At 34.7% G+C, this 57,671-nt stretch carries 51 protein-coding genes and 1 tRNA gene (2 of these 52 running past the window's edge); 42 read left to right on the top strand and 10 right to left on the bottom strand.

Annotated features, from left to right (window positions below; all coding sequences use genetic code 11):
• Window positions 1-1,300: the 3' portion of a ribonuclease Y gene (gene rny / locus FDM27_RS11685; RefSeq protein WP_071183503.1), read on the top strand. 263 nt of this gene lie to the left of the window's left edge; only the last 1,300 of its 1,563 coding nucleotides appear in the window; its start codon lies off the left edge, out of view; its stop codon occupies window positions 1,298-1,300.
• 136 nt (window positions 1,301-1,436) lie between these two features.
• On the opposite strand, the gene FDM27_RS11680 is transcribed toward rny, so the two are convergent.
• From FDM27_RS11680 to FDM27_RS11670, 3 genes are all read right to left on the bottom strand, one after another.
• Window positions 1,437-2,339, bottom strand: coding sequence for a site-specific tyrosine recombinase (locus FDM27_RS11680; RefSeq protein ID WP_140486679.1), 903 nt, complete (start codon window positions 2,337-2,339; stop codon window positions 1,437-1,439).
• A 78-nt stretch (window positions 2,340-2,417) separates the two neighbouring features.
• The gene (locus tag FDM27_RS11675) at window positions 2,418-2,888 is read right to left on the bottom strand and encodes a hypothetical protein (RefSeq protein WP_071183506.1); all 471 of its coding nucleotides are present in this window, start codon (window positions 2,886-2,888) and stop codon (window positions 2,418-2,420) included.
• A 180-nt stretch (window positions 2,889-3,068) separates the two neighbouring features.
• A complete protein-coding gene (locus FDM27_RS11670) occupies window positions 3,069-3,668 on the bottom strand; it encodes a porin family protein (protein WP_071183507.1) in 600 nt (199 codons plus the stop codon).
• Window positions 3,669-3,996: 328 nt separating this feature from the next.
• On the opposite strand from FDM27_RS11670, the gene FDM27_RS11665 reads away from it, so the two are divergent.
• Entirely contained in the window at window positions 3,997-4,551 is a 555-nt protein-coding gene (locus FDM27_RS11665; RefSeq protein ID WP_071183508.1) for a porin family protein, read from the top strand.
• Window positions 4,552-4,625: 74 nt separating this feature from the next.
• Window positions 4,626-5,039 (top strand): type II 3-dehydroquinate dehydratase, encoded by a 414-nt coding sequence (aroQ, locus tag FDM27_RS11660; RefSeq protein WP_071183509.1) that lies wholly within the window; start codon window positions 4,626-4,628, stop codon window positions 5,037-5,039.
• A 211-nt stretch (window positions 5,040-5,250) separates the two neighbouring features.
• Here the strand turns inward: aroQ and FDM27_RS11655 are convergent.
• Window positions 5,251-5,324, bottom strand: a tRNA-Met gene (locus FDM27_RS11655).
• 155 nt (window positions 5,325-5,479) lie between these two features.
• Between FDM27_RS11655 and FDM27_RS11650 the strand changes: the two genes are divergently transcribed.
• Together FDM27_RS11650 and FDM27_RS11645 are read left to right on the top strand one after the other, a co-directional pair.
• The gene (locus tag FDM27_RS11650; RefSeq protein WP_071183510.1) at window positions 5,480-5,872 is read left to right on the top strand and encodes an START-like domain-containing protein; all 393 of its coding nucleotides are present in this window, start codon (window positions 5,480-5,482) and stop codon (window positions 5,870-5,872) included.
• Window positions 5,873-5,928: 56 nt separating this feature from the next.
• Entirely contained in the window at window positions 5,929-6,771 is an 843-nt protein-coding gene (locus FDM27_RS11645) for an aminotransferase class IV (protein WP_140486677.1), read from the top strand.
• On the opposite strand, the gene FDM27_RS11640 is transcribed toward FDM27_RS11645, so the two are convergent.
• The 4 genes from FDM27_RS11640 to FDM27_RS11625 all read right to left on the bottom strand — a co-directional run bounded on the left by FDM27_RS11640 (window position 6,768) and on the right by FDM27_RS11625 (window position 10,748).
• Window positions 6,768-7,328, bottom strand: coding sequence for a YqgE/AlgH family protein (locus FDM27_RS11640; protein WP_071183512.1), 561 nt, complete (start codon window positions 7,326-7,328; stop codon window positions 6,768-6,770). The two genes, FDM27_RS11645 and FDM27_RS11640, sit on opposite strands and share 4 nt — an antisense overlap.
• Window positions 7,329-7,452: 124 nt before the next feature.
• Complete coding sequence (locus tag FDM27_RS11635; protein WP_071183513.1) at window positions 7,453-7,725, bottom strand: HU family DNA-binding protein; 273 nt, start codon at window positions 7,723-7,725, stop codon at window positions 7,453-7,455.
• Window positions 7,726-7,905: 180 nt separating this feature from the next.
• A complete protein-coding gene (gene fmt / locus FDM27_RS11630) occupies window positions 7,906-8,853 on the bottom strand; it encodes a methionyl-tRNA formyltransferase (protein ID WP_140486675.1) in 948 nt (315 codons plus the stop codon).
• Window positions 8,853-10,748 carry an ATP-dependent DNA helicase RecQ gene (locus tag FDM27_RS11625; RefSeq protein ID WP_140486673.1) on the bottom strand — a complete coding sequence of 632 codons (1,896 nt, stop codon included), beginning with the start codon at window positions 10,746-10,748 and terminating at the stop codon, window positions 8,853-8,855. The genes fmt and FDM27_RS11625 overlap by 1 nt, the downstream gene beginning before the upstream one ends.
• A 226-nt stretch (window positions 10,749-10,974) precedes the next feature.
• Between FDM27_RS11625 and FDM27_RS11620 the strand changes: the two genes are divergently transcribed.
• From FDM27_RS11620 to FDM27_RS11550, 15 genes are all read left to right on the top strand, one after another.
• Window positions 10,975-11,259, top strand: a complete 285-nt coding sequence (locus tag FDM27_RS11620; protein WP_071186062.1) for a DUF493 family protein — start codon at window positions 10,975-10,977, stop codon at window positions 11,257-11,259.
• A 66-nt stretch (window positions 11,260-11,325) separates the two neighbouring features.
• A complete protein-coding gene (locus FDM27_RS11615) occupies window positions 11,326-12,057 on the top strand; it encodes a DUF4290 domain-containing protein (RefSeq protein ID WP_140486671.1) in 732 nt (243 codons plus the stop codon).
• Between the two features lie 86 nt (window positions 12,058-12,143).
• Window positions 12,144-13,460 carry a UDP-N-acetylglucosamine 1-carboxyvinyltransferase gene (murA, locus tag FDM27_RS11610; protein WP_071183517.1) on the top strand — a complete coding sequence of 439 codons (1,317 nt, stop codon included), beginning with the start codon at window positions 12,144-12,146 and terminating at the stop codon, window positions 13,458-13,460.
• Window positions 13,461-13,468: 8 nt separating this feature from the next.
• Complete coding sequence (locus tag FDM27_RS11605) at window positions 13,469-14,341, top strand: cation diffusion facilitator family transporter (protein ID WP_071183518.1); 873 nt, start codon at window positions 13,469-13,471, stop codon at window positions 14,339-14,341.
• A gap of 301 nt (window positions 14,342-14,642) precedes the next feature.
• A complete protein-coding gene (locus tag FDM27_RS11600; RefSeq protein WP_140486669.1) occupies window positions 14,643-19,634 on the top strand; it encodes a LamG-like jellyroll fold domain-containing protein in 4,992 nt (1,663 codons plus the stop codon).
• A 244-nt stretch (window positions 19,635-19,878) separates the two neighbouring features.
• A complete protein-coding gene (locus tag FDM27_RS11595) occupies window positions 19,879-21,120 on the top strand; it encodes a ribulose-bisphosphate carboxylase large subunit family protein (RefSeq protein ID WP_140486667.1) in 1,242 nt (413 codons plus the stop codon).
• On the top strand, window positions 21,120-22,505 hold the full coding sequence (locus FDM27_RS11590; RefSeq protein WP_140486665.1) for a four-carbon acid sugar kinase family protein: 1,386 nt from the start codon (window positions 21,120-21,122) through the stop codon (window positions 22,503-22,505). Before FDM27_RS11595 ends, FDM27_RS11590 begins: the two co-directional genes overlap by 1 nt.
• Window positions 22,502-23,164 carry an aspartate/glutamate racemase family protein gene (locus FDM27_RS11585; RefSeq protein WP_140486663.1) on the top strand — a complete coding sequence of 221 codons (663 nt, stop codon included), beginning with the start codon at window positions 22,502-22,504 and terminating at the stop codon, window positions 23,162-23,164. Before FDM27_RS11590 ends, FDM27_RS11585 begins: the two co-directional genes overlap by 4 nt.
• A gap of 11 nt (window positions 23,165-23,175) precedes the next feature.
• Window positions 23,176-24,465, top strand: coding sequence for a bile acid:sodium symporter family protein (locus tag FDM27_RS11580; protein ID WP_140486661.1), 1,290 nt, complete (start codon window positions 23,176-23,178; stop codon window positions 24,463-24,465).
• 195 nt (window positions 24,466-24,660) lie between these two features.
• Window positions 24,661-26,058 (top strand): Gfo/Idh/MocA family oxidoreductase, encoded by a 1,398-nt coding sequence (locus FDM27_RS11575; protein WP_140486658.1) that lies wholly within the window; start codon window positions 24,661-24,663, stop codon window positions 26,056-26,058.
• A gap of 12 nt (window positions 26,059-26,070) precedes the next feature.
• Complete coding sequence (locus FDM27_RS11570) at window positions 26,071-27,621, top strand: glycoside hydrolase 43 family protein (RefSeq protein ID WP_140486655.1); 1,551 nt, start codon at window positions 26,071-26,073, stop codon at window positions 27,619-27,621.
• 50 nt (window positions 27,622-27,671) lie between these two features.
• Window positions 27,672-29,024 (top strand): glycoside hydrolase family 28 protein, encoded by a 1,353-nt coding sequence (locus FDM27_RS11565; RefSeq protein WP_140486652.1) that lies wholly within the window; start codon window positions 27,672-27,674, stop codon window positions 29,022-29,024.
• Window positions 29,025-29,131: 107 nt separating this feature from the next.
• Window positions 29,132-29,467: a cupin domain-containing protein gene (locus FDM27_RS11560; RefSeq protein WP_140486649.1), complete on the top strand. Its 336-nt coding sequence runs from the start codon at window positions 29,132-29,134 to the stop codon at window positions 29,465-29,467.
• Between the two features lie 36 nt (window positions 29,468-29,503).
• Window positions 29,504-30,175, top strand: coding sequence for a DUF1080 domain-containing protein (locus FDM27_RS11555; protein WP_140486646.1), 672 nt, complete (start codon window positions 29,504-29,506; stop codon window positions 30,173-30,175).
• Window positions 30,176-30,199: 24 nt separating this feature from the next.
• Window positions 30,200-30,991: an O-methyltransferase gene (locus FDM27_RS11550; RefSeq protein ID WP_140486643.1), complete on the top strand. Its 792-nt coding sequence runs from the start codon at window positions 30,200-30,202 to the stop codon at window positions 30,989-30,991.
• Between the two features lie 61 nt (window positions 30,992-31,052).
• Here the strand turns inward: FDM27_RS11550 and FDM27_RS11545 are convergent, their stop codons facing one another.
• Window positions 31,053-31,718, bottom strand: coding sequence for a hypothetical protein (locus FDM27_RS11545; protein ID WP_140486641.1), 666 nt, complete (start codon window positions 31,716-31,718; stop codon window positions 31,053-31,055).
• Between the two features lie 294 nt (window positions 31,719-32,012).
• On the opposite strand from FDM27_RS11545, the gene FDM27_RS11540 reads away from it, so the two are divergent.
• The 10 genes from FDM27_RS11540 (at window position 32,013) to FDM27_RS11500 (ending at window position 43,404) form a co-directional block, all read left to right on the top strand.
• The gene (locus FDM27_RS11540) at window positions 32,013-32,699 is read left to right on the top strand and encodes an ABC transporter ATP-binding protein (protein WP_071183531.1); all 687 of its coding nucleotides are present in this window, start codon (window positions 32,013-32,015) and stop codon (window positions 32,697-32,699) included.
• Window positions 32,700-32,777: 78 nt separating this feature from the next.
• Entirely contained in the window at window positions 32,778-33,347 is a 570-nt protein-coding gene (locus tag FDM27_RS11535) for a cob(I)yrinic acid a,c-diamide adenosyltransferase (protein WP_140486638.1), read from the top strand.
• 186 nt (window positions 33,348-33,533) lie between these two features.
• A complete protein-coding gene (locus FDM27_RS11530) occupies window positions 33,534-33,755 on the top strand; it encodes a DUF2795 domain-containing protein (RefSeq protein ID WP_007138072.1) in 222 nt (73 codons plus the stop codon).
• Window positions 33,756-33,836: 81 nt separating this feature from the next.
• Complete coding sequence (secA, locus tag FDM27_RS11525; RefSeq protein WP_071183533.1) at window positions 33,837-37,184, top strand: preprotein translocase subunit SecA; 3,348 nt, start codon at window positions 33,837-33,839, stop codon at window positions 37,182-37,184.
• A gap of 259 nt (window positions 37,185-37,443) precedes the next feature.
• Complete coding sequence (locus FDM27_RS11520) at window positions 37,444-38,064, top strand: CPBP family intramembrane glutamic endopeptidase (RefSeq protein WP_140486635.1); 621 nt, start codon at window positions 37,444-37,446, stop codon at window positions 38,062-38,064.
• A gap of 227 nt (window positions 38,065-38,291) precedes the next feature.
• A complete protein-coding gene (locus FDM27_RS16080) occupies window positions 38,292-38,453 on the top strand; it encodes a hypothetical protein (RefSeq protein WP_181161665.1) in 162 nt (53 codons plus the stop codon).
• A gap of 74 nt (window positions 38,454-38,527) precedes the next feature.
• Complete coding sequence (locus FDM27_RS16280) at window positions 38,528-38,890, top strand: DUF805 domain-containing protein (protein ID WP_140486631.1); 363 nt, start codon at window positions 38,528-38,530, stop codon at window positions 38,888-38,890.
• Window positions 38,891-39,066: 176 nt separating this feature from the next.
• Entirely contained in the window at window positions 39,067-39,444 is a 378-nt protein-coding gene (locus tag FDM27_RS11510) for a hypothetical protein (protein WP_140486627.1), read from the top strand.
• Window positions 39,445-39,537: 93 nt separating this feature from the next.
• The gene (locus tag FDM27_RS11505) at window positions 39,538-41,724 is read left to right on the top strand and encodes a TonB-dependent receptor (protein ID WP_140486624.1); all 2,187 of its coding nucleotides are present in this window, start codon (window positions 39,538-39,540) and stop codon (window positions 41,722-41,724) included.
• Between the two features lie 84 nt (window positions 41,725-41,808).
• Window positions 41,809-43,404 carry a PepSY-associated TM helix domain-containing protein gene (locus FDM27_RS11500; protein ID WP_140486621.1) on the top strand — a complete coding sequence of 532 codons (1,596 nt, stop codon included), beginning with the start codon at window positions 41,809-41,811 and terminating at the stop codon, window positions 43,402-43,404.
• A gap of 139 nt (window positions 43,405-43,543) precedes the next feature.
• On the opposite strand, the gene FDM27_RS11495 is transcribed toward FDM27_RS11500, so the two are convergent.
• Window positions 43,544-44,209: a TrmH family RNA methyltransferase gene (locus FDM27_RS11495; RefSeq protein ID WP_140486618.1), complete on the bottom strand. Its 666-nt coding sequence runs from the start codon at window positions 44,207-44,209 to the stop codon at window positions 43,544-43,546.
• Between the two features lie 207 nt (window positions 44,210-44,416).
• On the opposite strand from FDM27_RS11495, the gene FDM27_RS11490 reads away from it, so the two are divergent.
• The 12 genes from FDM27_RS11490 to FDM27_RS11435 form a co-directional block, all read left to right on the top strand.
• The gene (locus tag FDM27_RS11490; protein ID WP_140486616.1) at window positions 44,417-45,112 is read left to right on the top strand and encodes an SIR2 family NAD-dependent protein deacylase; all 696 of its coding nucleotides are present in this window, start codon (window positions 44,417-44,419) and stop codon (window positions 45,110-45,112) included.
• Between the two features lie 332 nt (window positions 45,113-45,444).
• Window positions 45,445-46,791, top strand: coding sequence for an adenylosuccinate lyase (gene purB, locus FDM27_RS11485; protein ID WP_071183542.1), 1,347 nt, complete (start codon window positions 45,445-45,447; stop codon window positions 46,789-46,791).
• Between the two features lie 139 nt (window positions 46,792-46,930).
• Window positions 46,931-49,168: a cation:proton antiporter gene (locus tag FDM27_RS11480; protein WP_071183543.1), complete on the top strand. Its 2,238-nt coding sequence runs from the start codon at window positions 46,931-46,933 to the stop codon at window positions 49,166-49,168.
• A gap of 222 nt (window positions 49,169-49,390) precedes the next feature.
• On the top strand, window positions 49,391-50,290 hold the full coding sequence (locus tag FDM27_RS11475) for a DnaJ C-terminal domain-containing protein (protein ID WP_071183544.1): 900 nt from the start codon (window positions 49,391-49,393) through the stop codon (window positions 50,288-50,290).
• Window positions 50,287-50,580, top strand: a complete 294-nt coding sequence (locus FDM27_RS11470) for a chaperone modulator CbpM (RefSeq protein ID WP_181161664.1) — start codon at window positions 50,287-50,289, stop codon at window positions 50,578-50,580. Before FDM27_RS11475 ends, FDM27_RS11470 begins: the two co-directional genes overlap by 4 nt.
• A 107-nt stretch (window positions 50,581-50,687) precedes the next feature.
• Window positions 50,688-53,411: a family 78 glycoside hydrolase catalytic domain gene (locus FDM27_RS11465; RefSeq protein WP_140486613.1), complete on the top strand. Its 2,724-nt coding sequence runs from the start codon at window positions 50,688-50,690 to the stop codon at window positions 53,409-53,411.
• 25 nt (window positions 53,412-53,436) lie between these two features.
• Window positions 53,437-54,258, top strand: a complete 822-nt coding sequence (locus FDM27_RS11460; RefSeq protein WP_140486610.1) for a polysaccharide deacetylase family protein — start codon at window positions 53,437-53,439, stop codon at window positions 54,256-54,258.
• A 157-nt stretch (window positions 54,259-54,415) separates the two neighbouring features.
• A complete protein-coding gene (locus tag FDM27_RS11455; RefSeq protein ID WP_140486607.1) occupies window positions 54,416-54,871 on the top strand; it encodes a MarR family winged helix-turn-helix transcriptional regulator in 456 nt (151 codons plus the stop codon).
• Window positions 54,872-54,878: 7 nt separating this feature from the next.
• On the top strand, window positions 54,879-55,511 hold the full coding sequence (locus FDM27_RS11450; protein WP_071183548.1) for an NAD(P)H-dependent oxidoreductase: 633 nt from the start codon (window positions 54,879-54,881) through the stop codon (window positions 55,509-55,511).
• 28 nt (window positions 55,512-55,539) lie between these two features.
• Window positions 55,540-56,106, top strand: a complete 567-nt coding sequence (locus FDM27_RS11445) for a YceI family protein (protein ID WP_071183549.1) — start codon at window positions 55,540-55,542, stop codon at window positions 56,104-56,106.
• Between the two features lie 196 nt (window positions 56,107-56,302).
• A complete protein-coding gene (locus FDM27_RS11440) occupies window positions 56,303-56,869 on the top strand; it encodes a YceI family protein (protein WP_071183550.1) in 567 nt (188 codons plus the stop codon).
• Between the two features lie 252 nt (window positions 56,870-57,121).
• Window positions 57,122-57,671, top strand: partial view of an anthranilate synthase component I family protein gene (locus tag FDM27_RS11435; protein ID WP_071183551.1) — the 5' end (the start) only. It continues 851 nt past the right edge of the window; the window shows 550 of its 1,401 coding nt (coding positions 1-550); its start codon is at window positions 57,122-57,124; the stop codon falls past the right edge of the window.

The following is a 57,671-nucleotide window of genomic DNA, read 5'->3' as shown; positions in this document are numbered from 1 at the left end:
AAAAAGAATCAGAGACAAAGAATCTCAGATTTCTAACGAATTATCTAAAGCTAAAAAAGTCAACGATGATTTTGAGAAAAAAACAGCCGAATTTGAAGCTAAAATTGAAGTTTTAGACAAAAAACAGGCAGAAGTTGACAAGCTACACAAAAGCCAACTACAACAATTAGAATTAATCTCCGGTTTATCAGCCGAAGAAGCTAAGGAACAACTAGTCGAAGGATTAAAAGCTGAAGCAAAAACTACAGCCATGTCTCACATACAGGATACAATCGAAGAGGCTAAACTAACCGCTCAGCAAGAAGCTAAAAAAATCATCATCAACACTATTCAACGTGTTGGAACAGAAGAAGCGGTAGAAAACTGCGTTTCTGTTTTCAATATTGAATCTGACGATGTAAAAGGTAGAATTATCGGTCGTGAAGGTCGTAACATCAGAGCTTTAGAAGCTGCTACAGGAGTAGAAATCATTGTTGATGACACTCCGGAAGCCATTATCCTTTCTTGTTTTGACCCGGTTAGAAGAGAAATTGCCCGTCTTTCATTACACAAATTAGTAACTGACGGACGTATTCACCCGGCACGTATTGAAGAAGTGGTTGCTAAAACTGCCAAACAAATTGACGATGAAATTATCGAAGTGGGTAAACGCACCGTTATCGATTTAGGAATTCACGGTTTACATCCGGAATTGATAAAAGTAGTAGGACGTATGAAATACCGTTCTTCTTACGGACAAAACTTATTACAACACTCACGTGAAGTTTCTAAACTTTGCGGATTGATGGCTGCCGAATTAGGATTGAACGTTAAACTGGCAAAAAGAGCCGGTTTATTACACGATATCGGAAAGGTGCCGGATACTGAAAGTGATTTACCACACGCCTTATTAGGTATGCAATGGGCTGAGAAATATGGCGAAAAAGAAGAGGTTTGCAACGCTATTGGAGCACACCACGACGAGATTGAAATGAAATCTCTTTTATCTCCAATTATTCAGGTTTGTGATGCTATTTCAGGAGCAAGACCGGGAGCAAGAAGACAAGTATTAGATTCTTACATTCAACGTTTGAAAGATCTGGAAGAAGTAGCTTACGGATTCAACGGAGTTAAAAATGCTTATGCAATTCAAGCTGGTAGAGAATTACGTGTAATTGTAGAAAGCGAAAAAGTTTCTGATGATAATGCTGCGACTTTATCTTTCGAAATTTCGCAAAAAATCCAAACCGAAATGACTTACCCAGGACAGGTAAAAGTAACTGTAATTAGAGAAACCAGAGCAGTAAATATTGCTAAATAAGACATAAAATTCCAATCCCGATAGCATCGGGATTAAACTCCAAATTCCAATAAACACTGTTGGAATTTGGAGTTTTTTTTTGTTGGACTCAAGAAGATATTGGAATTTGTCCCGAAGTTTCGGGATTGGAATTTAACTACATGTTTTTTCGAGGATGACAACTCTCCAATACTTCGGTTAAAAATGTTCGATCCAAATGCAAATAAACTTCAGTAGTAGTTATTGATTCATGTCCAAGCATCAACTGAATAGACCGCAAATCGGCACCATTTTCCAGTAGATGTGTCGCAAAAGAATGCCTGAATGTATGTGGACTGATTTTCTTGTTTAAATTGATTTTGGTTGCTAAATTGTTGATGATCGTAAAAACCATCGCCCTTGTCAATTGCGCCCCTCTTCTATTTAAGAATAAGACATCACTGTGCTCTTTTTTGACAGGAACATCTACCCTTACATGATCCTTATAAAGAAGAATGAATCTTTTCGTCGAATTAGCAATAGGTACAAAGCGTTCTTTATTTCCTTTTCCGGTAATTTTGATAAACCCTTCATCAAAAAACAAATCAGATATTTTGAGTGCAACCAACTCCGAAACCCGCAAACCACAACCATATAATGTTTCTAACATAGCGCGATTGCGTTCTCCTTCATTCGAAGACAAATCAATAGCCCCTATCAAGGCATCAATTTCTTCTACCGCTAAAGTATCGGGTAATTTTCGTCCTATTTTAGGCGATTCAATCAACTCCATTGGATTGTCAGCACGATAATCCTCAAAAATCAAATAACTAAAAAAACTATTCAATCCTGAAATAATTCTGGCCTGTGAACGTGCATTCAATTGGTCGGAAATAGTGTAGATGAACTGTTGAATCGTTTCTTCAGCAATCTTTAAAGGAGAAACTTCAATATTGTTTTCAGAGAGAAACAAACACAATCGTTCAATATCGAAAGAATAATTAGCAACGGTATTCTTTGACAAACCACGCTCTATTTTAAGATAAGATTGATAACTTTTGATATAAGAATTCCAATTCATATTACAAATAAACGACTTTTACAGACATAAAAAAACCTCTCCTTTTCAGAAGAGGTTTTCATTAAAAATATTTTAGATTTATAATTTAAAGTTTACACCTAAATTAATTGATGAAACAGTAAATCCATCTTTAGAAAATCCCTTATAAGCAACATAAAGGCCTGCTTTTTCCATTTGATAACCAAATTTAGGCTGATACATAAAAGCTCCCTCGTTACCATCATTAACACCAATACCATAACCTAAATCAGCTCCAATGAACCAATTATTAGTCAAAGTAAATTGTGCTGTTGCTGCTACAGGAATAAAACTAGCATCATCCCACCCATCTTTTCCTAAATAAGTAGTATAACCTGTAGTAATACCTGCATCTAAACCTTCGGCTACACTCCAAGTGTAAGCCAAATCAGCTCCTAAATTCACAGAACTAATATCTTTCATATCTCCGGTAGGTAAACCTACATGAGCTCCTAATTTAAAAGCTCCACTTTGGGCATTTGCAAATCCAAATGCAAAAATTGCCGCTGTTGTTAAAATGATTTTTTTCATAGTTTAAGTTGTTAAATTAGTAATTTATTAACATAAAACTATCAAATATTCAAAACAGAAAAACTTATCCTACTAAAAACTTATCAACAATACTATTAACATTATTTTAATAAGAACACTACGAGCATAAAAAAAGACCATTCTTTCGAATAGTCTTTTTAAATATTATTATCTAAAAAATTAAAATTTATAACCTAATGCCAAAGAAAAAGCAGAAGATTTCATTTTACTATCACCACCCATAAATTCTTCCTCTGCAATATTGGACAACCCTAAATTGTATCTAAAATCAATTAAAACTTTTTCATTAATATCATATCCTAAACCAAAATTAACTCCAAAATTGATTGACTTAAAACTATCTTTAATATCAGTACTATCATCTCCCATTTTCCCTTTAGCACCAACTAAAAATCCAATTTGCGGACCAACCTGTAAACTAATTTTTTCTGAAGCAAAATACTTAGCCATTACTGGCACATTAACATAAGAAAGGTTAATTTTTGCATCAGTTCCTTCAAAGCCAAATTCAGAACCTTCTGTAGAAAACAAAACCTCTGGCTGAATAGCAAAATTGCTAGCTACTTTAATTTCGGCAAAACCACCTGCTTGAACACCTACAATTGAATTAAACCTCAATACACCAATATCACCAATCTCGCCTCCATTTACATTTAAACTAGAAACGTTACCTCCAACTTTAACGCCAAATTTAACTTCTTGCGCATTAGTTATTGTAAATGCTAATACTGCCATAGCAGACAAAATAATTTTTTTCATTTTTAATATTTGTTAAAATTCAGGTGCAAACCTACAATAATCAGCTCAATAAAACCAAAATTATTGTTAAAAAACCAACTTAAAGACACTAAAACCAGCAGAAAAACAAAAAACACAAATAACTCATTTACAACAAACTAAAAACAAGTCACTCACCTAATTCCGTGATTTTTTAACTCTATTGTCAAAAAACACCAAAAACAAGTTTTTTCTTTCAATACATAATCGGTTTCATTAGTATTTAATGCTTATTTCACAAAAGAACACAATAAAATAAACATCAAACTGTTTATATTTACAGTCTCGAATCTTAAATAAAAAAAGTATTATGAAAAAAGTATTCTTAATTGCCATTGTAGTATTAGGTCTTAGTACAACTTTACAGGCACAAAGTATTCGTTTTGGTGTTAAAGCAGGTGCCAATTTTGCTAATCAAAATGGTGACACTCCACCTGCTTTCGAAAGCAAAGAATCTATCACTAGTTACCACGCAGGTTTAGTAGCCGAAGTAAAATTATTAGATGGTTTTGCCATCCAACCAGAGCTTTTATACTCTACCCAGGGAGCTACTTATAAAAATGCTGTAGAAGAATTCAAAAATGAATTAGGCTATCTTTCTATTCCTGTTGTAGCAAAAATAGGTTTGAGCAAAAGTTTAAATCTTGAACTGGGTCCACAAGCATCTTTCTTACTAAGCGAAAAAGACAATGTTGATTTAGAAGATTCTAAAACATTTGAATTTGGCGTAGTAGGAGGTTTAGGACTTAATATCACTAAAAATCTATTTATTCAAGCCCGTTACGGACTTGGACTAACTGAAGCTACTAAAGACGCTGATATTAAAAACTCAACAATTCAGTTGTCAGCCGGTATCATGTTCTAAAAAACATAGAAAATAAAAACAAAAACCGTCCCGATAATTCAGGACGGTTTTTTATTTTTACAAAAAGATTAAAAATGAAAATTAGCATTATAAACGGCCCAAACCTAAACTTATTAGGAAAACGCGAACCTGAGATTTACGGGAGTCTAACCTTCGAAGAATATTTTGAAGAATTAAAAACGAAATTCCCAACTATAGAATTCAACTACTACCAAAGTAATATTGAAGGCGAACTAATTGATAAAATACAGGAATTTGGTTTTTCTTATGACGGAATTATCCTGAATGCCGGCGCTTACACACACACCTCTGTAGGCATTGGTGATGCTGTAAAAGGAATCAGCACTCCGGTTGTAGAAGTACATATTTCCAATACTTTTTCCAGAGAAAGTTTCAGACACCAATCCTATATTTCCGGAAATGCCAAAGGCGTAGTATTAGGATTTGGTCTAAAAAGTTATGATTTAGCAATACAATCGTTCTTGTAAGCCAAACATTTTAGACAAAGAAAAAGGTATAAATGATTTTCAGGTCATTTATACCTTTTTTTATTGAATCTTCGCACTATAAATTACTGCCCAAATAAGCCATTTCATAATCCTTTAAACAATTAAAAATTGCCTCTTAAAATCAGTATTTTTAGAACAAAACCCCAATAAAAAACCCTTAAACAATTGATGTTTAAGGGTTTGTTTTTTGTAGCGAAGACGGGAGTTGAACCCGTGACCTCAGGGTTATGAATCCTGCGCTCTAACCAACTGAGCTACCTCGCCAAATGTTCAGGTCAATACTGTTCCTGATTGCGGGTGCAAAGATAGAAATAAATTTAAACTCTGCAAGCATAAAATGAAGAAAAAAAATATTTTTAAAAACGTTTTTTTTTAGACATTATATTCTATATATTCGAAAAAAAAATAAATTTGCCTCTATGGATAGTAAAGTACGTTACGAAATTGAGTTTCCTATAAATTCTTCACCACAATTATTATATCAATATATTTCTACTCCTTCCGGTTTGTCTGAATGGTTTGCTGACGACGTGAATTCCAGAGGGGAGTTTTTCACCTTCATTTGGAATGATTCTGAAGAAAAAGCAAGATTGGCATCTAAAAAATCAGGAGAAAAAGTAAAGTTCAAATGGATTGACCCAGCAGGCAAGGATACTGATTATTTTTTTGAATTACACATATTAGAGGATGAGCTGACTAAAGACGTTTCTTTGATGATTATTGATTTTGCCGAAGAAGACGAAATTGATGAAGCCAAACAATTATGGGAAAATCAAATTTCAGATTTAAAACATCTCTTAGGTTCTGTATAGTGAAATTCTATATTTATGACTTATATTTGCCCTGAACAAAATTCAGGGCTTTTTTTATGATTAATTTCAACGGAACTATAATAACTCAAGATTCAAATATATTAACACAAAACCGCGGTTTTTTATACGGAGATGCCGTTTTTGAAACGGTTAAAATTGTGAATTCAAAAGTACTTTACTTAGAAGATCATTATTTCAGATTAATGGCTTCGATGCGTGTGGTGCGAATGGAAATTCCAATGAATTTCACCATGGAATATTTCGAAGAACAATTACTTTCATTAACTGATAAATTATCGATTTCTAATTCCGCGAGAGCCCGAATTACAGTTTACAGAAACGATGGTGGTTACTATCTACCTACAAACAACACAATCTCTTTTTTAGTTCATGCTTCAGCAATTGAAACTGTGTCTTATTCTTTCGAGGAAAAAGAATACGAAGTGGATTTGTTTAAGGATTTTTACATTACAAAACAGTTATTATCTTCAATTAAAACTACAAACAGAATCCTGAATGTCACAGCAAGTATTTTTGCAAATGAAAACGCTTTAGATAATTGCCTGTTGCTAAATGACAGTAAAAACATAGTGGAAGCTATTCAGGGAAATCTTTTTATGTTGTCAGGAAACAAACTGATTACTCCTCCGGTTTCTGAAGGCTGTCTGAATGGTGTAATGCGTAAACAAATTTTAAAATTAGCAAAAACTATTGCAGAGATTGAAGTAGTAGAAGAAGTGATTTCTCCGTTTGAACTTCAAAAAGCCGACGAATTGTTTATTACTAATGTTATAAAAGGAATCCAACCTATTACTAAATATAGAAAAAAGACTTTTGGCGTGAATTTTTCTAAAGAAATACTAACTAAGCTAAACGAAGAAATAGTCGCTGTAGTTTAGTTCAGATACGGATTTTCAGGTGAATTAGACCATATTAAATAATCTCCGCCTAATTCAATAATTTGTTCTTTCCAAAAATGAGCAGCTGATTTACCTATAATTTTATTTTTATAGGTATTGGAAACAATAATCCAGGAATTAGCATCCATCTCTGATTGCAACTGACTTTCGGACCAACCGGTATAACCTAAGAAAAAACGAATATTGTTTTTGTTGATTCGTCCGCTGTTAAGGAGTTCTTTGGTCGATTCAAAATCGCCGCCCCAGTATATTCCGTTAGAGATTTCGATGCTATTAGGAATTAAATTAGGGACATTGTGAATAAAATAAAGATTATCTTGCTCAACTGGGCCGCCGTTATAAATTTTTAAACGCGAATTTATCTCAGGAATTAAATCGTTTATGGTGTATTTTAATGGTTTGTTGATGATAAAACCAACCGACCCATCTTTGTCATGATCGGCTAATAAAATCACAGATCGATTAAATGATGAATCTCCAATGATAGAAGGCTCAGCAATAAGTAATTGTCCTTTTATTAATTTTTCTGAAATCATGACTACTTAAGTTTTTATTAAATTTAAGAAAAAAAAATAAAAAACTCCAAACATAATCGTTAAAAAGCATAAAAAAACCCTCAAATGAGGGTTTTTTATATTGATGGATTTTGAAACTTATTTCTTAGTTTACAGCTCCTTCTAATTCAGCTCCAGCTTTGAATTTCACAACGTTTTTAGCAGCGATTTGAATTGTTTTTCCAGTTTGAGGATTTCTTCCGTCTCTAGCAGCTCTTGGAGAAACTGACCATGATCCGAAACCTACAAGAGATACTTTTCCACCTTTTTTCAAGGTACCACCTACATTACCTAAAAATGATTCTAAAGCTAATTTTGCAGCAGCTTTAGTAATTCCTGCGTCAGCAGCGATAGCATCGATTAATTCTGATTTGTTCATAATGATAGTTATTAATTGTTGGTTAAAAATAAATTGTCGATACACAAATTTAGCAGTAAATACAGACCCTGCAAGTGTTTTCTTTGATTTTACAGTATTTTGTTAATAACTTCTGTTTTTTGTTCATAACACTGCTTATTTTTGGAGTTTTTAAGTGCTCACACCTTATTTTTATTGGGTTTATAGCACTCTTGCCTCTTCAGAAAACGAAATTCCATTAAGTAATTCAGCTGTTGTCATTCTCTTTTTGCCCGGAAATTGTAAATTTAACACTTGTATAAAGCCATCTTTTGTTGCTATTTTCAATTCTTTTTTGGAACTAATGATGGCTCCAATACTAAAGTTATGGCTTTCAGTGATTATTTTAGCTTCATATATTTTTACATTCCATTCCTGAACTTTGTCCGTAAAAAAGCACCAGGAAGCCGGATAAGGGCTTAAACCTCTAATCAGATTATTGATTTCTAACGAAGATTTACTCCAGTCAATCTTGCAGTTTTCTTTGTTGAGTTTATAAGCCGTTTTTATATCGGCATCTTCTGTTTGAATAGTTGTAACAACTTTCCCTTCTTCTATTAATGCTAAAGTATCAATAACGGTACTGCTACCTAACTTCATTAAACGGTCATGAAGTTGTCCTGCGTTTTCATCCGGATCAATTTCAGTTTCTGAACTTAAAATCATGGCACCGGTATCTATTTTGTCATCAATAAAGAATGTAGTAACACCAGTTTTGGTTTCTCCATTGATAATTGCCCAATTAATAGGTGCTGCTCCTCGGTAATTAGGCAACAATGAAGCGTGAAGGTTGAATGTTCCAAATTGAGGCATTTCCCAAACTACTTTTGGTAACATTCTAAAAGCAACCACAATTTGCAAATTAGCGTTAAGCGATTTTAATTCGGCAAGGAAAGATTCCTCTTTTAGATTTGTTGGTTGCAGTAAATTTAAATTATTTGCTAAAGCATATTCTTTTACAGCCGAATATTTTATTTTTTGTCCACGACCGGCCGGTTTGTCGGCAGCGGTAATGACACCTACTATATTATAGTTGTTTTTTACTATTTGGTCAAGGATTCCTACCGCAAAGTCAGGAGTCCCCATAAATACAATTCGTAATTTTTCCATTATTGTTTTAAGCTATATTTATTGTTTGATTTTATCAGAATGCTTTCGTTTTCTAATAATTCCTGAAGTGCAAAGATAACATCGTCAGAAGGATTATTCAGCTTGATTTGAATTTCTCTAGAATTAAAATCGGCAGTTTTTAGCAAATTTAGTATTTCATCTGAAAGCGAAACTTTGCTTTCTTTCTTCTTTTTCTGTGTAATACAATAAGAACAAATCCCGCAATTGCTTTCTTTTTTTTCGCCAAAATACTCCAATATCAATTTGCTTTTGCAAACTTTGTCTTTCTTGATGTAATTCAAAACCGCTTCAAATTGTTCTTTTTTTAGTTGGTTTTGATTTTCCAGGTATTTGGCAATTCGGCTAATGGTTCTTTCATCTTCCCTGATTTCGTTAAAAATCAAAGTAGTGTCGTTATTTTTAGAATGATAATCGATAATCCCCTTTTCTTTCAGTTTTTCTAAAACGTTTTGCACTTCTGCTTCGCTGTGTTTTGATTTTCGGGCAATTAGCGGAAGATTAAAATTGGTCTGCATATCATAAACTCCCGGATAAGTACGCAGGATAGCCAGCAGAATTTCTTCGTCGTTAGGATTCAAACTTGTATAACGAATGACTTCTTTAGAAGGAATGATAAATTGCAAACTTATTTTTTCTGAGAATTCCTGTGATAAGCTAATCACCCCTTGTCGGTCTAAAAACTGAATGGCATTGTAGGTTTTTAAAACAGGAAATTTATATCGGTTGCAAAATTGGTTTAAGTTAAAAGAATATTGCTCATTAATACCTTCGCCATAGGCAATTTGAAAATAATTACACATTTTGATAAAAACCTCTTTCAGAAATTGTTTATTAGAAAGCGTATAAATAAACTGATTTTCGGTTTGCGCAACATCTGATGGATTTGTCAGCAAAACAGCAAAGGCTTTTTCTTCGTTTCTGCCGGCACGACCTGCTTCCTGATAATAATTTTCAAGATTTTCAGGCAATTGAATATGAATTACCGTTTTTACATTGGCTTTATCAATCCCCATTCCAAAAGCATTAGTGGCAACCATAACCAGCGCTTTTTCTTCCATCCAAAGTTGCATATTATTGTTTTTATCTTTGGTCGAAAGTCCACCATGATAATAAGTCGCTTTAAAACCTAAAGAGTTAAGTTGCTCTGCAGTATCGATGCAGGCTCTTCTGTTTCGCACATATATAATGGAAGGCTGCGGGTTTTTGCTTAGAATTTGTTTTATTCTAAAAAGTTTGTCTTCTATTTCAAAAACCATGTAAGCAATGTTTTTTCTTTCGAAAGATTTTTCAAAACATTTAGGATTTTCGAGACCTAATTCTTTAATAATATCTTCTTTTACTTTTGGAGTAGCAGTTGCGGTTAACGCCAGAAAAGGAATGTTAGGAAAATGAAGTTTTAGATTCGAAATTTTCAAATAAGAAGGTCGAAAATCATGTCCCCATTGCGAAACACAGTGTGCCTCATCAATGGCAATTAAATTGATAGGGAGATTTTTTATTCGTTCCAAAACCCAATCGGACTGCAAACGTTCAGGAGATAAATACAGGAATTTGTAATTTCCAAATTGGCAATTATCCAGTAAATCAATTAATTCATCCGTTTTTATTCCACCGGTGAGTGCAATGGCTTTGATGTTACGTTTTTGCAAGTTGGCAACCTGATCTTTCATCAGGGCAACCAGAGGAGAAATAACCAAACAAATTCCTTCTTTCATCATGGCAGGAATTTGGAAACAAATGGATTTTCCGCCACCTGTAGGCATCAATGCAAAAGTATCATGACCGTTTAAAACGGAATCGATAATTTCTTCCTGGGGCAATCTAAAACTATCGTGGTTCCAGTATTTTTTTAGAATTTGTAAAGTTTCAGACATCAAATTTTGAAAAAAGTTAATTCGTTTTTTATAATCAAAACGGCTTTTTAAATGTATTTTTTTCTTTTTTATTCGAAAAAAAGCAGCATCAACAACAAACTTACTCAAACTAATTTAGATTTTGAAAAATATAGCGAATCAAAATCACGATTTTGCTAAAAATCATAGCCCAGAATTCCTATTTTAGAATTGAAACTGTATATTTGCTTTTATTTTTAAAGACAAAATGGATAAGAAAACTGAGGAATTTTTCGATAGATTAAAAACCGAATTAGAAAAAAGCAATACTTGGCCTGCAATATATTTATTCAAATTTATTGTACCAACTGACGTTGAAAAAATCAAACAAGTAGAACAAGCCTTTAATTGCTTAGGTGCGGTTATAAAAACCACTCAATCAAAAACAGGGAAATTCACCAGTGTTTCAGTTGATGTTCAAATGGAAAGTCCTCAGGCTGTAATCGATAAATACATCGAAGTCTCTACTATAGAAGGAATTATTTCATTGTAATTTTTCCAAAAAAAATAAAACAATCCAGTGTAAGCTTTTTAGAATAAAGCTTTAAAAAAATCAAGTATGAATCAGAAATATATTAAAGAAAATGCGAATGATGTTGTGCATCATTTAGAGTATAATGCCGAAAGATCGCATTTGATTATTCCTGAGTATGGACGCCATTTACAAAAATTAATCGATCAGGCTACTGAAATTGAAGACGCTGAAACCAGAAATAAAGCTGCCAAATACATCATTCAGGTTATGGGAAGTTTGAATCCGCATTTAAGAGATGTACCTGACTTTCAACATAAATTATGGGATCAGCTTTTTATAATGTCTGATTTTAAATTAGATGTACAATCTCCCTACCCTATTCCTTCCAGAGAAGTATTGCAATTAAAACCGGATGCTTTAAAATATCCTCAGAATTTCCCAAAATACCGTTATTATGGTAACAACATCAAATACATGATTGATGTTGCCAACAAATGGGAAGAAGGGGAAATGAAAAGTGCTTTGGTAAAAGTAATTGCCAATCACATGAAGAAATCCTATTTGAGTTGGAATAAAGATACCGTAAAGGACGATGTGATTTTTGAACATCTTTATGAATTATCAGGAGGTAAATTGAATTTGCTACAAAGTTCAGAAGAATTGATTAATACAACCGATTTATTGCGTACCAATAAAAGAATGTCGAATAAAACTTCTTCTCAGGGACAGCCTAAAATTCAAAGTAATAAAAACAATAAAGGCCAGGGAAAACAAAAGCCTTTTCAAAAAAATAATAATCAAAAAAATCAACAATAAATTTGCTAAGTATCTAAGCTGATAAGTCGTTTTTAAAGAAACTTAGAACCTTAGAATCTCGTAAATCAGAACCTTAAAAAAAGAATATGGGAATTTTTAAAATTGAAGGAGGAATCCGTTTAAAAGGAGAAATAACTCCACAAGGCGCAAAAAACGAAGCATTACAGATTTTATGTGCTGTACTTTTAACTTCTGAAAAAGTAACAATCAACAATATTCCCGATATTATTGATATTAATAAATTGATTACCCTTTTAGGAAATCTTGGAGTTAAAATCGAGAGAAAAGCTCCGGGATCAATAACGTTCCAGGCTGATGAAGTAAATGTTGATTATTTAGAAACGGAAGCTTTTAAAAAAGAAGGTGGAGCACTAAGAGGTTCTATAATGATTGTTGGACCGCTTTTGGCACGTTTTGGAAAAGGATATATTCCAAAACCGGGTGGAGACAAAATTGGAAGAAGAAGATTAGATACCCACTTTGAAGGTTTTATCAATTTAGGAGCTAAATTCCGTTACAATAGAGAAGACCATTTTTATGGTGTAGAATCTCCTGAAGAAGGTCTTAAAGGAACTGATATGCTTTTGGACGAGGCATCTGTAACAGGAACTGCAAACATTGTAATGGCTGCTGTTTTAGCAAAAGGAACAACTACAGTTTACAATGCTGCTTGTGAGCCTTATTTACAACAACTTTGTAAGATGTTGAACTCGATGGGGGCTAAAATTACCGGAGTTGGATCTAACTTATTGACTATCGAAGGTGTTGAAAGTCTTGGAGGTTGCGAACATAGAATTCTTCCTGATATGATTGAAATCGGTTCCTGGATTGGTCTTGCAGCTATGACAAGAAGTGAGATTACAATTAAAAATGTAAGCTGGGACAATTTAGGATTGATTCCAAATACTTTTAGAAAATTAGGTATTACTTTAGAGCGTCGTGGTGATGATATTTATATTCCAACTCACGAAAATGGATACGAAGTTAAAACAGATATCGATGGTTCAATCTTAACTATTGCCGATGCACCTTGGCCAGGATTTACACCTGATTTATTGAGTATTGTTTTAGTTGTGGCAACACAGGCAAAAGGAGATGTGTTGATTCACCAAAAAATGTTTGAAAGCCGTTTGTTCTTCGTGGACAAATTGATTGATATGGGAGCAAAAATTATGTTGTGTGACCCACACAGAGCGGTAGTTATTGGACATGATTTTAAATCAACTTTGAAGGCAACTACTATGTCATCTCCTGATATTCGTGCGGGAATCTCTTTACTGATTGCTGCGCTTTCTGCAAAAGGAACCAGTACAATACAAAATATAGAACAAATTGATCGAGGATATGAGCGCATCGATGAGCGTTTAAGAGCCATTGGAGCTAAAATAGTTCGTGTTGAATAAAATTTAAAATGAGTAAAGAACAGCAAGCCGTTGAGGCAACTTACTTTAGCTTAATCGGAAATACCTGCTTAGCAATTATAAAAGGCTTAGCAGGTTTTTTTGGCAATTCTTATGCCTTAATTGCTGACGCTATCGAATCTACCACGGATATTTTTGCATCGTTTTTGGTTTTATTTGGAATTAAGTATTCCAATAGACCGGCAGATGAAAATCATCCTTATGGACATGGTCGTGCCGAACCATTAATTACTTTTTTGGTTGTTGGTTTTTTAATTACCTCTGCCACCATTATTGCTTACGAAAGTATAGCCAATATTCAACAACCTCATGAACTACCTAAATCCTGGACATTATTTATTTTAGGAGCTATAATTTTATGGAAAGAGTATTCTTTTCAATTAGTTATAAAAAGAAGCATCGAAACCAATAGTTCCTCGTTAAAAGCCGATGCCTGGCATCATCGTAGTGATGCAATTACTTCTGTGGCAGCATTTATCGGAATTACAATTGCTTTGGTTTTAGGAAAAGGTTATGAATCGGCTGATGACTGGGCAGCACTTTTTGCCTCCTGTTTTATTTTTTACAATAGTTACCTGATTTTCAGACCCGCTCTGGGCGAAATTATGGACGAACATTTGTATGATGATTTAATCGAACATATTAGAGTTGTTGCTTCTCAGGTAGAAGGAATTATCGACACCGAAAAATGCTTCATAAGAAAATCGGGGATGAAATACCATGTAGATTTACACGCAATTGTAAGTGCTGAAATTTCGGTAAAAGAAGGACATCAATTGGCTCACATTTTAAAGGATACTCTACGAAAAGAAATCCCTGAATTAGGACATGTCCTGATTCACATTGAACCGGACGACGAATAGATTATTGATTTACTAATAAAAAGGAGCTTGTCTTTAGTTAAGACAGGCTCTTTTTTTGTTCAAACCTCAACAAAAAACCATCTATAAAAAGGATACCATCTCACTCTCCTTTACAAGCTGTTAAAACTAAAATCCATAAAAGAAAGTTTTTTCTTAATTTAAATAAATAAAAATGTATTTTATCGATTTTTATTGCTTTTTATCGGTAAATAAATCAAAAGGTAGTATTTTTATTTCGTGAAAAAAGTATAGCTTTTTTATCGAAACAAAAACTGATTCGTTCTAATCTTAAATAGAAACTATGGAACACCTTTACTCAAAAAAAACAAACCTCCATTTTTATTTAATACTCCTCTTTATTTTGTTAGGTTTTTCTATCAAAACGGAGGCGCAAACGGTTACATCACCTCAGGTAAATTTTACACAAAGAACAGCTGCGGCCACTCCTGCAAAAACCATTTATAATATAAAAGGAGATTTCACCATGTTAGGGAATACTAACTTAACCCTTTCAAACTATTCTATAAATAGTGACAACCAAGGACAATCAATGAAATATGTTGATATCGACGGCGATAGCAATACTTGGAATTCTTCTATGGCAACCATGGAACTTTCTAATGGAGGGGAAAATAGCGCCAACCAAAATTGTTCTACTGTTATTTTTGCTGGTTTGTATTGGACTGGCAGATCACAAGATACAGATACATTTACGGTTTCAAAAGAAACAGCTTTGGAATCTTCAAAAAATGTAACCCACAATGCAACTACAAACATCACAAATACTAATTATAAATTAACTATAACTAGAGGAGGATCTTCTAATGATTTTTATCCAATTTATACTTTTACAAATTCTTTTGGAAACACCTATGCTTTTCATTTCACCAATAATAATGGAGGAAACAGAGTAAAACTTTCTATAAACGGAGCATCGTTAAATAATATATCTGTATCTTATAATTCAGGAGTAGCAACATTTAGTACGCCTTACTCTTTACCCTTAGATGGCACAGTATTAAAAATCAACAGTATAACCAGAAATACATCTCAAACATTATCAGAAGCCCAATATCAAGACGCTTCAAATTCAATAGCAAATGTTCAAGTTTTTAACTCTATAAATAAAAATTACGACAAAAAAGTAATTTCACTAAAAGGTCCTGGTGCTTCTTCATATACCACGGTAACAGCCAATTCCAATGTTTATTTCCCCGGAACATCTTATGGCGGAATATTTGTGGGCTATCAGGAAGTTACTGATTATGTAAAAACTCATGGCCCTGGAGCCTATAGCGTAGCTGATATTGCTCTAGTTGAAGGAAGTAATGGTTCTGATGCCCAAAACCCAGGATATTCAGGAGGATGGACTATGGTAGTTATATATGAAAATCCCGTGATGAAAAGTCGTGCGGTAACTCTTTTTGATGGATATGCCTATATAAACGGACTACTAAATGGAGTTGGGGAATTTGGAAACATCCCTATTTCAGGATTCACCACAGTAGATTCTGGTGATGTAAATATGAAACTGGGGGTAATGGCAGCTGAAGGTGATAGAAATTTAACAGGCGATTATCTGGCTGTACAAAAATTAAACGCAGACCCAAATACCTACAACGCCACAAACTATTTAACCCTAAATCACGCAGGAAACACAACAAACAACTTCTTCAATTCTTCTATATTTCCTCAGCCAGCGGTTGGAGCTAGTAATCCTATTTTACAAAACAATACCGGAGTGGATTTTAGCATGTTTACTATTCCAAATGCAGGAAATACAGTTATTGGAAACAACCAAACCTCTACCAATTTTAGATTTGGATCCACTTCCGAAGTCTATACAATTTTTGGTTTTGCCATGTCGGTTGACTCTTATGTTCCGGAACCTAAAGGTTTAATAAGCGTCAACTCAATCAATAATGTTACGAATCCTCCTGTCTTAAGTGCTTTGCCCGGACAGGCCATCAACTATTCTTTAAACATCAGTAACAGCGGAACCGAAGCCACCAACAATACCATAGTAACTATCCCTATTCCTAATACAGCCGTTTTCACACCAGGAAGTACTATTGTAACCCACACTTACAATGGTTTCACGACAAGCAATTTACCTTATTATGATTCAGGCTCTAACAGTATCATCTGGAATCTAGGTACCTTACCTATAACCGCTGGTCATCCGGAATACATTTACGCCGACTTGAGCTTCGATCTTAATGTAACTAATAATTGTATTATCATTTTAAACGAAGGCTGCAGTCCCGAAGTATCACTGGAAACAGGATATATTACAGCTATTGGTGCTATTTCAGGAACTTCTACAACCGAATATTTCTTTCAGGGTTATGATAATTCCGAATGCGCTAAACCTATTGACGGATCGATTATAGTTGACATAGATGGTAGTTCTTGTTTATCAGCATTAGCAGGAGACGACCAAATAGCTTCATGTGGTTTAGAATCAGTACAACTAGCTGCAACAGCAGGAGCAACAGGAAACTGGTCTATCATAAGCGGCCCTGCTGGTGGAGGAGAGCTTTTTTCAAACAGCACTAGTCCGACTTCAGAATTTTTTAGTCCTAATAATGGTGTTTATACCTTGAGATGGACTGTTTCAGGTGGTGGTGAATGTCCTGATGTTAGTGATGATGTACAAATAACATTAAATCCATGCAACTATCTTGACTTTGACGGAACAGATGATAATGTTAACTTTAAAGATAATTTTAATTTAAGCAATGGTTCTTTCAGTATCGAAGTTTGGGTAAAATCAGAAGCTACAAATGGAAATATTCAAACTATTTTGTCTAAACGAAATGCTTCCAACTTAAACGATGGTTACGATTTAAGATTAGTTAATAACACTCTTTCATTCAACTGGAACAACGGAAATTCGATTAGTTCTAACTATGCTATCAGCACAGGAAGATGGTATCATGTTGCCGTAACTTTTGATGGAAGTAATTACAATCTTTATGTTGACGGTGTAAGTGTACGTAATGCTGTAGCCGGAACAAACCCAATTGCTAATAACAATGCCAAATTTATACTGGGAGCCATGGCACAAAATACGGTTTTCCCATACAATCCTATTCATTTCTTTAGCGGATGGACACAGGAATTACGCATTTGGAATTTAGCATTAACCGATGCACAAATACGCCAAATGATGAATCAAAAAATTCAAAACGATAATAATACCGTTATGGGAGCAACAGTTCCCTTAGCTATTCCCGGATTAACCTGGTCTAATTTAGAAGGTTACTACCAAATGGTTCAAGCAACCGATTTAAGCAATGGCTACTTATTAGATATTTCAACTAATACCCGAAATGGAAGATTATTAAACATCTATACACCCCAACCCGAAACAGCCCCCCTTCCCTATACTTCCATTTTAGACGGAACATGGGAATCCAGTAATACCTGGACACACGGCGATGTTTGGAACATTCCTAATACCACAGCAATTGATAATAGCAGCTATATTGACTGGAACATTGTTAAAACAGATAATAATATTACAACTGCAGGAAATAAAACTGTATTAGGATTATTAGTTAGCAGCAATACCTTAACTGCAAATAGTGATAACAAAATAGAAATTTCACATTATTTAAAATTAAATGGTAAAATTGATTTGGTAAACAAATCTCAATTAGTACAAACCCAAGGAAGTATTTTGGATACCAACAGTAGCGGCTCAATAGAAAGAGACCAGCAAGGACAATCAAACTTATTTAATTATAACTATTGGAGCGCTCCGGTAGGCACAATAAACACGACTACCAATAATCAAAATTATACTGTTGCAAGTGTTATGAAAGACGGTACAACTACTACTCCAAGGAACATTCAATGGGTTAGCGGTTACAATGGTTCTCCTACAAGTCCAATAAGTATTGCTCGTTATTGGCTTTACAAATTTGATAATTATGCCAATGCTTATGCTAATTGGGTTCAAATGAACGAAAATTCAACAGTCAGAGTTGGACAAGGTTACACTATGAAAGGTAGCGGTGCAGGCACTACAACTCAAAACTACACTTTTGTGGGTAAACCTAACAACGGACTAATTAACACTAATTCAGTAAGTGCAAACCAATTATTATTAGCCGGAAATCCATATCCATGTTCGCTTGATAGCGAAGCATTTATTAACGACAATAACAATTCAATAACAGGAACTATTTACTATTGGGAACATTATGCTACTAATAACACTCATGTTTTAAGAGATTATCAAGGAGGCTATGCGACTCGAAATTTAACCGGAGGTGTAGCTCCATCATCAGCTAATGTAGATTTCATTAGTAAGTTAGGAACTCCATCAAGAGGAATTCCTAATCGTTTTATTCCGGTAGGACAAGCTTTCTTTGTAGTAGGGAAAGCAGCTAGCGGAGGAACAATCATATATGATAACAATCAAAGAAGTTTCCATAAAGAAGATGATGCTGCTAATTCTAATGTTATGTATAAAATTAGTAACACGGCTAAATTAACTTCAACCACTACTTCAAAATCCAATGAAAATGATGTGGTAGTTGATTCTAAATACAAAAAAATCCGTCTGGGCTTTAACTCTCGCAACGATTACCATAGACAAATTTTACTGGGTTTTATAGATAACAAAGCAACAAACGAAATGGATTTTGGTTATGACGCTTTCAATATGGACAGACTACCGAATGATATGTATTTTTTATGTCAGGAAAACGCCTTAGTTATCCAGGGAGTAGGTACTTTTGACCGATTTGCTTCCTATCCGCTTGGTGTAAAAATTGATGCCGAAGGAATTGTAAAATTCATGATTGATGATTTGGAAAATTTCGATGCAAACCAGCCTATTTATATTTACGATAATTTAACCAATACTTACAACAATATTAAAGGCAGTAATTTTGAAATCAATCTCCCTGCCGGAACAAATAAAACCCGATTTTCATTGCGCTTTTTTAATCCTGCTGTGGATACAATAGTTCCTGAGCCGGAGCCAGAGCCAATACAAGAACCTGAAATAACACCAGAACCCGAAACAAATGCTGATTTAACGATTATTCACATTCAAAAATCAAACAATATCAACATTAATAATCAAATTAAAGATTGTAGAGTTCAAAAAATAAGACTTTACAATGACATAGCTCTTGAAGTTGATAATTGGAAAATAGAAGAAAACAGAAATCAATCCAACATACAAGTTCACATCAAAAAAACAAAGCCAGGTGTTTACATTGTAAAAGTTGAAACCACAAAAGGCGAATTCACTAAAAAAATTCTTATTGAATAAAATTCTAAAATAAACTCCAATCTATACCGGCAAAAAGCAACTCCTCATCGGGTTGCTTTTTTGCTTGGTTTTATTTTCTATTATTTTCGAAAATTATTTATTTTTTTCGAAAACACTAAAATTCGCTTGTATTTATAATTTTAAGTCTTATTTTTACATAATGCCGTTTGAATAGAATTGGTTTAATTTTTAGACCATTATAAAGACGTTTTATCAATAAAAAATCAGATTTTATAAATACCTAATGGAAAGAATTTTTGCAGAATACTACATCGAAACCCCTTATGCAGTAGAACAAGCCGCAGCAGTATTGGCTGGCGAACAATCTTCGGGAACTTTTGTATCCGTTCCGGGAGAAACCGCCGAGCTCAAACAACGCTTTGCTGCCCGGGTAGAAAATATTGAAATATTAGATTCGGCTGATGAACCTTCAATTCCGGGAAACAGTATTCCGGGAAAAAAATACCAAAGAGCTAAAGTTAAGGTAAGTTGGTCGATTGAGAATTTCGGTTATAATTTGCCTGTGCTTATTAGTACTTTACAAGGAAATCTATACGAAATCAGTCAGTTTACAGGTTTAAAACTAATGGATTTTGATGTTCCTGATTCTTTTAAAAATAAATACAGAGGACCACAATTTGGTATCAAAGGTTCTAAATTGTCTTGCGGTGTGAGTGACAGACCAATGATTGGTACCATTATCAAACCAAGTGTAGGAATGAGTCCTGATGAAACGGCTGCATTAGTACAAACATTAATTAACGCTGGTATCGATTTTATCAAGGATGATGAATTGATGGGATCTACTGCAAACTCTCTTTTTGACGACCGTGTAAACGTTATCATGAAGGTAATTAACAATCATGCGCAAAAAACTGGTAAGAAAGTAATGTATGCATTCAACATCAGCGACGAAATTGACGAAATGCAACGAAAATACGATTTGATCAAAAAACACGAAGGAACTTGCGCTATGATTAGCATCAATAGCGTAGGATTAAGCGCTACCAAGAAAATTTGTGACCAGGGTGATTTGGTTATCCACGGTCACAGAAATGGCTGGGGAATGTTGAACCGTCATCCGTTACTGGGAATTGAATTTCCAGCTTACCAAAAAATTTGGCGTATGGCCGGTGTTGACCAAATGCATGTTAACGGAATCCAGAATAAATTCTGGGAATCCGATGATTCAGTGGTGACTTCTATACAATCCTGCTTAAAACCATTTATTGGCGAAAACAATCCTTTACCGGTTGTCTCTTCAGGACAATGGGGCGGACAGGCACCGGAAACCTATAGAAGAACCCAAACCACCGATTTATTGTACATGGCAGGTGGCGGAATTTTAGCACATCCTATGGGAGCAACAGCAGGTGTAAATGCCTTACAACAAGCCTGGAAAGCTGCCGTTGATGGTTTATCAGTAGAAGAAGCCGCATTACAATATCCTGAATTTGCAGCATCAGTAAAAAAATTCTCAAAATAATGAAAGAACATCCTTTATTATTGGCATACTATGGAGATGATTTCACAGGCTCCACGGATGCTTTGGAATTCCTGACTTTAGCCGGTATAAAAACCGTTCTTTTTCTTCGTCATCCCCTTCACAAAGATTTAGAACTATTCCCCGGTATCCAGGCTATTGGTTTAGCAGGAAAAAGCCGTTCGATGTCTCCGTTAGAAATGGAGGGCGAATTATATCCTGCATTCGAAACACTGAAAGACTTTTTCCCGGAGCAGGTTCATTACAAGGTTTGCTCGACTTTTGATTCGGCACCACACGTTGGAAATATTGGCAAGGCCATCGAAATAGGGAGCGAGGTTTTTAATCAAAAAACGACCTTAATCTCCCCTGCCGCACCACATTTGGGCAGGTATTGTGCGTTTGGAAATTTATTTGCCCGAATGGGAACCACCGGAAACGGCGAAATCCATCGCATTGACCGTCATCCTTCGATGAGTAAGCATCCTGTTACTCCTTCCGATGAAGCCGACCTCAGATTACATTTGGCAAAGCAAACCTCGAAAACCATAGACCTTATCAACCTCAACACCATTGAGGCAGGTACCGCAGCTATTTTAGACGAAATTAAAGCCAAAGAAGAAAAAGAGATTCTGTTTTTTGATGGATTGAATCAAGGGCATTTAAAAACCATTGGAGAAGTTTTTCATCACTTAGCTAAAGAAAAAACCGTTTTTTCTGTAGGTTCATCGGGAGTCGAAATGGCATTGGGATTAGCCTGGAAAGATGAAAAGATAATTAATAAGCAATTCGAGTTTCAACATCCCGGTGAGGCCGCTCCCCTACTTGTTATTTCGGGTAGTTGTTCGCCTGTAACCGGAAGCCAAATAGAATATGCCCTGACAAATGGTTTTGAAGGCATTGCTTTAGAAAGCAAGGTCATGCATCACGACCATCAGGAACAAAGCATTGCCGATGTTGCGGCAGCAATTATTGCTAAACTAAAAGAAGGACAAAATACTATTTTACATACCAGCATTGGGACTAACGACCCAAGAATTGCTGAAACCGAAGATTATTTAAAACACAGTGGGCTTAACCATAAAGAAATCCAAAAACAAAGCAGTAAAATCTACGGTCGTGTTTTAGGACAGATTATCAAAGAAGTTTTAAAGTCTGTAAAAGTGCAAAGAATCCTTTTTGCCGGTGGTGATACTTCGAGTTATGCCGCATCCGAATTAGGAATTTTTGCCTTAGAAATGATTGCGCCATTAGCACCCGGAGCACCGCTTTGCAAAGCCATTTCGGAAGATGAACATGTAAACGGATTAGAATTAAATTTTAAAGGAGGCCAGGTAGGCGCTCCAGACTATTTTATAAAAGTATTAAAAGGAGAAAAATTATCATGAAAGCAAAAACATTAGGATTCGTCCACACCTCAGCAACCTTAGTACCCTTATTTCAGCAACTGAGTTCGGAGCATTTAAGTGGCGTAGAAACCTTCAACATAGTAGATGACAGCCTGATTAAAGATGTAATCAAAAAAGGAAAACTAATGCCTAATACGGCAGCCAGAGTGGTAAACCACGTAAAAGCAGCCGAAGAAGCGGGAGCCGATGTGATTTTGGTAACCTGTTCTTCCATTGGCGTAGCCATAGAAACAGCAGCTACTTTATGTACTGTTCCTGTAATTAGGGTAGATCAGGCCATGGCTGACGAAGCCGTACAAATAAGTGATAAAATAGGTGTAATTGCGACCTTGCCTACTACGCTGGAACCAACGAGTGATTTGGTACGCAGAAGAGCCTTGACAGCTGGAAAAAATGTAACTATTGTTTCTAAATTATGTGAAGGTGCTTTTGAAGCCCTGATGAGTGGCGATGCGGCAAAACATGACGAAATGGTTGCCAAAGCCTTAAAAGAATTGATGCAGGAAGTAGGTGTTATTGTTTTGGCACAGGCTTCAATGGCACGTGTGGTTGATGGTTTGATTGATGCTGAAAAAGTAGTTCCTATCTTAGCCAGTCCGGGAATTGCAATGAAAAAATTAGCCGAAATTTACTTTTAATACCATTCTATATGCGTAAATTTTTTCTTTGGGCCTGTCCTGTCTTATTTATCCTTGCTGCTATTGGTTGGTATTCTCAAATGGACAGCATTTGGAAAATTAGTTTAATTACTGCTTTTTCGAGTTTAGCCATTGGTATTGGACACAGCAAACTCTTGAGTGGTTACCAATACACTTTTTGGATTATTACTGCGGTTTGTGCAGGATTGATTTACCCGCAAACCTTTTTACATATTGGCTCGATAGATTTACGCAACAAATGGCTCATCCTAATCATCATTCAGTTGGTGATGTTTGGAATGGGAACCCAAATGAGTATAGAGGATTTTACAGGTATTAGAAAATCTGGAAAGGGAGTCATCATTGGTCTTTTAGGTCATTTTACGATTATGCCAATTACCGGTTTTATTTTAGCCAAAACCTTCCATTTCGAACCCGAAATTGCCGCAGGAATTATACTTATTGGTTCTTGCAGCAGCGGTTTAGCATCGAATGTAATGACTTATATTGCCAAAGGAAACCTGGTTTTATCCGTTACAGTAACTGCTATTTCGACCTTGGCAGCTCCTGTTATGACTCCGTTCTTAATGAAAATATTTGCCGGAACCATGGTCGAAGTACAGTTTTTTAATATGATGATGGAAATTATCAAGATTGTACTGGTTCCATTAGCAGCCGCTATGATTCATGACATTCTTAAAAACTACGGAGAAACAGCCCGAAAAAGAATTGATTTCTTAACTATACTATCTGCAATTTGGCTAATAACCTTATTCTTTTTCAGCAATTCGTTAAGCTATGAAACCGATAGCACTGTTGGTCATTTAATTGAAATCAGTTGCTTTATAGCCGGAGCGTTTTTAGTGGGGAAAGCTTATCATTTAGTCTATAAGGCTTATCCAAAAATTGACAGCTTAATGCCCTATTTTTCGATGTTTGGAATCATTTATTTCACCTTGGTAACCACCGCTGCCGGCAGGGATAATTTAATTCAAATAGGCTTTATCCTTTTCCTGGTTGCTATCTTACATAATAGTGCCGGTTATTTCTTTGGTTATTACCTGAGTCGTATTTGTGGATTAGATAAAAGCAGTAGTCGCACCATCGCTTTTGAAGTTGGTTTACAAAACGGAGGAATGGCTTCGGGACTTGCCGGATCCATGGGAAAATTAGCCACCGTAGGTTTAGCATCAGCTGTTTTTAGTCCGTGGATGAATGTTTCAGGTTCTTTATTAGCCAATTATTGGAGAAAAAAAGCAAAGGTTGAAGAAACAACACAAACTAGTTTAGTTAACTCCTAAGAAATTATCATTTCTGTACATACAAAAAATCATCTGCCATTATTCCAAAAATATCAGATGATTTTTTTTTATTTTCTTCAGGCAAAAAACAAAAACAGCCTTAACAAACTATCAATAAATTAATTACATTTAAAAACCTAAAAAAACCAATCAGTTATTAAATTTATTAACCAACCTTAATTAAAACCAAAATTTATGGATGTCACAAGAAGAAAATTTTTAACGTCTTTAAGCATGCTTGCGGCTTATACAGCATTTCCTCTCAGTTCTTTTGATTTTGATAGTACTAAAAAACTTCGAATTGTCCTTGTTGGAACCGGAATCAGAGGCATTAGTTTCTGGGGTAAAAGATTAGTTCAGGAATATTCAGATATTCTTGAATTTGTAGGCCTCAGTGACATTAATCCGGGAAGATTGGAATATGCAAAAAAGTTCATGGGGGTGAACTGCCCTACTTTTGCAAATTTTGACGATATGCTCAAAAAGACCAAACCTGATTTAATTATTGTTACCACAAAAGATTCCACACACCATCAGTTTATCGTTAAAGGATTAGAATCAGGTTATGATGTACTTACCGAAAAACCGATGACCACCGATGAAAATAAATGCCAGGAAATTCTAAATGCTGAAAAAAAATCAGGTAAAAATCTGATTGTAGGCTTTAATTACAGATGGAGTCCTTATAGCACTAAAATAAAAGAACTATTAGCCAATAATACGATTGGAAAAATCACTTCTGTTGATTTCCATTGGTATCTAAACACCTATCATGGCGCTTCCTATTTCAGAAGATGGCATGGTCAAAAAGAAAGCGGAGGCTCACTTTGGGTACACAAAGCCACACACCATTTTGATTTATTAAATTGGTGGCTTGATTCTGATCCAACTGAAGTTTTTGCCCTGGGCGATTTAGAACATTATGGAAAAGCAAATCCATTTAGAGGTAAAAACTGTAGAAGTTGCGATCATAAAACAACTTGCGATTACTATTATGACATTACCAAAGACCAGCAAGCTATGGATTTGTATGTAGCCAATGAAAAATACGATGGCTACATCAGGGATAACTGCCTTTTCAGGGAAGAAATTGATATTTATGATAAAATGTCTGCACAAATAAAATATGCCAACAACGCTATTGTAAACTACTCTCTTACCACTTACTCCCCTTTTGAAGGCTGGAGATTAGCTTTTAACGGAACCGAAGGAAGAATAGAAGCGTCTTTAGATATTCCTTACGATAAAAAAACAAAGGTGGATCAGGCTGAAATGCATGCCAAAGAAATGGAACAATCTGCATTGGAAGAAGCAAACCATGAAACCATTATAGTACATAAACTTTGGAAAGATTTTGAAAAAGTGACTGTCCCAACAGAGAAAGGCGGACATGGTGGAGGAGATCAACGTTTGCATGATAAAATATTCCGAACAGCCGGTACCGCTGATCCATTTGAAAGATCTGCCGGAAGCAGGGACGGCGCTATGTCTGTTCTAATCGGTATCGCTGCCCGAAACAGTATTGAAACCGGAAATCCCATAAAAATTAACGATTTAACCGATTTGACACCTATGCCAAACAGAATGAAATAACGTTCTAAATAAATGCGAAACAACATACTTGCTTTATATTTCATTGTACTTATTTCAACACTAACCTATAGTCAAAAAAGAGGTTCTTGGGGAGATCAGGGAAATGGAACTTATATTAATCCCATTATAAATGCTGATTATTCCGACCCGGATGTGATTCGGGTTGGAAATAAATATTACATGATTTGTTCTGAATTTCATTATATGGGTATGACTATTCAGGAATCAGAGGATATGGTTAATTGGAAAATTATTGGCCAAATATACAATCGCCTAGATTTTCCTGCTTACGATGCTTTTAAAAGATACGCTGGAGGCAGTTGGGCTCCGGCAATTCTTTTTCACGACAATAAATTCTGGGTTTATTTTTGCACTATCAATGAAGGATTATTTATGACCAGTGCCAATAATCCCGAAGGTCCGTGGTCTCCACTTCTACTCGTAAAAAATATTGAAAAATGGGAAGATCCTTGTCCTTTTTGGGATGATGATGGTCAGGCGTATCTTGGGCATAGTGTACATGGTGCCGGCCCCATCATTATTCATAAAATGAGTGCTGATGGAACAAAATTGCTGGATGAAGGCAAAACAGTTTATACAGGTCCTGTAGCTGAAGGAACTAAAATTTACAAACGCAATAACTATTATTACCTAAGTATTCCGGAAGGTGGAGTTTCCGAAGGATGGCAAACTATTTTACGTTCAAAAAACATTTATGGCCCTTATGAAAAAAGAGTCGTTTTAGAAAAAGGAAGCACTCCCATTAATGGTCCACACCAAGGAGCAATTGTCGACAATCCAAATGGTGAATGGTGGTTTTATCATTTTCAATCAGCAGGTGCTTTAGGTCGTGTATTACATTTACAGCCTATGTTTTGGCATGACGACTGGCCAGTTATTGGAATTGATATTGATCGAAATGGTATTGGCGAACCTGTCTCTGTATGGAAAAAACCGAATATAGAAGGTAACTTTCCAATAATTGCTCCACAATCGGATGATGAATTTAATACTCCACACTTAGGCTTTCAATGGCAATGGAATCATAATCCAATAAATTCAAATTGGTCTTTAAAAGATAAAAAAGGATGGCTGGTATTAAAAGCTAAAAAAGCAACGAATATCATGGAAGCTTACAATACTTTGACTCAAAAAGTAATGGGAAATACTGGAGAAGTTACGGTTCAAATAGACGTTAAAGATATGATTTCAGGACAAAAAGCGGGTTTAAGCAGTATGTCTAAAGTTTACAATTCCATTGGAGTTAAAAATCATCAAGGAAAATTATATGTGTTTTTTGAAGGAAAAGACAAAAAGTACGAAGAAGTTATGATTTCGAATAAAACTATTTTCTTTAAATTAAAACTTGACTTTATACAGCAAAAAAATCATTTCTTTTATAGTACGGATAATAAAAATTTCAAAGCTATTGGACCTGATTTTAATGCCGAATTTAGTTATTGGAAAGGCAGCCGAATAGCATTATTTAGTTATAATGAATTAACAGATGGAGGTTCTACAGCATTTAATTTTTTTCATTACAATTATGACGGTCCTAAATAACTTGGTTCCTTTTTTTATTTTTTTATAATCATTAGTACTATTTCTAAACCATGAAAAAAAACAGTATAATACTTTTCTTTTTACTCTCTTCCCTATTTATCAATGCACAAAATAAATTAGTCTATAATGTTTATGCTTTTGGTGCAAAAGGAGACGGAATAACAAATGATCAAGCTGCTATCCAAAAAGCCATAGATGCCTGCAAAAAAACAGGTGGTACAGTGCTTTTAGAAAAAGGTGTTTTTTTAACTGGCCAACTGCTATTAGTAAACAATTTAACCTTAAAGATTGATACTTCAGCAACTATTTTAGGTATAAAATCGGATGATGAAAAAGATTACCCACATCATCTTATTGATACAAAGTACCCTAATAGAATGCTCGAAGATTGTCAAAGAAGATTAATTTATGGTAACAAAGTTCAGAATGTAACAATAACCGGAGGTGGAACTATTAACGGACAAGGTGATTTTGAGCCCTGGATGCATGTAAAAGAAATAGGCACAGAAAAAGATCGTCCTTCTATCATGGCATTTGTAGGTTGTAACAACATTACCGTATCTAACATAACTCTTGTAAAACCTGCTTGCTGGACTCAGGTTTACATTGAATCGGAAAATATTATTATTCAAAAAATAAAAGTAAACACAGGGCAACTTACACCCAATCGTGATGGTATAGACATTGTTGATTGTCATAAAGTACTTATTGAAGACAGCTATATTGAATCAGAAGATGATGGTATTTGTTTTAAAAGCGGTAGCGAATACGGCTGTAAAGATATCATTGTAAGACGATGTATCTTAGACAAACTAAACGTAAAAGCTGGAAATTGCTTTAAATTAGGTACCGATGGCTTAGGAAGTTTTATGAATTTTGATGTTTCTGAACTTACACTGAAAAACGCCTATCAAAATTCGGCTTTCTGTATAGAATCCATGGATGGAGCGGTAATTGATAATTTAAATTTTCGCGATTGCCAAATTTCAAATTGTGGACAGGCCATTTTTATCCTGTTAGCCGATAGAAAAAGAACCGTTCCTGATAGAAAAACCCGTATTGGAACCATTTCAAATATTTATTTTAAAAATATAACAGGAACTGATTTCACCCAACAATATCCTTCCATTATCACAGGAATAAAAGGACACAACATCCAGAATGTAACTTTTGAAAATCTAAATTTCGAATTGAAAGGAGGAATTCAAACAACCAATCAAACGGTTATGGAATACGATGGAAAATATCCCGAAGGCAGTTATTTTGGGAATACAAATGCGTTTGGCTTTTTTGTGAGACATACCGATACTGTAACTTTTGCAAATTGTAAAATAACTGTAAAATCAGAAGATAAAAGACCTTGGTTAATTCAGGAAGACACTAAAAATGTTCTTATTAAATAGTTAATTTTTCAATTCACAATCCAAAAAGCTTTTACACATAAAAACTAGATGAATTGTGTAATCGAAAAATATTTTAGTACTTTGAGCCTCCTATTTTACAAATACTTATGGAAGTAATAAAAAACAACGAAGGTTTTGAAGCAGTAAATTCAAATCCGTCCTTAATGCGAAAAGTGGTTCATTTGGATCATTTAATGGTAACAATCATTGAATTCCTGAACGGGCCAATGGAAGTTCCAGATCCACCGCACAAACATATTCACGAACAAATTACTTATGTGGCTGCGGGTTCATTGAAGTTTTTTATCGAAGACAGAGAATATCTTTTACAGGAAGGAGATGTTTTTAAAGTAGCATCAAATTTGAATCACAGCATCCAAACCTTAACGGAATATGTAAAATTGGTAGACAGCTTTACTCCGCTTCGAGAAGATTTTATTTAGTCGTATTTCCAATTTCTGAAAATAAAAAACATCCTTATGAATCCTATTTATCGTTTCCTTTTTATCATCCTATTTGTATTTACACAAAACAGTAATGCTCAAAAACGCATTGCTCTTTTTAATCAAAAAGATTTAAAAGGCTGGTATGCTTTTGGCGAAGAAAAAGGCAAACAAACCAATGCTGCTGATCTTTTTTCGGTAAAAAATAATATGATTCGAATGTACGGATCCAAATCGGGCTACCTGATGTCGGAACAATCGTTTCGTAATTTTGAACTAACAGTTGAATACCGATGGAATACCGATGCTAATTTTGTCAAAAAAAACAACAGCAAAAATAGCGGTGTAATGTACCTTGTTCCTGCCGAAACTCCTGATATTTTATGGCCAAAAGGAATCCAGTTCCAAATAAAAGAAGGAGCAACCGGAGATTTTGTTTTTCTTCAGGAAGTTACTTTAAACATTAACGGAACTAAAACTACTCCAGGAAAAAGTGTCGTTTCTAAACGTTTTGCAGATGCCGAAAAAGCTATTGGAGAATGGAACACCTTAGTTGTTATTTCGAAAAATGGAAAAATCACTCAGAAACTAAATGGCAAATTAGTAAATGAAGGCATTGAATCATCGGTTACTGAAGGTCGAATTTTATTGCAATATGAAGGTTTCCCTATTGATTTTAGAAAAGTAAATATTAAAAAACATAAATAATTCAGGCATAAATTCCACTTAGTTATGTTTTTCCAAATTAAAGCGTATCTCAAATTCCTTTGGCATTCTAAAAACGAACATGCGGTGCACTCCCCTTTTGTTTTCAGTTTGATTACCAAATGTTTTTATGACAAAAAGTCAAAACCAGAATATGTTGTTTTAAAAGATTATCGCAACGCTCTCTTACAGAACAAAAATAGCATTGAAATCACTGATTTTGGAGCAGGTTCTAAAGTTTTTAAATCAAATACCAGAGTAATTTCCCAAATAGCTAAAACAGCGGGAATTTCCCCCAAACGCGCCCGATTATTATACCGGATTACGCATTATTTTAAACCGGCAAACATTTTAGAATTAGGTACTTCGCTAGGACTAGCCACTTCTGCCCTGGCTTTAGGATCCCGAAGCCTCGGGACAAAAGCTTCAATTGTAACATTAGAAGGTTGTCCAAATACAATGGCTATTGCAAAAAATCAATTGCAATCATTAAACACCTCTAATGTAAAATGTGTCACAACTGAATTTAAAGATTACCTGCAAATTTGCAATCTGAAATCTGAAATCTATGATCTAATTTACTTCGACGGCAATCACTCTAAAATCGCCACTTTAGATTATTTCGAACTTTTATTACCCACAATTACTAACGATACGGTTTGGATTTTTGACGACATTCATTGGTCAGCCGAAATGGAAGAAGCCTGGGAAATCATTAAAAAACATCCAAAAGTTACGGTAACCATTGACACTTTTCAGTGGGGATTAGTATTCTTTAGAAGAGAACAACCTAAGGAACATTTTATTATTCGTGTATAAAAAAATGACAGCCATTACTGATTGTCATTTTCCTACTAATAATTTCCTTTTATTATAGTAATTACTCTTTGGCTTTAGCCATTTCTTCTGATTTAGCACCTATTCGGTTAACCTTTAACATAGGGGCAAATTTTAATTTTATAGAAGCAATTTTAGCATTATCATCTGAAGATAATCCTTCTTTTTCAACCGTATTTTTTCTACTGTCTAATCCTTCGTACATCAACTTTACTTCATCATAATCTTCTCTTGAAAAATACTCTTTGTTATCCTTATATGATTGAAAAAAAGATTCATATACATCTAAAATATTATCCTTATTTACCCAGGTAAAACTCATATCTTCACCAATTTTTCCATCTCCAAACAAAGTGTTTCTCAATTTTTGTTTAGAATTTACCACTGGATTAGCTGTTGCTTTCGCCGTTTCAATTTTTGCTTTTAAAGCTTCATATTTTGCTCTACTTGCATTAATATCTTCCATTTCTTTAGCGCTCTCTTTTAGATTTACTAAAGCAGTTTCAGCCTCACTTACTCTCAACTGATATACAGCATCAATGGATTCCCAATTTGCTTTAACATCTTCAGCAGAAACATCTTCCAGCGAATCTACATATACTACATATGTTTCAACAGTTTTTTTCGCCTTAACTTCTTTCTCGTCTTTACAAGATGTAAATCCTAAGGCAATCAACGCAACTCCTAATAACAACATACTTCTTTTCATAATTTTGTTTTCTTAAATTTATTTAACAAATCTACATTGGATTGCATCATATTCAATAACAAACCAAAAATTATACAACTAATTAAATAAATTATGATAATCCACTAAAAAAGAACCGAATTATACAAAATACAACCAAAAACAGACAACTATAATAAATTATATTTTAAGTATAAAATGTAGCAAAAATTTTAAAAAACGGTAAATACTGATAATTCAAAAGTCTTTTGTACTTTTAAGCCAAAACTTAAATATCAGGCTGGATTCATCACGGCAGATAAATCTTATATAAAAATGTCAAAACCATTAATCAAAATAACTAATATTAAACGAAATTTTGTGTTGGGAAACGAAATTGTTTATGTTTTAAAAGGAATTAATTTAGAAATCAACAAAGGCGAATATGTAGCACTCATGGGACCCTCAGGTTCCGGAAAATCAACTTTGATGAACCTTTTAGGCTGTTTGGACACTCCTACTTCGGGAACTTATATCTTAAACGGAAAAGATGTCAGCAAAATGAGAGATGACGAACTGGCCGAAATTCGCAATAAAGAAATAGGTTTTGTTTTCCAGACATTCAACTTATTGCCCCGAACCACTGCCTTAGACAATGTAGCATTACCTATGATTTATGCCGGATATCCAAAACCGGAACGTAATAAAAGAGCTGTTGAAGTTTTGCAACAAGTCAATCTGGCCGACAGAATGGATCATCAACCCAACCAACTTTCAGGAGGACAACGCCAGCGTGTAGCGGTGGCTCGTGCCTTGGTCAACAAACCATCTATCATCCTTGCCGATGAACCAACAGGAAATCTCGACTCTAAAACTTCTATCGAAATCATGAATCTTTTTAACGATATTCATGCCAATGGAAATACCGTAATCTTAGTCACACACGAAGAAGAAATTGCTGCCTATGCACACCGCGTTATTCGTTTACGAGACGGCTTGATTGAGAGCGACACCTCTAAATAAATTTAGATTGCAGATTTTAGATTGCAGATTTGATGCTGTAATTCTAAAATCAGAAATCTAAAATCTAAAATTTTTAAAATGAAAATATATACTAAAACAGGAGACAAAGGAACAACCTCACTTTTTGGAGGAACCCGAGTTCCTAAAGATGATATCCGAATAGAAAGCTACGGAACGGTGGACGAATTGAATTCTTATATCGGGTTAATTCGGGATCAGGACATCAATTCGCATTACAAAGAAATTCTGATTGAAATTCAGGATCGCCTGTTTACTGTGGGAGCCATTTTGGCAACACCGGAAGACAAAGCAGTTTTAAAAAACGGCAAAGCCCGATTGCAAAACTTAGGAATTATTGAAGCTGATATCGAATTATTAGAAAAAGAAATTGATGCTATGGAAATGGAGTTGCCTCAAATGACGCATTTTGTTTTACCAGGCGGACATCCTACTGTGTCACATTGTCATATTGCACGCTGTATTTGTCGCCGTGCCGAACGATTGACAGTACATTTAAGTCATAACGAAACTATTCCTGAAATAGTAATCAGCTATTTAAACCGACTTTCTGACTACCTTTTTGTCTTGGCACGAAAGTTGACCCTTGATTTGAACGCTGAGGAAGTAAAATGGATACCGAGGAAATAAATTTCAGATTGAAGATTAACGATTTTTGATTTCAGATGTATTCGCTTTTTACATCAAAAATCGTTAATCTAAATTCAAAAATCAGCAATCAATAAAACGTTCTTAACTTTAACATAAAATAAATGGTTTTTTACTTGTCTTTTTCAGTAAAAAATTTATTTTTGCACAAAACTAAATCGACAAAAGATGTATTGGACATTAGAATTAGCATCCTATCTTAGTGATGCACCGTGGCCTGCTAACAAAGACGAACTTATTGATTACGCTATACGTGCAGGAGCTCCATTAGAAGTAGTAGAGAACCTACAATCTATTGAAGATGAAGGCGAGATATATGAGTCAATGGAAGAAATTTGGCCGGATTACCCTACTGACGAAGATTATCTTTGGAATGAGGATGAATATTAAAAAAACTAAGAAAAAGTCTCAAAAGAGGCTTTTTTTTTGGTTCAACATAGAGATATAATTAATTAGAAATACAAACCTATTATGAGTTTCATAAACAGCATTATTAAAGCTTTTGTCGGAGACAAATCGGAGAAGGATGTTAAAGCTTTACAACCCTATATTAATAAAATAAAAACTTTTGAAAGCAGCCTGACTGCTTTGTCTAATGACGAACTTAGAGGAAGAACTATCTATTTTAAAGATGCCATCAAACAAGCCCGTGCTGCTGCTGACAACAAAATAGAAGCTTTAAAAGCTGAGGTAGAAAGCATTGAGGATATTGATAAAAGAGAAGATATTTATGTAGAGATTGATAATCTTGAAAAAGAAGCTTATACTATTTCTGAAAAAACCTTAATGGATATTCTTCCGGAAGCTTTTGCTGTGGTAAAAGAAACTGCCAGACGTTTCAAAGAAAACGAAGAAATCACGGTTACTGCAACTGCAAAAGACCGCGAATTTTCAGCTACAAAAACCTATGTTTCCATTGAAGGGGACAAGGCTATTTGGTTAAACAAATGGAACGCTGCCGGTAAAGAAATTACCTGGGATATGATTCACTATGATGTGCAATTAATAGGTGGTATGGTTTTACACCAAGGTAAAATTGCCGAAATGCAAACAGGTGAAGGGAAAACTTTAGTAGCTACCCTGCCTTTGTACTTAAACGCATTGACCGGAAACGGAGTTCACTTAGTAACGGTGAATGACTATTTGGCTAAACGTGATAGCACCTGGAAAGCACCTTTATTTGAATTCCACGGTTTGACTGTTGACTGTATTGACAATCACCAACCGAACTCAGAAGGCAGAAAAAAAGCATACGATGCTGATATTACTTATGGTACCAATAACGAATTTGGTTTTGACTACCTGAGAGACAACATGGCGCATTCGCCATCTGATTTGGTACAAAGAAAACACAACTACGCTATTGTCGATGAGGTAGATTCTGTATTAATTGATGATGCCCGTACACCATTGATTATTTCTGGTCCGGTTCCACAAGGAGACCGTCACGAGTTCAACGAATTAAAACCAAAAATCGAAACCCTTGTTGGATTGCAACGTCAATTAGCAACAGGTTTCTTAACTGAGGCTAAAAAACTAATCAAAGAAGGAAACACTAAAGATGGTGGTTTCATGCTTTTAAGAGCTTACAGAAGCTTACCTAAAAACAAAGCTTTGATTAAGTTTTTAAGTGAAGAAGGAATCAAACAATTACTTCAAAAAACCGAAAACCAATACATGCAGGACAACAACCGCGAAATGCCAAAGGTTGACGAAGCATTGTATTTTGTTATCGAAGAAAAAAACAATCAGGTAGAATTGACTGATAACGGAATAAAATTCCTTTCAGGAGATACTGATGCTGACTTTTTCGTTTTACCGGACATTGGAACTGAAATTGCCAATATCGAAAAGAAAAAATTAGACAAAGACGCTGAAGCCGAAGAAAAAGAAAGATTATTCCAGGACTTTGGTATCAAAAGCGAGCGTATCCATACTTTAACGCAGCTTTTAAAAGCCTATACTTTATTCGAAAAAGATGTAGAATACGTAATCATGGACAACAAAATTTTGATTGTCGATGAGCAAACAGGACGTATCATGGACGGTCGTCGTTATTCTGACGGATTACACCAGGCTATTGAGGCTAAAGAGAACGTAAAAATCGAGGCTGCTACCCAAACTTTTGCAACGGTAACTTTGCAAAACTACTTCAGAATGTACAACAAACTGGGCGGAATGACCGGTACTGCTGTTACTGAAGCAGGCGAATTGTGGCAAATCTACAAATTAGACGTGGTTGAAATTCCAACAAACCGTCCAATTGCACGAAAAGACAAAGAAGATTTTATCTATAAAACAACTCGTGAAAAATTCAATGCCGTTATCGAAGATGTAACCGAATTATCTAAAGCAGGTCGTCCGGTTCTTATCGGTACAACTTCTGTTGAAATCTCTGAATTATTAAGCCGTATGTTGAAAATGCGTGGTGTAACTCACAACGTATTGAATGCTAAAATGCACAAGCAGGAAGCTCAAATTGTTGAAGAAGCAGGAAAAGCCGGTGTGGTAACGATTGCTACTAACATGGCGGGTCGTGGTACCGATATTAAATTATCTCCAGAGGTAAAAGCTGCCGGTGGATTAGCCATTGTAGGTACTGAGCGTCATGATTCACGTCGTGTGGATCGTCAGTTACGTGGTCGTGCCGGGCGTCAGGGAGATCCGGGAAGTTCTCAATTTTATGTTTCTTTGGAAGATAACCTGATGCGTTTATTTGGTTCTGAAAGAGTAGCTAAAGTAATGGACAGAATGGGATTGGAAGAAGGTGAAGTAATCCAACATTCGATGATGACTAAATCTATCGAGCGTGCTCAGAAAAAAGTAGAAGAAAACAACTTTGGGGTTCGTAAACGTTTATTAGAATACGATGACGTAATGAATGCGCAACGTGAAGTAGTTTACAAACGTCGTCGTCATGCTTTGTTTGGTGAGCGTTTAAAACTGGATATCGCTAATATGTTGTATGATACCTGCGAATTATTTGTTCAAAATACCAAAGCAGCTAATGATTACAAAACTTTTGAATTTGATCTAATCCGTTATTTCTCTATCACCTCTCCGGTAACTGAGGCTGAATTCCAGAAATTAAACGAAATCGAGTTAACCGGAAAAGTTTACAAAGAAGCTTTAAAATACTATACTGAAAAATGTGAGCGCAGCGCCAGAGAAGCTTTCCCTATCGTGAAAAACATTTTCGAAGATCCAAACAATCAGTTTGAGCGCATTATCGTTCCGTTTACTGACGGTGTAAAAACCCTAAGCGTGGTAACTGATTTGAAAAAAGCTTACGAAACAGAAGGAAGACAATTAGTAGCCGATTTCGAGAAAAACATTACACTATCTATTGTGGATGAAGCCTGGAAAAAACACTTGCGCAAAATGGACGAATTGAAACAATCGGTTCAGTTAGCTGTTCACGAACAAAAAGATCCATTGCTTATCTATAAATTCGAAGCTTTCAATTTATTCAACAGCATGTTGAACGGAATCAACAAAGAGGTAATTTCATTCTTGTTCAAAGGAGATTTACCACAGCAATCGGCTCCGGAAATTGAAGAAGCCAGAGAAGTAGTTCGTCCAAAAGAAAAATTACAATTGACTAAAGACGAAATTCCAAATAGCGAAAGCGCTAACCGTGAAGCTGGCGAAACACAACAACGTCAGGTAACGGAAACTATCGTAAGAGAAATGCCAAAAATCAATCGCAACGATACCGTAACTTTACAACAAATAGCTACCGGAAAAACGGAATCTATGAAATACAAAAAAGCAGAAGCTTTATTAGCAACTGGAGAATGGGTTATTGTTAACGAATAGTTTTCAGAAAACAGTATTCAGTCGGCAGTTTGCAGACCGCATAAATAAAGAAAATCCTCGATGAAAGTCGGGGATTTTTTTGTTTTAGGAGCAGTACTTTTTAGGTTTTCTATGAGCATCCCTCCCGCTATCGCCTTTATCTCTTGGTCCCGAAAGGTCGAGACTCGAGGATATCGGCTCTATCGGGGCTAGGTTAGAATTTATTCTATTTATAAGATAATTTGTATATATTTGAAATTCATTCTAAAGTAAATACATAATGAAAACTTCACAAAGAAGAAAAACTGCACTTATATTGATATCAATGTCGATTCCCATGTTCATTCCGTTATTAATGCAGATGCTGGGATATCGATTGGTAATATTCAATAATATTGGATTAGACGAAAATAATTTAGCGCCTTGGTATGCATGGATTACTGCTTTAGTAGTGACTTTATCATATGTTTTATATACTTTTAAAAAGATACCTTTTGTTTATGAAATGCAAAAGGAAGTTTCTTTATTTAAATTAATAGGACTACTATCAGTAATAGGAGGTTTGATTGAGGAATTGGTATTTAGACAGTGGTTGATGGATGTATTAGATTCTAAAGGATATGGCATAATTATTCAAATACTAATTTCAGGTATTCTGTTTGCATTAATACATATCGCTTGGGTAATTTTTAGCAGAGATAAGAAATTTTTATTTGGAGCTTTTATTTCAACTTTTCTTCTCGGAACATTATTAGCAATTGTATATTTGATTGGTAATAGAAATGTTGGTCCTTGTATAATTTCTCATGCTTTGATAAATATAATAATTGAACCTTGGTTATTATTGGCAGCTATTTCGAAAGATTGGAAAACAAAAAGAGCCTCAATTGCCCAGTTATAAACAAACGATTACCGCAGAATTTCATTCTGTGCCCGCAACAATGAGCAAAACACTTTGTAGAGTTACTGGATGAGATTGCTTCGTTCCTCGCAATGACATAGTACGCAATTTAAGTCATTGCGAGCGATAGCGAAGCAATCACACTTAGCTAAGACAATAATAAACTGAAACTTTTAAAAGAAACCCATAAATTAAAACAGCATACCATTATACTCAAACATAAACTTATGAAAAAACTAATTTTACTATTTGGAATATTAATCGGAATGAATAGTATTTCCTGTTCAAAAGATGATGACAAAATTCCTTGTTCTCAATTAAATATTCACAGTCAAGAAGATCTTACTTGTGAAGAAGTTGCTAAACAATATGATTGTAGTTGTAAATAATCCCGCTCGCTCGGATATGTACAAACGTTAGCGCAGAATTACATTCTGTGCCCGCAACAATAAAAAAAGTTAGTATGATAAACCATTTGAAAAACATATTGTTTTTCTATTCTTCTTTTTCTGGAAAATCTGGAAGAATTGAGTTTGGAATCTATTTCATGATTTACAGCATTTTACAAATAATTATGATTAATTTATATTCCAGAATAAATTTAGATAATGAAGAAATACTAAATTTATTTTATGTCGATTTAATCTTATTGCTACAATTTATCCCAATGCAAGCTGTAACTACAAGAAGATTAAGAGATCTAAATATAAATACAACCTTAATTATTATAAATTTCATTCCAATTATAAGTCTTATTTTTAAAATCTATTTAGCTGTTGCAAAACCTAAACCTAGCCTCGACCACTCGGATTTATACAAACGTTAGCAGAATTGTATTCTGTGCCCGCAACAATGAGCAAAACATTTTGTCGAGTTACTTAATGAGATTCCTCATTCTTCGGAATAGCAAGATTGCGGTAATGCTCAAGGATTTTCTGTTAAAAAAACGCCCTAAAAAAATATTTATCCCTACTTTTGCATTCGGAAACAAAAAAGCACTTTTTGAAGTCATTATTTAGCATAGTACTTTCTATTCTTTTATTACTACCGTCTTTTGGTAGTTTCTTTGTTTATACTTCATTCAAATTAAATCAGGACGAAATAGCAAAAACCATTTGTGTACAACGAAAATTGGTAAACAACAGTTGTAATGGTCGATGCGAATTGCAAAAAAGCCTAAAAAAATACGAAGACAACGAAAAAAAGATGCAAAACAATCTGGACAACAAAGTAGATTTAGTTTTCATTCAAAACATTGTTTTCGCTGATTTTAAAACAATCACAGTTACACCTATAGAAAAACCTAATTTCTATACTCTGGAAAAGAAAACCATTTCGGTTTCGCTTCCTTCCTTTCGACCTCCTTCCTATTTGATATAAATTCTAAAATCGCTTTTCAATACTTATTGAACTGACTTTTCTTGGATGAAATCCAAGAAATCAATCCTATTTTTAAAATTTATATCATTTAAAATGAAAAATATATTCTTGGCTTTCCTTATCATAAGCCAATTTGTTCTTGCTCAAAACAAAAATAAAATCGATACCACTAAAGTTGTAGAATTAGACAATGTTTTTGTAACTGCCAATCGTACTGCCACACAACGTAAGGAAACCCCAGTTGCCATTAGCAAATTAACCGCTAAAACCATCAACGAAACCAAGGCTGTAGCTGCTTATGAACTGGTAAATAAAACTCCCGGAGCGTTAATGGTAAATCTGGGAAACGAACAACACATGATGGCTATTCGCCAACCTATGACTACTAATGCTTATTATTTATACCTTGAAGACGGTTTGCCTATTCGTCCCATGGGAATTTTTAATCACAACGCTTTATTAGAAATCAATCAGTTCAATCTGGAAAGTATCGAAGTGGTTAAAGGCCCTGTTTCATCACTTTATGGTCCTGAAGCTGTAGGCGGAACGATTAATTTGATTTCACAAAAACCTTCTTTTAATCCCGAATTCAAATTTGGTATTCAGGCTGATCAATGGGGATACAAAAGATTTCAGGCTGCCGGTGGAGCTACCATTGGAAAAATTGGTTTTCATATTGTAGGAATTTCCAGCTTACAGGAAAACGGCTGGATGACTTTTTCAGATTACAACAAAGACAATTTGAACATCCGAATTGATTACAATATCAATACAAATACCCGATTAATCAGCAATACGATGTGGGGAAAATACTATTCGGATATGAGTGGTGGTGTTAATGAAAATGATTTTTACAATCGGGATTACAAAAGCACTTCTGATTTTACCTATAGAAAATCGGATGCTTTGCGCACCAGATTGACACTGGAACACGACTGGAATGAAAACGCCAGTAGCTATTTGACGACTTATCACAGAGACAATAAACTAGGACAAAATCCTTCTTATGGAATTCGCTGGAGTGCCGATCCAACTAAAAAAGACATTTATTATCCAACGCAAAATAACAATCCTGAATTAGCCTATGGAGAAATCAATTCGAATAATTTTAAAAGTTACGGACTTGTTGGACAACACACTCAAAAATTTGACTTCCTAAATACAAAATTGGTTGCGGGAGCACTTTATGATTTTTCGCCGGTAAGCTATTGGGCATACCGAACGGATTTAAAAGCCAACTTAAATCCGGGTGGATTGACCGTAAACAATTATGAAGTGATAGCCGAACGTCCTGATGTAAAAATATCCGATTATACTGCTGATATTTATAATGCTGCCGGATATGCACAATTGAGTTTTAATCCTTTCGAAAAATTTATTATATCATTAGGTGGTCGTTACGACAATATGAAAGTGGATTACGCCAACGCTTTAGACCAATCTACAGGTGATAAAATATATGATCGATTTACGTTTAAAGTTGGAGCTAATTACAATCCGTTTGACAATGCCGGATTTTATGGCAATTATTCACAGGGATTTTCACCGCCCAACATCACTTCGATTTTTAGAGCCAAACCCCGAACTGGAGGAACTACAGGAATTCCGGCTGAGTTTTATTACAATTTAAAACCGGCTACTTTTGAAAATTATGAAATTGGAGGCTGGATTTCTTTGTTTGAAAACAAATTAAATTTTGACTATGCCTTGTATTACATGGATGGTAAAAACGAATTATTAAATGTCAGACTGGAAAACAATGATACCGACTATCGTTCGGCCGGAGAAACACGCCATAAGGGAATTGAATTTGGAGTAAGCTACAAACCCTCACAACAAATCAATTTCAGATTAGGAGGAACTTACGCACAACATACCTTTATTGATTTTGAAGTTTCGGACAAATCTACTGATGCTTTACAAAATCTAAACGGAAAAGAAATGCCTAATGCACCCAGATGGTCCGGTAATTCAGAAATCAGTTATTACCCAAATTGGTTACCCAATTTCAGAACTGCCCTCGAATGGCAACTTGTAAGCAGTTATTACCAAGACCAGGTTAACACTGTAAAATATTCGGGTTACGATGTTTTTAATTTTAGAGCCGGCTACCAATGGAAAGGCATTGAAATTTACGGAAACATCATCAACTTAACCGATAAATTATATGCCTACAACGTATCCAGGGCTAACCTTAGCACATCACAACCTGCTTATTTGGCAGCTGCTCCCAGAACTTTTTTATTGGGAATACAATATAATTTTTCACTAAAAAAATAATTCCAACAACTTAAAAAATTAAACCATTAAGAAACTAATAAAATTAAGTTTTAAGCTTAACTTCTTAATGATGAATATCCTAAAATGAGCAAGAAAAACAACAAGAAGAAAGACTCTAAAATAGTCAAAAAAATCAAACAGAATATGTACCAATGGCATCGTACCATTGGGATTATCACCATCATTCCTGTTATTTTCTGGACTTTATCAGGACTGATGCACCCGTTTATGGCGCATTTTTTCAAACCTGAAATTGCTAATGATAAATTAGCTTTTGAAACTATTGCACAAGAAAAATTACCGCTTTCTATTCAGGAAGTTTTAGAAAAAAACAAAATTCAGCAGTTTGTCAATTTCCGAATTGTTTCTTTTAACAATACTACTTTTTATCAGGTAAAAAACCTGATTGGCGATTTATTGTATTTTGACACTTCAAACGGAAAAGAACTCAAAAACGGAGACGAAATCTATGCCGAATGGTTGTCACGTTATTTCTTAGACGATCAAAAAAGCACTGTAAAAAAGAGCGAAATCATCACCGAATTTGACAATCAGTACAAATATGTCAATCGTTATTTGCCAGTTTACAAAGTAACTCTGGATCGTGCTGATACTATGGAAGTGTATGTAGAAACTTCATCCAGTAAATTAGCCACTTACAATCCTACATCGAGACAATTTTTCATCTGGTTTTTTGATGTTTTTCACAACTGGTCGTTTATCGATGCTATCAGTAACAATAGTATCCGTATTATTACGATGATTTTCTTGTTGTCTATCATTGGATTTTCGGCCATTAGCGGTATTGTGATTTATGGATTTTTCTGGAAACAGTTCAAAAAAACAGACAGCTTAGAGTCTAAAAAAGGCATCCGAAAATACCATCGCCAAATTGGGATTTGGGTTTCGCTTTTCACGCTAACCTTTGCTTTTAGCGGTGCTTATCACGCTACAACCAAATGGGATCCGTACACTTTAGACCAAATGGTTTACGAGCCAACTTTTAAAACCAAGGAAATTGGATTAGGGAATAACAAACTCGATTTAGACTGGAATCGTTTTCAAAATGCAAGTCTTATTACATTTAATGACAGCACTTACTACCGTTGTCAACTGGAAGAAAAAGAAACCGGGAAATTCAAAAAACCAAAACCGGATTCGAATTCGAAATGGAATAAAAAAGAAGGTCCAAAAACTGAAGTAGTCTATATCAATGCTACAACAAACAAAATTGTTCCAAATCTGGACTTACAATACGCTGAATTTCTGGCCTTTTATTTTACCGATGGTGCTCCAAAAGCTGCTTGTTGCGAAATGATGTCACCGGAAATCCCGGAAGAATCGGAAGTTTCTTTGGAAAACGTAAAATTGTTAGAATCTAAAGTTTTAACTGACTTTGAAAGCAGAGAATACGGCTTTGTCAACAAACGTTTGCCCGTAGTAAAACTGGCTTATGACACTCCTGAAAAAACAACTTATTTTATAGAAACCGCAACATCAAGATTAGCCGCCATCGTAAAAAACTCAGATATGGTTGAAGGTTATTCCTTTGCCATTTTACACAAATTTTTGTTTATGGACTGGGCCGGGAAAAACATCCGCGACCTGACAATGGTTTTGGCTGCACTTTGTATTTTAATTGTAAGCGTGTTGGGATTAATTATGTTTATAAAGAAATAGAAATATATTTTTACCGCAAAGTTCGCTAAGTTTTTTTTGTAAGTTGTGTTATGAAAACACAAAGGACACAAAGCTTTGCGAACTTTGCGTTTTTATTTAAACCTAGCTAACAATTCTTTGTGTGCTTTGTGGTTAAAACTCAAACTTTAGGATTTTCTTCAAAATATCTCGCTTCAATTCGTTTAATATCTTTTATCGATTTTCGAGCCCAATCCAAACGCTTTTCCAGAATCTCATCTGCTGATAATTTCCAGTCGATGTCCGAGCGTCTCAGTCTATTGGTTAAATCCTGAATAATAATCGCAGCCGAAACTGAAATATTCAAACTCTCGGTAAAACCAACCATTGGAATTTTCAGGTAACCATCGGCATTTTGCATCACCTCTTCCGATAATCCTTCTTTTTCGGTTCCAAAAAATATGGCGCTGGGTTTTGAAATATCAAACTTTTCCAGTGTACAATCCTGCTCATGTGGAGTTGTGGCTATAATTTGGTAGCCCTGCTCTTTCAAAGAAGCAATACAACCGGAAACCGAATCATGTCTGTTGATATCGACCCATTTTTGAGCTCCCATCGCAATTTGTTTGTCGATTCGTTTTCCAAAACGTTCTTCGATAACATTCAATTCCTGAATCCCAAAAACCTCGCAACTGCGCATTACCGCAGAGGTATTGTGCAACTGATAAACGTCTTCTACAGCAACCGTAAAATGCTTGGTTCGTTTTTCCAATACTTCTAAAAAACGCTCTTTACGATTATCCGTTAATATGGTTTCAAGGTAAGTGAGGTAATCAATATCAATCATTATGTTTCTTTATTTTGTCGGCAAAAATAGTAAAAAAGAAAAAAGCCACGAACACAACTATTTCTTTATGATTGAAAACTAAAGTTCATTTACAAACTCGTTCTGCTATTTATTAAACACAAATTAGCACTAATTAATTTGTGTTAATTTGTGTAATTTGCGGTTAATTTTTTTACATTAAGAATTCATAATATCCCTCAAATAAACATGAAAAAAAAATTAGTCGTTTTAACCGGAGCGGGCATCAGTGCCGAAAGTGGTTTAAAAACTTTTAGAGACAGCAATGGTCTTTGGGAAGGACATGACATCATGGATGTAGCTTCGCCGGAGGGATGGCGAAAAAATCCCGAATTGGTCTTGGATTTTTATAACCAGAGAAGACGTCAACTCAAGGAAGTAAAACCTAATTTGGGACACAGGGAATTAGCCCAGCTTCAAATTCATTTTGACGTTCATATCATTACCCAAAATGTAGACGATTTACACGAACGCGCCGGAAGCAAAAAAGTGTTGCATTTGCATGGTGAACTTTTAAAAGTAAGAAGTACCAAAAATTCCAAATTCATTTTAGAGTGGGAAGGCGATTTAAAACTAGGCGACGTAGACAGTCAAAAATACCAATTACGCCCGCATATTGTGTGGTTTGGTGAGGCGGTTCCTGCTTTTGATGAAGCCATTGCCATAACTGAAACCGCCGATTATTTTGCCGTTATCGGGACTTCGTTACAGGTGTATCCTGCGGCAGGATTAATTGATTTTGTACCTGCAAATATCCCTGTTTTTTATATTGATCCTAAACCAGCCTATATTCCTAATCTTAAAAACCCGTTGGAGACAATTCCCTTGCAGGCCACAGAGGGAATCCCGTTCTTAAAAAATAGATTACTAGCCGAATTTCAATAAGGTAAAACAACTATACGTTACTAATACCAATTGAGTTTTTGCCACAAATTCACTAATTATTTTTTGAATTAGACATTTTAAATTTCACTAATTACAATTAAATTCATTGATTATTTGTGTCATAACAGAAGGAATTATTCGTGCATTCGTGGCTAAAAAAACAGTCTATAAAACCAATTTTCAATGACTTTTTAAAAACTCAATCTGTGATAATCTGTAAAAATCCGCTTCATCTGCGTTCCATTTTTATTATCATGAAAATCAATTCTAAAATAGCCCGAAATTCCTAAAATTCTGTCTATATTTGTGCCTTTCGAAAAAATAACAATACAATGACGACTTTAAACGAATTGAATGCTATTTCTCCAATTGATGGAAGATATAGAAATAAGACCCTTTCATTAGCCCCTTTTTTCTCTGAAGAAGCCTTAATCAAGTACCGTGTACTGGTAGAAATTGAATATTTTATTACTTTGTGCGAAGTTCCTTTGCCACAATTAAAAAACGTAAATCCTGCTATTTTCGACAGTTTACGTGCCATTTATAAAAATTTCTCTACTGCAGATGCGCTTTGGATAAAAGAAACTGAAAAAGTAACCAATCACGATGTTAAAGCCGTTGAATATTTTATCAAAGATGCCTTTGAGAAATTAGGTTTATCAGAACACAAAGAATTCATCCACTTTGGATTGACTTCTCAGGATATAAACAATACAGCTATTCCACTTTCTACAAAAGATGCTTTTGAGAAAGTATATATGCCATCATTAATTACTTTAATTTCAAAATTAAAAGAATTAAGTACAGAATGGGCAGACGTTCCAATGCTGGCACGTACTCACGGACAACCGGCTTCTCCTACCCGTTTAGGAAAAGAAATTGCGGTTTTTGTTGAGCGTATTGAAGAGCAAATGCGTTTGTTATTCAACATTCCGTTTGCGGCTAAATTTGGTGGAGCAACCGGAAACTACAATGCGCACCACGTAGCTTATCCACAAATTGACTGGAAACAATTTGGAACTAAATTCGTAGAAGAAAATCTTGGATTACACCATTCTTTCCCAACAACGCAAATTGAGCATTACGACCATTTTGCAGCATTTTTTGATGCGTTAAAAAGAATCAACACCATCATCATCGATTTAGACCGCGATATCTGGACTTATGTTTCGATGGAATATTTTAAACAAAAAATCAAAGCAGGAGAAATTGGTTCATCGGCTATGCCACATAAAGTAAACCCTATTGATTTTGAAAACTCAGAAGGAAACTTAGGAATTGCCAACGCTATTTTCGAACATTTATCGGCTAAATTGCCTATTTCAAGATTGCAACGTGATTTAACGGATAGTACTGTTTTAAGGAATATTGGTGTTCCAATGGGACACACTATCATTGCTTTTGAAGCTACTTTAAAAGGATTGAACAAATTGTTATTGAACGAAGCTAAATTCCACGAAGATTTAGAAAACAACTGGGCTGTAGTGGCTGAGGCTATCCAAACGATTTTACGTCGTGAGGGGTATCCAAATCCTTATGAAGCTTTGAAAGGTTTAACCAGAACCAACGAAGCGATTACTAAAAAATCAATTCATGAATTCATTGGCACATTAGAAGTTTCGGATGCTATTAAAGCCGAATTACTTCAAATTACGCCAAGCAACTTTTTAGGAATCTAATTATAAAAAACACATTTCTTTCAAAAAGCTATCTTAATCGATAGCTTTTTTTATAAATATGTGTTAATTACATAATAAAATTGCACAACAAAAGTCCTTTTACTATATTTAGCATAATTGCAATAATAAAGAATAATATATGAGTACAGTATCGGCAGTTGCTGAGGCATCACACCATTTAAAGCCTTTAATTAGCGATTTAGGTTTAATTCTTATGACTGCGGGAATTGCGGTTTTAATCTTTAAAAAATTAAAACAACCCTTAGTTTTAGGTTATCTGATTGCCGGATTTTTGGCAGGAAACCATTTTGATTTTTTCCCTTCAATAAAAGACATTAAGAGTGTTGAAATTTGGGCTGAAATTGGAATCATCTTTTTACTGTTTAGTCTGGGATTGGAATTTAGTTTTAAAAAGCTAATGAAAGTAGGTGGCACCTCCTCTATTACCGCCCTAACCCAAATTATAGCAATGGTGTGTATTGGTTTTTTAGTAGGACAATGGATGGGCTGGTCCACGATGAATAGTATATTTCTGGGAGCCACACTTTCTATTTCATCTACAACAATTATTCTTAAAACCTTTGACGAATTAGGCGTTAAATCACAAAAATTTGCGGGAAACGTTTTTGGTGCTTTGATTGTCGAAGACATTGTAGCCATTGTAATGCTGGTTTTGTTATCGACAGTTGCTGTAAGTGACCAAATTTCAGGAACTTCATTATTACAATCTATTTTTAAATTAGTTTTCTTCTTAATTATTTGGTTTTTAGGTGGAATTTTTATTATTCCTACTATACTAAAAAAAGCAAAACATCTTTTAACTGATGAAATGCTGCTGATTATTTCATTAGCATTGTGTTTGATGATGGTAGGTTTAGCCGCCAATGTAGGTTTTTCTCCTGCGCTGGGTGCTTTTATCATGGGTTCTATTATTGCCGAAACCACTCAGGCAGAACACATTGAACATTTAGTAAAACCGGTAAAAGATTTATTTGGTGCTGTATTTTTTGTATCAGTGGGAATGCTTATCGATCCCGATACTTTAATTACCTATGCAGTTCCGGTTAGTATTATCACTCTGGTAACTATTTTTGGAAAAGCACTAAGTTCTACATTTGGTGCCTTATTATCCGGTCAGCCCCTTCGACAATCTGTGCAAACAGGAATGAGTTTAGCGCAAATTGGTGAATTTTCATTTATCATTGCTTCTCTTGGAATAAGCTTAAAAGTAACTAGTGATTTTTTATATCCCATTGTTGTAGCGGTTTCGGCAGTAACTACTTTTACCACTCCTTTTTTAGTAAAAATGGCCGATCCTTTTGCGGGCTATTTAGAAAAAAAATTACCCCGAAAATGGATTAGAAGAATCGATAGATATAGTGCCAATGCTCAGGCCATTCGTTCCGTAAGCACCTGGCAAGTAGTTATTAGAGCTCATTTACTCCAGATTGTGCTTCATACCATCATTATTACTTCGGTTATTTTGCTGTCTTCAAAATATGTGTTGCCTTTAGTTGAAAACTCTAAATTTGGTAATGCCATTGCCGCATTAATTACTATTGTTATCATTTCTCCTTTTTTATGGGCACTTTCACTGCGTCGTGTAGCAGTAAAAGAAGTCGATCAGTTATTTGAAGAACGAAAATACCGCGGACCTATTTTGATGCTATTCTTTATCCGTATGGGATTAGCAGTGTTTTATATTGGATTTTTATTAAATATCTTTTTCTCACCTTTAATTGCCATTTTTGCTTTAGTAATGGCCATTGTAATTTACTTGCTATTTCCTAAACAATTGCACGAGCAATACCACAAAATTGAAAATCATTTCCTGACAAACCTCAACGACAGAGAACAAAAGAAAATCGACCGTCGTTATGCGAATCTAAACCCCTGGGACGGACACATGACTACTTTTGAAATTTCGAAAGAATCCAATTTGGCAGGGAAAACGCTTCGTGAAATAAAAATGAGAGAATTAGTAGGCGTTAATATTGCCTACATTAAACGAGGGGAAATTATTATTCAAATTCCAAACAAAAATGAACGTTTGTTTCCCGGGGATGAAATTTGTGTAATTGGTACCGACGCTCAAACAAAAGAATTTTCTAAATTTCTAACCCAGCACGAAGTTGAAGTTGCTAATACTATCACCGACGAAATTATTTTACGTCAGATAGAATTGACTAATGAAGAATTTATAGGACTTAGCGTAGGACAATCTAAACTAAGAGAGCGCACTCACGGTTTATTAGTAGGTGTAGAACGAAAAGGGCAACGCATGCTTAATCCCGAATCGAACATTGTTCTGGAAAAAAATGATTTGTTATGGCTGGTGGGCGATAAAAAACTAATGGCTGAAATTTTCAAAGAATAATTCTTTTTGATCATAAATTTAAAATACCTGAACGATTTTTTGTTCAGGTATTTTTTTTTGTTTTTATTCTAAAAATAAAGTCTTTAGATGTCCTATTTGAATTGAAATTTGAGTAAATTTATAGTAACAAGATAAACACAACATCAAGTTTCTTCTTGCTGTTTCCTGTCGGAAATTCTATAAGAGCACTAACGGAATAGTAATTCTTAAAAACAATTCAACATGGCATTTATAGACTATTACAAAGTATTAGAAATTGACAAAAAAGCAACGGATGCTGAAATAAAAAAAGCCTACCGAAAATTAGCTCGAAAGTACCATCCTGATATTAACCCGAATGATAAAGAGGCTGAAAAAAAATTCAAAGAAATCAATGAGGCTAATGAAGTGTTAGGAAATACCGAAAAAAGAAAAAAATACGATGCTTATGGCGAAAACTGGAAACACGCCGCCGAATACGAAAAAGCCAACCAAGATCAAAGATATTATAATCAAAGTCAGCCCCATGAAGATTTTAATTCATACGGCAGAGATGGTGATGATTATTCTGATTTCTTCGAATCTTTATTTGGAAATAGCAGCAGAAGTCGCCATAGAAAACAACAATACAAAGGCACCGATTTTAGCACCGAACTGAGTTTGGATTTAAAAGAAGTTTATACCACACACAAACGCACCATTAACATCAACGGTCAAAACATTCGTTTTACTATTCCCGCAGGAGTTGAAAATGGTCAAACTATTAAAATAACCGGACATGGTGGAGACGGCATCGGCGGAGGTCCTAAAGGCGATTTGTACATTACTTTCTCCATAAAAAATCATCCTGATTTTAAAAGAGACAAAAACAATTTGTACACCAACGTTACTGTTGATTTGTACAAGGCAGTACTAGGCGGCGAAATTACCGTAAACACTTTTGACGGAAAAGCAAAACTAAACATAGCTCCGGGGACACAAAACGGAACCAAAGTAAAACTAAAAGGAAAAGGTTTTCCCGTTTACAAAGAAGAAGGTCATTTTGGCGATTTATACATTACATTCCAAATCAAAATCCCCACAAATCTCTCTTCTAAAGAACTTGAATTATTCAATGAACTATCTAAATTAAGAACATCATGAGTACCGAAAACTTTATTCCGATAAACACACTTTGCCAACATTACAAACTGGAAATCGGCTTTTTTAATAATCTCAACGAAAACGGACTAATAGAAATCCAGCTGGTGGATAACATCCAATACATACACAAAGATTCGATTTATGAAATCGAAAAAATAGTGCGCATGCACAAAGAATTAGACGTAAATATTGAAGGGATTGACATTGTTCTAAACTTACTTCAAAAAATTGATGCCCTGCAAACAGAATTACACAAGGTCAGAAACCGTTTATTATTGTACGAAAACTAAATTGAACTTAACAATCTATCAGGCTAAAAAACCAAAAAAAGCAGGAAAGCTAAATCGATTATTTTTTATATTTTGGCAACCAATTAAAAAATAACAAACTGCTATTAATGAAATCCATAAAACAATTTTTAATTCTATTATTCCTAGTTTTTTCGTTTATCCAAACCAATGCTGCCAACCCAAATCCTCCTTTTAATCTGCGAAGTTTTGACAAACAAAATCCTATCGGAACAAACGACAAACCCTACTTTGGATGGTATCTAAGTGATCCCGATACTAACGAAATTCAATCGGCTTACCAGATTATTGTTTCTTCAAGCTTAGCTAATCTAAAAGCGAACAAAGCTGATATTTGGAATAGTAAAAAGACCAATTCCAGAAAACAGAATTATATTTATTTAAATGGTATTACTCTTAAAGCTGCCACTACTTACTATTGGAAAGTACGTTGTTGGGACAAAGATGGAAATGCGAGTTCCTATTCGGCTCCTGCAAATTTCACCACCGGTTTATTAACGAATACGGATTGGGCATCGGCACAATGGATCAAAAGAGATTCTAAAGACAACGACGATTATACTTATTTTAGAAAAAAAGCCCGTCTTCCGAACAAAACCATCAAAAAAGCAATCACCTATATTTCTGCCTGCCACAGTTATGAATTGTATGTTAATGGAAAATTTATTGGAAAAGGATTCAATAATCATTATCCACAATACAGCTATTATAATGCCTGGGATGTTACTGCTTTACTAAAGAAAAACACCGTAAATCTATTGGGCTGTCTTACACACTGGTATGGTGGTGGTCAGGGTCGCGCTACTGGAAGCCGTGGCATGATTTTAAAAACCATTATCGAATATACTGATGGCTCGAAAACCATTATTGGAACCGATAAAAGCTGGAAACAAACACAGGCTTCGCAATGGATTCAAGGACAACCGCAACGTGGTGGCGAAGGCGTAGGTAGAATCGAGTTTGTTGACAACCGAAAAGCAATTGCTAATTGGAACACCGCCAAATTAGACGATTCTAATTGGAACAATGCCATCGAAATTGGTCCACATCCTACTGCTCCATGGACCGGAACTTTACAATCTGATTTAACCCGGGTTATTGAAAAAGAAATCAAACCAACGGCAATAAAAAATCTAGGCAACGGAAAATATATTATTGATTTAGGCAAAATATATGCGGGTAGTTTTAAAATTAATTTTAATGAACGCATTGCCGGAGATACGATTAAAATGTTAGGTGGTTACCAATTAAATGAGGATGGTACTACTGTAAATCCAAAAATGAATCAATCTACCAATTTGTCTTTTAAATACATCCCAAGCGGAAATAATTCCGTTTTCAATCCTCATGTCTATTTTGGGATGCGTTATTTACAAATTGACAATGCTCCAAACGAACTAAATCAAAATAATGTAAGTTTTATCAGTCGTCATTTCGAATTAGATGCAGCGCGTTCTTCATTCGAATCTTCAAATGAGATGCTCAATAAAACCTGGGATTTAATGTTGCACACTTTGATTTTGGGAGCACAGGAAGATTTTGTAGATACTCCTACCAGAGAAAAAGGCGCATTTTTATTAGACAGTTGGTCGCAAGCAGTTCCTGCTATGAGTGTCATGTACGACCGAACGATGAATATGCGTGCTTTGAACCAATTTCTTCAATCTCAAGATCAATATTGGCCAGACGGACGATTGAATGCGGTTTATCCAAATGTAGATGGTGGAAGAGACATTCCTGATTTTACCCAATCTTTTTTAGTTTGGGTTTGGGATTATTATACGCAAACAGCAAATATTGAATTTTTAAAATCCAATTATTCGCGTTTGAAAAAAATTGCCGATTACGTCAGTACTTATAAAAATGACAGCACTGGATTAATTCATAAACTAAAAGGAGGAAAAGGCCCTTATGAATTTGGAATCATCGATTGGCCGGCAACCATGCGTTACGGTTATGATATGAGTGTTGAATCCAGAACAGTTATTGATGCTTATGCTTACGAAGATTTCAATATTATTTCGAAAATTGCCACAGTTTTAGGTAATGAAGCTGACAAAACACTTTATGCAAACAAAGCCGAAGCAATCAAAAAAGCAATCAATACACTTTTAATCAATCACAACGGTGTCTATATTGACGGAATAAACAATACTCAAAATATGAGTACTCATGTTTCGCAACATGCTAATATTCTTCCTTATGCGCTGAATATTGTACCTGAAGCCAATAAAAAACAGGTCATTGAGGAGATTAAAAAGCAAAAAATGAGCATCGGAATGGTTTGTCTTCGGTGGTTACCAGAATCACTTGGTTTGGCTGATGAAGGAGAACAGCTGATTGATTTATATACCAATACTGAATGGGATGGTTGGGCTAAAACTATTGCTCTGGGAGGTACTGCTACTTGGGAATCATGGGATGCTAATACAACTAACCAAAGCATGTCACATCCTTGGGGAGCAGTTGGATTATTAGGTATGCAAAATTACATTTTAGGAATTACCGCTTTAGCTCCACAACACGAAAAAATCCAAATAAAGCCATTATGGTTTGGAAATAAACTGACTTCTGCGAAAGGAACTTATGCAACTGATAAAGGAGACATTCAAGTAGATTGGAATTACACTAATGCTAAATATCATTTAAAAATTACTATTCCTAATAACAGTGATGCAAAAGTATATTTACCAAAATGTGGTAAAACCGGAACTACAATCAAATTAGACGACAAAGAAGTAACCGCTACCGAAGAGGGAAATTATCTTTATATTGATGACATTGGTTCGGGAGAACATCACTTAGAGCGATAATTGATTTTCGAAAAAACAAACAATAATGTCAAAAGAAAGGAAAGCGAGTCCCATTATAAAATCAAAATCAATAGTTTTGCTTTTCTTCCTTTTTGCATTTTGTTTTTCATCAGCTCAAATTTTAAAACGACAAATCCCTGATAAATTAGTCGTATTAACTTTTGACGATGCGCCTGTGAGTCAATACAGCATTGTAGCTCCATTATTAAAAAAGTATGGTTTTAAAGCCACTTTCTTTGTCTGCGAATTCCCACCTAATTTTCGCGACAATTCTAAATATATGAATTGGACGCATATCAAAAAATTAGATAAAATGGGTTTCGAAATAGGCAATCACACTCAATCGCACAAACACGTAAACAAACTGTCTAAAGAAAATTTCATTCAACAATTACAGTATATAGAAAACAAATGCGATTCTCTTAAGATCAAAAAGCCACTCAGTTTTGCTTATCCCGGCTATGATTACAGCCTTAATGCCATCTCTACATTGCAGGAACAAGGCTATGTTTTAGCCCGTGCCGGAGGCAGCAGAGCTTACAATCCCTTAGAAGACCATCCGTTTTTAATTCCTAGTTGGGCTACCAATGCTGCCAATAAAGACCAAATTATCGCTGCTCTTCAGGAAGCCAAAAACGGAAAAATTGTGGTACTAACCATTCATGGGGTTCCAGACATCGAGCATCCATGGGTAAACACTCCTCCTGATTTGTTTAAAGAATTTCTTAATTATTTATATAAAAACAATTACAAAGTTATTGCTATTAAAGATTTAAACAAATACATTGATTTTCCAAAAGCAGCAAAAATAATAGCTATTGACACTTCTAAAAAATACAAGAATTAGACTTTAAATATTTTTTTTGATTAAAAAAACTACGCAAACCCTCGTAAAAACTAGGACTAACCCTTTTCTAGTAAAAAAAATTAAAAAAAACTTCAACATATTTGTATATACAAATAAAAAAAGTGATACATTTGTACCAACAAATAAAACAACTGGAATGAAAATTGAAGATGAAATAAAAAGTACGGTTGAACTAAACCTTTCTAAAAAAATTATTCTCAACATCATGTACACACAAAACATTCTGAGTGAGAAGTTTAATGAGGTTTTAAAACCATATGATTTATCAGGAGAACAGTACAACGTATTGCGAATTCTTAGAGGTCAAAAAGGGAATCCGGCTAATATGTGTGTCATTCAGGAGCGAATGATTGCTAAAACCAGCAATACCACCCGCTTAGTTGACAAATTATTATTAAAAGAATTAGTAACGCGAAATGTCTGTCCGGACAACCGAAGAAAAATAGAAGTATTGATTACCCAAAAAGGATTGGATGTTTTAAGCGAATTAGATCCTAAAGTAATAGAACACGAAAATGCCCTGACCAGTAATTTAAACACTGAAGAATTAGAACAATTAAATACATTATTAGAAAAATACCGAAATCAATAACAACATCATGAGCAAGTTTATAGAAAACCAAAACTGGAGATACGCAACAAAGAAATTTGATGCTACCAAAAAAATCTCAAACGAAGATTTAAACATTTTAAAAGAAGCAATCCGCTTGAGTTCGTCTTCTTACGGATTACAACCTTATAAAGTAATTATAGTGGAGAGTCCTGAATTAAGAGCTAAAATTCAGCCAGCTGCATGGGGACAATCGCAAATAGTTGAAGCTTCTCACCTTATCATTTTTGCAAATGAAACCCAACTTGACGAACAACACATTGACGATTACATTAGCAATATTAGTGAAACCAGAAACATTCCGGTTGATTCATTAGCTGGGTATTCCGATTTCATGAAATCAAAAATCCTAACACTTCCTGAAGACTCTAAAAATATCTGGACAGCCAAGCAAACTTATTTAGCCTTAGGAAATTTGTTGAATGCAGCTGCGGAATTAAAAATTGACGTTACTCCAATGGAAGGATTTGTTCCTGAACAAGTAAACGAAATTTTAGGATTAGAAAAACTGGGATTAAACACTTCACTTATTGCAACATTAGGTTACAGACACGAAGAAGACGCCACACAACATTATAAAAAAGTTAGAAAATCACAAGACGAATTATTTATCACTCTATAATTATTAATCAAATTTAAATCAAACAAAAATGAAAAATTTAAAAACAATTGCAATAGCATTATTCGTAGCAGCGGCTGGTATTTCAGTAAACGCACAAACTAAAAAAATTGACGCAAAAGCATCTTCTATCAAATGGGTAGGTAAAAAAGTAACCGGAGAGCACTCTGGAACTGTAAACTTCAAAGACGGAGCTGTAGTATTAAAAGGGAAAAAACTAGTTGGTGGTAGTTTTACTGTTGACATGACTTCTCTAACAGCTACTGATTTAACCGGAGAATACCAAGGAAAACTGAATGGTCACCTGAAAGCTGACGATTTCTTTGGAACTGAAAAATTCCCAACTTCTACTTTGGTTATCAAAAAAATTGGTGCAAAAGCTAAAGATGTTTATGCTGTAACTGCCGATTTAACTATCAAAGGAATCACTAAACCAGTTAATTTTGAACTAGCTGTGAAAGGAAATACTGCTACAACTGCATTCAAAGTGGACAGAACTAAATATGATATTAAATACGGTTCAGGAAACTTCTTCCAAGGTTTAGGAGACAAAACTATCAATGACGATTTTGAATTGGCTGTTGCTTTGAAATTCTAATCATATCCCCATTTTACTTGAATAACCCCAGCATTTTTGTTGGGGTTATTTTTTTATTTATTTTTTTCAATTCACAACATGCTTTTATTGCTTTTTTAATCAAAATCTTGTGCTTTTATTGTAACTTTGAGAAAACGAACACCTTACAACAATAACAACAAACAGAAAATTAGTATTAACTTAAACCATACATAAAATGAAAACCTTAAAACTACTATTCCTGGCTGTTATTTTCTTATTTTCTTTTACAATCGCAAAAGCGCAGGCTAAAAAAATAGATGTTGCTAAAAGTATTATCACCTGGACAGGAAAAAAAATCACCGGAGAACATGAAGGAACAATAAAATTTAAAGAAGGTGAACTTATTTTTAAAGACAACAAAGTCACCGGAGGGAATTTTGTTGCTGACATGACCACTCTTGACAACACGGATCAAACCGGAAGTTCAAAAACAAAACTGGAAGGACACTTAAAATCCGATGATTTTTTTGGAATTTATAACTTCAAAACTTCTATTTTGACTTTCAAAAACATCACCAGCAAAGCAAACAACACTTATACTGTAATTGCTACCCTAACCATTAAAGGTATTTCACATCCTGTAATTTTCGATTTGATTGTTAAGGGAAAAACAGCTACAGCTAATTTAAAAATTGATCGAACAAAGTATGATATCAAATATGGTTCGGGAAGTTATTTTGATGATTTAGGCGATAAAACCATTTATGATATGTTTGAATTAAAAGTTGACCTGGTCTTTTAAAATGAATTACAAACAAATCCAAACAATATTTTATACTTGAAAATTTGAAAAATCAAATTACATTTATATATTTGCAATATGAAAACAATTACAAATAATACTTGGTGGTGGAACAATTTACGTCAATAGTCGTGAACTAAGCTCCTATAGTATTATTATCTATAAATATAAAAAGGCTTGTCATCACGACAGGCCTTTTTTTGTGCCGAACGAGATTAAAACAAATGCTTACAAATTTTAAATTTATTCCAATTGAAACAATTTAAATTAAATACAAAATTCAAACAAATATTGGCTGACACCATAACTCCTGTTAGCGTGTATTTTAAAATAAGAGATAAATTCCCTAATAGTCTTTTGCTGGAAAGCAGTGATTATCACGGAAATGACAACAGTTTTTCCTATATCTGTTGCAATCCTATTGCTTCGATAAAGATTGAAAATGAAACTATTTTCAAACAATTCCCTGACGGAACTACCGAAACCATCGCTATCGATGCTCAAACGAATATTCCGGAAGTAATTCAGCAATTCTCAGGGCAATTTAAGTCGGAGAAAAGCAATTTCAAATTCATCAATAATGGTTTGTTCGGATACATTTCTTATGATGCGGTTCGTTATTTCGAAAAAGTAACTATCGCCAAAAAAGAAAACAGCAATACCATTCCTGATGTGTATTATGCGGTTTACCAAAACATCATTGCCATCAATCATTTTAAAAATGAGGCTTATATTTTCTGTCATAGCCTAGACGATAGAAACAATATTGCCGAAATTGAACAATTGATGCAATCCCGAAACA

The organism is Flavobacterium sp. GSA192, from assembly GCF_006386525.1.
In the GTDB taxonomy this organism is placed as follows: Bacteria; Bacteroidota; Bacteroidia; order Flavobacteriales; family Flavobacteriaceae; genus Flavobacterium; species Flavobacterium commune.
Note: the sequence above shows the minus strand (reverse complement) of the source record. Positions and strands in the feature narration are given on the sequence as shown.

What these genes read in the sequence shown, in the direction of transcription:
- FDM27_RS11540 (WP_071183531.1), top strand. Translation starts at nt 32,013, where the DNA reads ATGTCAAAACCATTAATCAAAATAACTAATATTAAACGAAATTTTGTG.
- FDM27_RS11520 (WP_140486635.1), top strand. Translation starts at nt 37,444, where the DNA reads ATGAAAACTTCACAAAGAAGAAAAACTGCACTTATATTGATATCAATG.
- FDM27_RS11560 (WP_140486649.1), top strand. Translation starts at nt 29,132, where the DNA reads ATGGAAGTAATAAAAAACAACGAAGGTTTTGAAGCAGTAAATTCAAAT.
- FDM27_RS11460 (WP_140486610.1), top strand. Translation starts at nt 53,437, where the DNA reads ATGTCAAAAGAAAGGAAAGCGAGTCCCATTATAAAATCAAAATCAATA.
- FDM27_RS16280 (WP_140486631.1), top strand. Translation starts at nt 38,528, where the DNA reads ATGATAAACCATTTGAAAAACATATTGTTTTTCTATTCTTCTTTTTCT.
- FDM27_RS11450 (WP_071183548.1), top strand. Translation starts at nt 54,879, where the DNA reads ATGAGCAAGTTTATAGAAAACCAAAACTGGAGATACGCAACAAAGAAA.
- FDM27_RS11605 (WP_071183518.1), top strand. Translation starts at nt 13,469, where the DNA reads ATGAGTAAAGAACAGCAAGCCGTTGAGGCAACTTACTTTAGCTTAATC.
- FDM27_RS11470 (WP_181161664.1), top strand. Translation starts at nt 50,287, where the DNA reads ATGAGTACCGAAAACTTTATTCCGATAAACACACTTTGCCAACATTAC.
- FDM27_RS11625 (WP_140486673.1), bottom strand. Translation starts at nt 10,748, where the DNA reads ATGTCTGAAACTTTACAAATTCTAAAAAAATACTGGAACCACGATAGT.
- FDM27_RS11650 (WP_071183510.1), top strand. Translation starts at nt 5,480, where the DNA reads ATGGATAGTAAAGTACGTTACGAAATTGAGTTTCCTATAAATTCTTCA.
- FDM27_RS11585 (WP_140486663.1), top strand. Translation starts at nt 22,502, where the DNA reads ATGAAAGCAAAAACATTAGGATTCGTCCACACCTCAGCAACCTTAGTA.
- FDM27_RS11645 (WP_140486677.1), top strand. Translation starts at nt 5,929, where the DNA reads ATGATTAATTTCAACGGAACTATAATAACTCAAGATTCAAATATATTA.
- FDM27_RS11490 (WP_140486616.1), top strand. Translation starts at nt 44,417, where the DNA reads ATGAAAAAAAAATTAGTCGTTTTAACCGGAGCGGGCATCAGTGCCGAA.
- FDM27_RS11670 (WP_071183507.1), bottom strand. Translation starts at nt 3,668, where the DNA reads ATGAAAAAAATTATTTTGTCTGCTATGGCAGTATTAGCATTTACAATA.
- FDM27_RS11495 (WP_140486618.1), bottom strand. Translation starts at nt 44,209, where the DNA reads ATGATTGATATTGATTACCTCACTTACCTTGAAACCATATTAACGGAT.
- FDM27_RS11465 (WP_140486613.1), top strand. Translation starts at nt 50,688, where the DNA reads ATGAAATCCATAAAACAATTTTTAATTCTATTATTCCTAGTTTTTTCG.
- FDM27_RS11570 (WP_140486655.1), top strand. Translation starts at nt 26,071, where the DNA reads ATGCGAAACAACATACTTGCTTTATATTTCATTGTACTTATTTCAACA.
- FDM27_RS11680 (WP_140486679.1), bottom strand. Translation starts at nt 2,339, where the DNA reads ATGAATTGGAATTCTTATATCAAAAGTTATCAATCTTATCTTAAAATA.
- FDM27_RS11545 (WP_140486641.1), bottom strand. Translation starts at nt 31,718, where the DNA reads ATGAAAAGAAGTATGTTGTTATTAGGAGTTGCGTTGATTGCCTTAGGA.
- FDM27_RS11675 (WP_071183506.1), bottom strand. Translation starts at nt 2,888, where the DNA reads ATGAAAAAAATCATTTTAACAACAGCGGCAATTTTTGCATTTGGATTT.
- FDM27_RS11600 (WP_140486669.1), top strand. Translation starts at nt 14,643, where the DNA reads ATGGAACACCTTTACTCAAAAAAAACAAACCTCCATTTTTATTTAATA.
- FDM27_RS11440 (WP_071183550.1), top strand. Translation starts at nt 56,303, where the DNA reads ATGAAAACCTTAAAACTACTATTCCTGGCTGTTATTTTCTTATTTTCT.
- FDM27_RS11530 (WP_007138072.1), top strand. Translation starts at nt 33,534, where the DNA reads ATGTATTGGACATTAGAATTAGCATCCTATCTTAGTGATGCACCGTGG.
- fmt (WP_140486675.1), bottom strand. Translation starts at nt 8,853, where the DNA reads ATGGAAAAATTACGAATTGTATTTATGGGGACTCCTGACTTTGCGGTA.
- FDM27_RS11550 (WP_140486643.1), top strand. Translation starts at nt 30,200, where the DNA reads ATGTTTTTCCAAATTAAAGCGTATCTCAAATTCCTTTGGCATTCTAAA.
- FDM27_RS11565 (WP_140486652.1), top strand. Translation starts at nt 27,672, where the DNA reads ATGAAAAAAAACAGTATAATACTTTTCTTTTTACTCTCTTCCCTATTT.
- FDM27_RS11615 (WP_140486671.1), top strand. Translation starts at nt 11,326, where the DNA reads ATGAATCAGAAATATATTAAAGAAAATGCGAATGATGTTGTGCATCAT.
- FDM27_RS11505 (WP_140486624.1), top strand. Translation starts at nt 39,538, where the DNA reads ATGAAAAATATATTCTTGGCTTTCCTTATCATAAGCCAATTTGTTCTT.
- FDM27_RS11455 (WP_140486607.1), top strand. Translation starts at nt 54,416, where the DNA reads ATGAAAATTGAAGATGAAATAAAAAGTACGGTTGAACTAAACCTTTCT.
- FDM27_RS11635 (WP_071183513.1), bottom strand. Translation starts at nt 7,725, where the DNA reads ATGAACAAATCAGAATTAATCGATGCTATCGCTGCTGACGCAGGAATT.
- FDM27_RS16080 (WP_181161665.1), top strand. Translation starts at nt 38,292, where the DNA reads ATGAAAAAACTAATTTTACTATTTGGAATATTAATCGGAATGAATAGT.
- aroQ (WP_071183509.1), top strand. Translation starts at nt 4,626, where the DNA reads ATGAAAATTAGCATTATAAACGGCCCAAACCTAAACTTATTAGGAAAA.
- FDM27_RS11555 (WP_140486646.1), top strand. Translation starts at nt 29,504, where the DNA reads ATGAATCCTATTTATCGTTTCCTTTTTATCATCCTATTTGTATTTACA.
- FDM27_RS11500 (WP_140486621.1), top strand. Translation starts at nt 41,809, where the DNA reads ATGAGCAAGAAAAACAACAAGAAGAAAGACTCTAAAATAGTCAAAAAA.
- FDM27_RS11480 (WP_071183543.1), top strand. Translation starts at nt 46,931, where the DNA reads ATGAGTACAGTATCGGCAGTTGCTGAGGCATCACACCATTTAAAGCCT.
- FDM27_RS11445 (WP_071183549.1), top strand. Translation starts at nt 55,540, where the DNA reads ATGAAAAATTTAAAAACAATTGCAATAGCATTATTCGTAGCAGCGGCT.
- FDM27_RS11580 (WP_140486661.1), top strand. Translation starts at nt 23,176, where the DNA reads ATGCGTAAATTTTTTCTTTGGGCCTGTCCTGTCTTATTTATCCTTGCT.
- FDM27_RS11595 (WP_140486667.1), top strand. Translation starts at nt 19,879, where the DNA reads ATGGAAAGAATTTTTGCAGAATACTACATCGAAACCCCTTATGCAGTA.
- FDM27_RS11640 (WP_071183512.1), bottom strand. Translation starts at nt 7,328, where the DNA reads ATGATTTCAGAAAAATTAATAAAAGGACAATTACTTATTGCTGAGCCT.
- FDM27_RS11535 (WP_140486638.1), top strand. Translation starts at nt 32,778, where the DNA reads ATGAAAATATATACTAAAACAGGAGACAAAGGAACAACCTCACTTTTT.
- murA (WP_071183517.1), top strand. Translation starts at nt 12,144, where the DNA reads ATGGGAATTTTTAAAATTGAAGGAGGAATCCGTTTAAAAGGAGAAATA.
- FDM27_RS11575 (WP_140486658.1), top strand. Translation starts at nt 24,661, where the DNA reads ATGGATGTCACAAGAAGAAAATTTTTAACGTCTTTAAGCATGCTTGCG.
- purB (WP_071183542.1), top strand. Translation starts at nt 45,445, where the DNA reads ATGACGACTTTAAACGAATTGAATGCTATTTCTCCAATTGATGGAAGA.
- secA (WP_071183533.1), top strand. Translation starts at nt 33,837, where the DNA reads ATGAGTTTCATAAACAGCATTATTAAAGCTTTTGTCGGAGACAAATCG.
- FDM27_RS11620 (WP_071186062.1), top strand. Translation starts at nt 10,975, where the DNA reads ATGGATAAGAAAACTGAGGAATTTTTCGATAGATTAAAAACCGAATTA.
- FDM27_RS11590 (WP_140486665.1), top strand. Translation starts at nt 21,120, where the DNA reads ATGAAAGAACATCCTTTATTATTGGCATACTATGGAGATGATTTCACA.
- FDM27_RS11665 (WP_071183508.1), top strand. Translation starts at nt 3,997, where the DNA reads ATGAAAAAAGTATTCTTAATTGCCATTGTAGTATTAGGTCTTAGTACA.
- FDM27_RS11475 (WP_071183544.1), top strand. Translation starts at nt 49,391, where the DNA reads ATGGCATTTATAGACTATTACAAAGTATTAGAAATTGACAAAAAAGCA.